The sequence below is a fragment of the Mesorhizobium sp. M0587 genome, from assembly GCF_040320945.1.
GTDB lineage: Bacteria > Pseudomonadota > Alphaproteobacteria > Rhizobiales > Rhizobiaceae > Mesorhizobium.
This window is the reverse complement of the sequence record NZ_JAMYQP010000006.1, coordinates 55810-112226: the sequence shown is the minus strand read 5'-3', so window position 1 is coordinate 112226 and position 56417 is coordinate 55810. Positions and strand designations below refer to the sequence as shown.

55 protein-coding genes (2 of these 55 only partly in view) are annotated in these 56417 nt (G+C 63.5%); 32 read left to right on the top strand and 23 right to left on the bottom strand.

Annotation, left to right across the window (positions count from 1 at the left end; genetic code table 11):
- From NKI49_RS07805 to NKI49_RS07795, 3 genes are all read left to right on the top strand, one after another.
- Positions 1–579 carry the 3' portion of an ABC transporter ATP-binding protein gene (locus NKI49_RS07805; RefSeq protein WP_352599367.1) on the top strand. Its footprint begins 228 nt before the window's first position, so the window shows 579 of its 807 coding nt (coding positions 229–807); its start codon lies beyond the left edge, outside the window; it ends in the stop codon at positions 577–579.
- A 14-nt stretch (positions 580–593) separates the two neighbouring features.
- On the top strand, positions 594–1967 hold the full coding sequence (locus tag NKI49_RS07800) for an MlaD family protein (protein ID WP_352599166.1): 1374 nt from the start codon (positions 594–596) through the stop codon (positions 1965–1967).
- 79 nt (positions 1968–2046) lie between these two features.
- Positions 2047–2655, top strand: a complete 609-nt coding sequence (locus NKI49_RS07795) for an ABC-type transport auxiliary lipoprotein family protein (protein WP_502899486.1) — start codon at positions 2047–2049, stop codon at positions 2653–2655.
- A 363-nt stretch (positions 2656–3018) separates the two neighbouring features.
- Here the strand turns inward: NKI49_RS07795 and NKI49_RS07790 are convergent, their stop codons facing one another.
- Positions 3019–9132 carry an apolipoprotein A-IV repeat region-like domain-containing protein gene (locus NKI49_RS07790; protein ID WP_352599170.1) on the bottom strand — a complete coding sequence of 2038 codons (6114 nt, stop codon included), beginning with the start codon at positions 9130–9132 and terminating at the stop codon, positions 3019–3021.
- 276 nt (positions 9133–9408) lie between these two features.
- On the opposite strand from NKI49_RS07790, the gene NKI49_RS07785 reads away from it, so the two are divergent.
- The 3 genes from NKI49_RS07785 (at position 9409) to NKI49_RS07775 (ending at position 11559) form a co-directional block, all read left to right on the top strand.
- Complete coding sequence (locus tag NKI49_RS07785) at positions 9409–9777, top strand: Hpt domain-containing protein (RefSeq protein ID WP_352599172.1); 369 nt, start codon at positions 9409–9411, stop codon at positions 9775–9777.
- Positions 9778–9876: 99 nt separating this feature from the next.
- Entirely contained in the window at positions 9877–10197 is a 321-nt protein-coding gene (locus NKI49_RS07780; protein ID WP_013895257.1) for a 2Fe-2S iron-sulfur cluster-binding protein, read from the top strand.
- 327 nt (positions 10198–10524) lie between these two features.
- On the top strand, positions 10525–11559 hold the full coding sequence (locus tag NKI49_RS07775) for an NAD(P)/FAD-dependent oxidoreductase (RefSeq protein ID WP_352599174.1): 1035 nt from the start codon (positions 10525–10527) through the stop codon (positions 11557–11559).
- Between the two features lie 22 nt (positions 11560–11581).
- Here the strand turns inward: NKI49_RS07775 and NKI49_RS07770 are convergent, their stop codons facing one another.
- Positions 11582–13057, bottom strand: coding sequence for an MDR family MFS transporter (locus tag NKI49_RS07770; protein ID WP_352599176.1), 1476 nt, complete (start codon positions 13055–13057; stop codon positions 11582–11584).
- Between the two features lie 206 nt (positions 13058–13263).
- On the bottom strand, positions 13264–13881 hold the full coding sequence (locus NKI49_RS07765) for a DUF922 domain-containing Zn-dependent protease (protein WP_352599369.1): 618 nt from the start codon (positions 13879–13881) through the stop codon (positions 13264–13266).
- 140 nt (positions 13882–14021) lie between these two features.
- Here NKI49_RS07765 and folP point away from each other — a divergent pair, with 140 nt between their 5' ends.
- Genes folP through folK form a run of 3 tightly spaced genes read left to right on the top strand, consistent with a single transcriptional unit; the run spans position 14022 to position 15729 of the window.
- Complete coding sequence (gene folP / locus NKI49_RS07760; protein WP_352599178.1) at positions 14022–14870, top strand: dihydropteroate synthase; 849 nt, start codon at positions 14022–14024, stop codon at positions 14868–14870.
- 3 nt (positions 14871–14873) lie between these two features.
- Positions 14874–15233 (top strand): dihydroneopterin aldolase, encoded by a 360-nt coding sequence (gene folB, locus NKI49_RS07755; protein WP_027025200.1) that lies wholly within the window; start codon positions 14874–14876, stop codon positions 15231–15233.
- Complete coding sequence (folK, locus tag NKI49_RS07750) at positions 15217–15729, top strand: 2-amino-4-hydroxy-6-hydroxymethyldihydropteridine diphosphokinase (RefSeq protein WP_352599181.1); 513 nt, start codon at positions 15217–15219, stop codon at positions 15727–15729. The genes folB and folK overlap by 17 nt, the downstream gene beginning before the upstream one ends.
- A 16-nt stretch (positions 15730–15745) precedes the next feature.
- Here the strand turns inward: folK and NKI49_RS07745 are convergent, their stop codons facing one another.
- Complete coding sequence (locus tag NKI49_RS07745) at positions 15746–16291, bottom strand: DUF924 family protein (RefSeq protein ID WP_352599183.1); 546 nt, start codon at positions 16289–16291, stop codon at positions 15746–15748.
- 10 nt (positions 16292–16301) lie between these two features.
- Positions 16302–18137: a monovalent cation:proton antiporter-2 (CPA2) family protein gene (locus NKI49_RS07740; RefSeq protein WP_352599185.1), complete on the bottom strand. Its 1836-nt coding sequence runs from the start codon at positions 18135–18137 to the stop codon at positions 16302–16304.
- A gap of 161 nt (positions 18138–18298) precedes the next feature.
- Here NKI49_RS07740 and NKI49_RS07735 point away from each other — a divergent pair, with 161 nt between their 5' ends.
- The 3 genes from NKI49_RS07735 to NKI49_RS07725 all read left to right on the top strand — a co-directional run bounded on the left by NKI49_RS07735 (position 18299) and on the right by NKI49_RS07725 (position 20994).
- Positions 18299–19279 (top strand): AraC family transcriptional regulator, encoded by a 981-nt coding sequence (locus NKI49_RS07735; RefSeq protein WP_352599187.1) that lies wholly within the window; start codon positions 18299–18301, stop codon positions 19277–19279.
- A 59-nt stretch (positions 19280–19338) separates the two neighbouring features.
- Entirely contained in the window at positions 19339–20547 is a 1209-nt protein-coding gene (locus NKI49_RS07730; protein WP_352599189.1) for an MFS transporter, read from the top strand.
- 180 nt (positions 20548–20727) lie between these two features.
- Positions 20728–20994, top strand: coding sequence for a hypothetical protein (locus tag NKI49_RS07725; RefSeq protein ID WP_352599191.1), 267 nt, complete (start codon positions 20728–20730; stop codon positions 20992–20994).
- An 80-nt stretch (positions 20995–21074) separates the two neighbouring features.
- Here NKI49_RS07725 and NKI49_RS07720 read toward each other — a convergent pair whose 3' ends face one another.
- From NKI49_RS07720 to NKI49_RS07705, 4 genes are all read right to left on the bottom strand, one after another.
- The gene (locus NKI49_RS07720) at positions 21075–21626 is read right to left on the bottom strand and encodes a hypothetical protein (RefSeq protein WP_352599193.1); all 552 of its coding nucleotides are present in this window, start codon (positions 21624–21626) and stop codon (positions 21075–21077) included.
- Positions 21627–21750: 124 nt separating this feature from the next.
- Positions 21751–22839 (bottom strand): YcjF family protein, encoded by a 1089-nt coding sequence (locus NKI49_RS07715; protein ID WP_352599195.1) that lies wholly within the window; start codon positions 22837–22839, stop codon positions 21751–21753.
- Positions 22836–24314 (bottom strand): YcjX family GTP-binding protein, encoded by a 1479-nt coding sequence (locus tag NKI49_RS07710; RefSeq protein ID WP_352599197.1) that lies wholly within the window; start codon positions 24312–24314, stop codon positions 22836–22838. Before NKI49_RS07710 ends, NKI49_RS07715 begins: the two co-directional genes overlap by 4 nt.
- A gap of 76 nt (positions 24315–24390) precedes the next feature.
- Positions 24391–24894: a SixA phosphatase family protein gene (locus NKI49_RS07705; RefSeq protein ID WP_352599199.1), complete on the bottom strand. Its 504-nt coding sequence runs from the start codon at positions 24892–24894 to the stop codon at positions 24391–24393.
- Between the two features lie 332 nt (positions 24895–25226).
- Here NKI49_RS07705 and dksA point away from each other — a divergent pair, with 332 nt between their 5' ends.
- The gene (gene dksA / locus NKI49_RS07700) at positions 25227–25643 is read left to right on the top strand and encodes an RNA polymerase-binding protein DksA (RefSeq protein WP_352599201.1); all 417 of its coding nucleotides are present in this window, start codon (positions 25227–25229) and stop codon (positions 25641–25643) included.
- A 194-nt stretch (positions 25644–25837) separates the two neighbouring features.
- Here the strand turns inward: dksA and NKI49_RS07695 are convergent, their stop codons facing one another.
- On the bottom strand, positions 25838–26590 hold the full coding sequence (locus tag NKI49_RS07695; RefSeq protein ID WP_502899488.1) for a hypothetical protein: 753 nt from the start codon (positions 26588–26590) through the stop codon (positions 25838–25840).
- 247 nt (positions 26591–26837) lie between these two features.
- On the opposite strand from NKI49_RS07695, the gene cckA reads away from it, so the two are divergent.
- The gene (cckA, locus tag NKI49_RS07690; protein WP_352599205.1) at positions 26838–29414 is read left to right on the top strand and encodes a cell cycle histidine kinase CckA; all 2577 of its coding nucleotides are present in this window, start codon (positions 26838–26840) and stop codon (positions 29412–29414) included.
- Positions 29415–29523: 109 nt separating this feature from the next.
- Here the strand turns inward: cckA and NKI49_RS07685 are convergent, their stop codons facing one another.
- Entirely contained in the window at positions 29524–29937 is a 414-nt protein-coding gene (locus NKI49_RS07685; protein ID WP_352599207.1) for a hypothetical protein, read from the bottom strand.
- Positions 29938–30249: 312 nt separating this feature from the next.
- Between NKI49_RS07685 and urtA the strand changes: the two genes are divergently transcribed.
- From urtA to NKI49_RS07655, 6 genes are all read left to right on the top strand, one after another.
- Positions 30250–31560 (top strand): urea ABC transporter substrate-binding protein, encoded by a 1311-nt coding sequence (urtA, locus tag NKI49_RS07680; protein WP_352599209.1) that lies wholly within the window; start codon positions 30250–30252, stop codon positions 31558–31560.
- Between the two features lie 125 nt (positions 31561–31685).
- Complete coding sequence (gene urtB / locus NKI49_RS07675) at positions 31686–33302, top strand: urea ABC transporter permease subunit UrtB (protein ID WP_352599211.1); 1617 nt, start codon at positions 31686–31688, stop codon at positions 33300–33302.
- Complete coding sequence (urtC, locus tag NKI49_RS07670) at positions 33299–34537, top strand: urea ABC transporter permease subunit UrtC (protein ID WP_352599214.1); 1239 nt, start codon at positions 33299–33301, stop codon at positions 34535–34537. The genes urtB and urtC overlap by 4 nt, the downstream gene beginning before the upstream one ends.
- A 6-nt stretch (positions 34538–34543) precedes the next feature.
- Positions 34544–35290 (top strand): urea ABC transporter ATP-binding protein UrtD, encoded by a 747-nt coding sequence (gene urtD, locus NKI49_RS07665; protein ID WP_352599216.1) that lies wholly within the window; start codon positions 34544–34546, stop codon positions 35288–35290.
- A gap of 69 nt (positions 35291–35359) precedes the next feature.
- A complete protein-coding gene (gene urtE / locus NKI49_RS07660; RefSeq protein WP_352599218.1) occupies positions 35360–36055 on the top strand; it encodes an urea ABC transporter ATP-binding subunit UrtE in 696 nt (231 codons plus the stop codon).
- Positions 36056–36316: 261 nt separating this feature from the next.
- Positions 36317–36493 (top strand): hypothetical protein, encoded by a 177-nt coding sequence (locus NKI49_RS07655; protein WP_352599220.1) that lies wholly within the window; start codon positions 36317–36319, stop codon positions 36491–36493.
- Positions 36494–36705: 212 nt separating this feature from the next.
- Here the strand turns inward: NKI49_RS07655 and NKI49_RS07650 are convergent, their stop codons facing one another.
- The 9 genes from NKI49_RS07650 to NKI49_RS07610 all read right to left on the bottom strand — a co-directional run bounded on the left by NKI49_RS07650 (position 36706) and on the right by NKI49_RS07610 (position 45165).
- A complete protein-coding gene (locus NKI49_RS07650; RefSeq protein WP_352599222.1) occupies positions 36706–37851 on the bottom strand; it encodes a GGDEF domain-containing protein in 1146 nt (381 codons plus the stop codon).
- 112 nt (positions 37852–37963) lie between these two features.
- Positions 37964–38221 (bottom strand): hypothetical protein, encoded by a 258-nt coding sequence (locus NKI49_RS07645; RefSeq protein WP_352599224.1) that lies wholly within the window; start codon positions 38219–38221, stop codon positions 37964–37966.
- Between the two features lie 152 nt (positions 38222–38373).
- Positions 38374–39180: a DUF72 domain-containing protein gene (locus tag NKI49_RS07640; protein ID WP_352599226.1), complete on the bottom strand. Its 807-nt coding sequence runs from the start codon at positions 39178–39180 to the stop codon at positions 38374–38376.
- Between the two features lie 42 nt (positions 39181–39222).
- Positions 39223–39693, bottom strand: a complete 471-nt coding sequence (locus tag NKI49_RS07635) for a GNAT family N-acetyltransferase (protein WP_352599228.1) — start codon at positions 39691–39693, stop codon at positions 39223–39225.
- 34 nt (positions 39694–39727) lie between these two features.
- The gene (uvrA, locus tag NKI49_RS07630; protein ID WP_352599230.1) at positions 39728–42649 is read right to left on the bottom strand and encodes an excinuclease ABC subunit UvrA; all 2922 of its coding nucleotides are present in this window, start codon (positions 42647–42649) and stop codon (positions 39728–39730) included.
- Between the two features lie 744 nt (positions 42650–43393).
- Positions 43394–43687: a hypothetical protein gene (locus NKI49_RS07625; RefSeq protein WP_352599232.1), complete on the bottom strand. Its 294-nt coding sequence runs from the start codon at positions 43685–43687 to the stop codon at positions 43394–43396.
- Positions 43688–43754: 67 nt separating this feature from the next.
- Positions 43755–44360 (bottom strand): ATP-dependent Clp protease proteolytic subunit, encoded by a 606-nt coding sequence (locus NKI49_RS07620; RefSeq protein WP_027025174.1) that lies wholly within the window; start codon positions 44358–44360, stop codon positions 43755–43757.
- A gap of 20 nt (positions 44361–44380) precedes the next feature.
- The gene (locus tag NKI49_RS07615) at positions 44381–44854 is read right to left on the bottom strand and encodes an SRPBCC family protein (RefSeq protein WP_352599234.1); all 474 of its coding nucleotides are present in this window, start codon (positions 44852–44854) and stop codon (positions 44381–44383) included.
- Complete coding sequence (locus NKI49_RS07610) at positions 44851–45165, bottom strand: ArsR/SmtB family transcription factor (protein ID WP_352599236.1); 315 nt, start codon at positions 45163–45165, stop codon at positions 44851–44853. Before NKI49_RS07610 ends, NKI49_RS07615 begins: the two co-directional genes overlap by 4 nt.
- Positions 45166–45390: 225 nt before the next feature.
- On the opposite strand from NKI49_RS07610, the gene NKI49_RS07605 reads away from it, so the two are divergent.
- From NKI49_RS07605 to NKI49_RS07595, 3 genes are read left to right on the top strand one after another with little or no spacing between them, the layout of a single operon-like run.
- On the top strand, positions 45391–45909 hold the full coding sequence (locus NKI49_RS07605; RefSeq protein WP_027025171.1) for a single-stranded DNA-binding protein: 519 nt from the start codon (positions 45391–45393) through the stop codon (positions 45907–45909).
- A gap of 41 nt (positions 45910–45950) precedes the next feature.
- Positions 45951–46364 carry a DUF2306 domain-containing protein gene (locus tag NKI49_RS07600; RefSeq protein ID WP_352599239.1) on the top strand — a complete coding sequence of 138 codons (414 nt, stop codon included), beginning with the start codon at positions 45951–45953 and terminating at the stop codon, positions 46362–46364.
- 52 nt (positions 46365–46416) lie between these two features.
- Positions 46417–46842, top strand: coding sequence for an OsmC family protein (locus NKI49_RS07595; RefSeq protein ID WP_352599241.1), 426 nt, complete (start codon positions 46417–46419; stop codon positions 46840–46842).
- Positions 46843–46873: 31 nt separating this feature from the next.
- Here the strand turns inward: NKI49_RS07595 and NKI49_RS07590 are convergent, their stop codons facing one another.
- Entirely contained in the window at positions 46874–47503 is a 630-nt protein-coding gene (locus NKI49_RS07590) for a MarC family protein (RefSeq protein ID WP_352599243.1), read from the bottom strand.
- 253 nt (positions 47504–47756) lie between these two features.
- Entirely contained in the window at positions 47757–48299 is a 543-nt protein-coding gene (locus NKI49_RS07585) for a hypothetical protein (protein ID WP_352599246.1), read from the bottom strand.
- Between the two features lie 84 nt (positions 48300–48383).
- Between NKI49_RS07585 and NKI49_RS07580 the strand changes: the two genes are divergently transcribed.
- On the top strand, positions 48384–49238 hold the full coding sequence (locus NKI49_RS07580) for a helix-turn-helix transcriptional regulator (protein WP_352599248.1): 855 nt from the start codon (positions 48384–48386) through the stop codon (positions 49236–49238).
- Positions 49239–49503: 265 nt separating this feature from the next.
- A complete protein-coding gene (gyrA, locus tag NKI49_RS07575; RefSeq protein ID WP_352599250.1) occupies positions 49504–52305 on the top strand; it encodes a DNA gyrase subunit A in 2802 nt (933 codons plus the stop codon).
- Positions 52306–52377: 72 nt separating this feature from the next.
- Here the strand turns inward: gyrA and NKI49_RS07570 are convergent, their stop codons facing one another.
- On the bottom strand, positions 52378–52530 hold the full coding sequence (locus NKI49_RS07570; protein ID WP_352599252.1) for a hypothetical protein: 153 nt from the start codon (positions 52528–52530) through the stop codon (positions 52378–52380).
- A gap of 193 nt (positions 52531–52723) precedes the next feature.
- On the opposite strand from NKI49_RS07570, the gene coaD reads away from it, so the two are divergent.
- From coaD to tgt, 7 genes are all read left to right on the top strand, one after another.
- The gene (coaD, locus tag NKI49_RS07565; RefSeq protein WP_352599254.1) at positions 52724–53224 is read left to right on the top strand and encodes a pantetheine-phosphate adenylyltransferase; all 501 of its coding nucleotides are present in this window, start codon (positions 52724–52726) and stop codon (positions 53222–53224) included.
- Positions 53225–53393: 169 nt separating this feature from the next.
- Positions 53394–53888, top strand: a complete 495-nt coding sequence (locus tag NKI49_RS07560; RefSeq protein WP_352599371.1) for a peptidylprolyl isomerase — start codon at positions 53394–53396, stop codon at positions 53886–53888.
- Between the two features lie 28 nt (positions 53889–53916).
- Positions 53917–54429 (top strand): peptidylprolyl isomerase, encoded by a 513-nt coding sequence (locus NKI49_RS07555; RefSeq protein WP_352599256.1) that lies wholly within the window; start codon positions 53917–53919, stop codon positions 54427–54429.
- A 12-nt stretch (positions 54430–54441) separates the two neighbouring features.
- A complete protein-coding gene (locus NKI49_RS07550; protein WP_027025163.1) occupies positions 54442–54891 on the top strand; it encodes a DMT family transporter in 450 nt (149 codons plus the stop codon).
- Positions 54891–55979, top strand: a complete 1089-nt coding sequence (queA, locus tag NKI49_RS07545) for a tRNA preQ1(34) S-adenosylmethionine ribosyltransferase-isomerase QueA (RefSeq protein WP_352599259.1) — start codon at positions 54891–54893, stop codon at positions 55977–55979. The genes NKI49_RS07550 and queA overlap by 1 nt, the downstream gene beginning before the upstream one ends.
- Positions 55969–56109 (top strand): hypothetical protein, encoded by a 141-nt coding sequence (locus NKI49_RS07540; RefSeq protein WP_352599261.1) that lies wholly within the window; start codon positions 55969–55971, stop codon positions 56107–56109. Before queA ends, NKI49_RS07540 begins: the two co-directional genes overlap by 11 nt.
- Positions 56102–56417, top strand: the beginning of a protein-coding gene (tgt, locus tag NKI49_RS07535; RefSeq protein WP_352599263.1) for a tRNA guanosine(34) transglycosylase Tgt. The gene runs 815 nt beyond the window's last position; the window shows 316 of its 1131 coding nt (coding positions 1–316); it begins with the start codon at positions 56102–56104; its stop codon lies off the right edge, out of view. Before NKI49_RS07540 ends, tgt begins: the two co-directional genes overlap by 8 nt.

The window sequence follows — 56417 nt, the reverse complement described above, 5'->3', positions numbered from 1 at the left end:
TTCGGCGTCGATGTCGAGAAGGCCAGCGAAGCCGAGCGCCTTCGCATCGACATGCGTCTTGGCGTCCTGTTCCAGCATGGCGCGTTGTTTTCGGCCCTGACGGTGCAGGAAAACGTGCAGGTGCCGATGCGCGAATACCTCGACCTGCCGAAGAAGCTGATGGACGAATTGGCCTTGCTCAAGATCGAACTGGTCGGCCTGCCGCCGGATGCGGCGCGGAAATTCCCATCCGAGCTCTCGGGCGGCATGATCAAGCGCGCCGCACTTGCCCGTGCGCTGGCGCTCGACCCCGACATCGTCTTTCTCGACGAGCCGACCTCGGGTCTCGATCCGATCAGCGCGGCGGAATTCGACGAATTGGTGGTCAAGCTGCGCGATACGATGGATTTGACGGTCTATATGGTCACGCACGATCTCGACACCCTGTTCACGGCCTGCGACCGGGTGGCTGTGCTCGGCAACAAGAAAGTGCTGGTCGAGGGTACTATCGACGACATGCTGAAGAGCGAGGAGCCGTGGGTAAAATCCTATTTCCGCGGAAAACGTGCCCGGCAACTTGATCTTGCCGCGCGCGCATAGCCATAAGTGAAGCAATGGAAACCAGAGCCAACTACGTCATTGTCGGGATTTTCACGCTGGTTGCGATCCTGGCGGCGTTCGGCTTCGTCTACTGGACGGCGGCGATCGGCGACAAGGGCGAGACGACGCTGTTGCGCGTGCGCATTCCAGGCTCGGCCTCCGGGCTTGGCCGCGGCAGCTTCGTGCTGTTCAACGGCGTCAAGGTCGGCGACGTCAGGCGCGTCTATATCGACGTCGACAATCCGACTGTCGCGATCGCCGACACCGAGATCGACCGGATGACGCCGATCACCAAGTCGACGCAAGCCGATATCGGCCTTGCCGGCCTGACCGGGCAGGCCAACATCGAACTCAAGGGCGCCGACCCCAAGGAAGTAAAACTGCTCGACCAGGCAGAAAAGGAAGGCAAGGTCGCCGAGATCGTGGCCAATCCTTCTGCCGTGACCAATCTTCTGCAGACGGCGCAGAACATCTTCACCCGTGCCGACAAGGTGCTGACCGAACTCGAAGGCTTCACCAAGGATGTTCGCGGGCCGCTGACGCAGACCGTGCGGAACGTGCAGACATTCTCCGACGCACTGGCCAAGAATTCCGACGGCGTCGACAAGTTCCTGTCCAGCGTCAGCGCGCTGGCCGAAGAGCTGCAGGGCGTTTCCGGCAAGCTCGACGGCACGCTGAAGGCGGCGGAAGGTCTGCTCAACGCGGTCGACAAGGACCAGATCAAGAGCATCGTCGCCAATGTGAATACGATGACGGGGAACCTCAAGGAGACCTCGAAGCAGCTAGACGGCGTGATCAAGAACGTCGATACGGCGGTAGGATCGGTCAACGATTTCGCCAAGCAGACGCAAGGCACGCTGGCCAAGGTCGACGGCGTGCTCGACGGCATCGATCCGGCGCAGGTGCGCTCGGCGCTCGCCAACATCCAGAAGGCCAGCGAAAACGCCGACAAGGCCGCCGCCGACATCGCGGTGGTGACCAAAAAGTTCGCCAACCGGGCCGACGACATCGACCAGACGATCAAGGATGCCAAGCAACTCGCGCAACGGCTCAACGACGCTTCCGTGCGCGTCGACGGCATCCTGGCCAGGGTCGACAAGTTGCTCGGGTCAGGCCAGGCCGACGGCGTGATGGCCGACGCCAGGGCGACGCTGAAGTCGTTCAAGCAGGTCGCCGACACGCTGAACGCGCGCCTCGGCACCATCACCGACAATTTCGCGCGCTTCTCCGGGCAAGGTCTTTCGAATGTCGAGGCACTGGTGCAGGACAGCCGCCGTTCGATCGGCCGCATCGAGGAGGCGGTGACCGATCTCAGCCGCAATCCGCAACGCATCCTTTCGGGTGGCGAAGGCGAGGTTCGGCAGTTCGACGGCAGGGCGCGGCGTTGACTTCGGCGTCGGCGCGCCCCAGAAACATGAGCCGCGAAAGCGGGTTGATCTTACGATCCGGGGACAACGGGGATCGCGCGTGAAGTCTGTGTGGGTTAGAACGGGCGGGTTGACATCGGCTGCGGCGCTGCTTGCCCTGACGCTGGCCGGCTGCGCGGTGTTGGGGGGCAAGCCTGCGCCGCTCGACACCTTCGAACTGTCGGCGCCTTCGGTCGAGGCGCATGGCCACAGCCGCCGTCAGATCCTGATCGCCCAGCCCTCCGCGCTCAAGGCGCTGGACAGCCAGAACATCGTCATCAAGCCGTCGGATCGCTCGATCCAGTATCTCAAGGGCGCTCAATGGGCCGACCGGCTGCCGCTGATCGTGCAGGCGCGGCTGGCCGAGACGTTCCAGCGCTCAGGCAGCTTCGCCGGCGTCGGCAAGCCGGGCGAGGGCCTGGCGATCGACTACCAGGTAATCGTCGAGATCCGTTCCTTCGAGGTGCGCGTCGAGGGCGGCGAACATGCCGAGGTCGACCTGTTCGTGCGGATCCTGAACGACCGCAACGGCGAAGTCCGGGCCTCCAAGAGCTTTACGGCGACCGCACCCGTCTCGGGCAGCGGCAATCAAGGCTACGTCGGCGCGCTCGACGCGGCCTTCGGCGATGCCGCCAAACAGATCGTGCGCTGGACCGATTCGGCGATCTGAGCCGGCCGAAGCACTTCACGCTGCGGCGTTAAGGTAAGCGGATGGGGTCGTCATCTTGGCTGGCGGCAGTAACTGTCGACGCCGGCGCTGCCCCTCATTGCCCTGCCGGGCATTTCTCCCCGTATAGTGACGGGGAGAAAGACGGCTGTCGCAGATGGTTTCGCCAACTGCCGGCGCTGCGGAACAGGCGCCGACGTCGCGGCCATCTGTCTTCTCCCCGTCCTGTACGGGGAGAAGGTGCCGGCAGGCGGATGAGGGGCAGCGCCGACTGATAATGTCCGATGCGTTTCTCATCACCGGCCGGCCGGCAAATGAAAAAGGCGGGAAAATTTCCCGCCTTTTTTGTCTTTGCCTATCGCCTCATCACTGCAAGCGGCCGCTGGCGTGGGCGAGCATGGTGTAGACCTTGCCCGTATCCGACGTCAGGTAGGTCTGCGCCATGATGTTGTCGCGGTCGTTGCGCGACACATCCTTGAGCAGTTTCTCGAAGTCGTCGCAGTAGCGGTCGACGGCGGCGCGGAATTCGGCCTCGGCCTGATATTTGCGGCGGATCTCGTCGAACGTCTGCTGGCCCTTCAGCGTGTAGAGCCGGCGCGTGAACACGTCACGCTCGCCGCGCCGGTAGCGGTTCCACAACTCGATCGAGGCGTCGTGGTCGATGGCGCGCGCTATATCGACCGAGAGCGAGTTCAGCGATTCCACGACATGCAGCGGCGAACGCTGGGCAGGTGCGGCGCGCGGGGCTTCCGCGGGCGTTGCCGGCCTGGCGTCCTCTTCACGCGATGCCCCGCTCAGGAGATCGCGTACCCAGCCGCCCTGCGGCGTGCGGGCGCTGGTGTCGGCACGCGGGCGCGGCGCCGATTCGGCCGGACGCTCGATGTCGAGCGCGCCGCGCAGCGCGGTGCCGCCCAACGGCGCCTGAGGTGCGCGCAACTCCGGCTGCGGTGCCGCCGGAGCGCGGCGTGGGGGCTCGGCGGCGCGCGGGGCCGGCGCTTGCGGCGCCGGGCGCAGATTGCGGGGCTCGGAGCCTTCGCCGGTGCGGCCAGACTTGGCCACGATGTCCGAGAGCTCTTTCAAGGCGTTGATCTGCTCGGAAACGGCGCGACGGATGGCCGAGGTCGATTCCTTTGCCTCTTCCGGCATCTCGATGACGCCCTTCTTGAGCTCGGCGCGGGTGAGGTCGAGTTCGCTCTTGATCGAACCCGCGGTGCGCCGCATCTCCTCGGTCGCGTCGGCAAAGCGCTTGGTTGCCGAATCGACGACGTCGGTGATGGCGTTGCGGATCTTGTCGGCCGATTCCATCGTCTTGCCTTCGGCGTTCTGCAGCGTCTGGCCGACGAGGTTCTCGAACGAGCGCATGACCCGTTCGAGATCTTCCGACTTCTTGACCAGGCCGACGGCGAGGTCCTCGAGCGACGATTGCCTTTCGAGCGTGTGTTCGAGGTTGCTTTGGGCCGAGCTCAAGAGATCCGAGGCGCTGGCCAGCAGACGGCTGTGCTCGTCGAACTTGGTGGCGATCGAAGCGACTTCGCGCAAGGTCGACGACGACAGGTCGGTCAGCCTTGTCGTGTTCGAATCGACCAGGCGCGCCGAGCTGGCAAAGGTCTGCGCCGCCTTTTCGGTGGTGGCCGCGAAGCTCTGCGTGCTGCCGGTCAGGCGTTCGTCGACCTCGCCGAGGTTGACCGCGGCCTGCTCGATCAACTGACCGAGTTGCGCGCTGGACTTGGTCATGCGGCCGATAAGATCGGCAACGCTGTCGGATAGAGACGAGCGGGCGCCTTCGACCGCCGACAGGGTCTCGGCGGTACGGCTGGCGAGCGCGTCGACAAGGGCCGCGTTCTCGCTGCGCAGCTTCTCGGTGGCGCGTTCGGTGACTTCTTCCATGCTCTTTTGCAGGTCCGAACCGCCCTGGGCAAAGCGCTCGACCAGGGGGCGCGCGGTTTCGTCCAGTATCTTCGACAGTTCGGCCGAACGCGTCGCGAGCATGGTGTTGAGCTCGCGCGTGTTGGCGCCGATGGTCTTGGCGGCGTCGTTGGTGCTCTGGCCGATATGCTGGCCAACCGCGGTGAAGGTTTCGGCGATCACATTGGCGCGCGAGACGAGCTGTGCCTCGGCATTCGACACCTGCTCGTTGAGCTTCTGGCCCATCGTCTCGGCCGTGTAGGCGAGCCGGTTCTCGACGCCGGCGATCTGCTCCTCGACACGGGAGGCCGCGGCCGCCGCGCTCGATGCAAGCCGCTCGTCGGCGCCGGCAAGCGCCTGCTCGATCTCGCGGGCATGCACGGCCAGTTCCTGACCGGTCTGCCGCGCGCGGTCGGCGACCCTCTGCTCGGTGCTGGCGAAGGCGCCGACAATGGTCTCCGTGTGCTCGCCGATGGCCGAGGAACTGCTGGCGATGCGCGAGACCAGACGCTGATCGGCGTCGTCGAAGATGCGGCCGATTTCGGAGGCGCGCGACGAGAGTGCTTCCGAGCCCTCGGCGATGCGCGAGACCAACTGCTGATCGGCAGCATCGAAGATGCGGCCAAGGTCCGAGGCGCGCGCGGCGAGCGCTTCGGCCGATTCGCCGATGCGCACGCCGAGCCGCTGGTCGGCGCTTTCGAAATTGCGCAGGATGTCGCCGGCGCGGGCGGCCAGCGACTGTGCCGTTTCCACGGCCCGGGCAACCAGCTTCTGGTCGGCCGCGTCGAAGGTTCCGGCAATTTCGCTTGCTCGGGCGGCCAGGCGATCGGCGGTATCCTGGGCGCGGGCGGTCAATTGATCGGCCGTCTCCTGGGCGCGGGCGGCCAGCTTCTGATCCGCCGCATCGAAGGCGCCGGCGATCTGGCCCGCACGAGCGGCCAGCTGGTCGGCGGTTTCATGGGCGCGGGCCAGAAGCGAGTTGGAGGTGTCGTCCGCGCGGGCAAGCAAGGCGCTCGACGTGTCTTCCGCACGGGCGTGGAGGCGACGATCGGCCTCCTCGAAGGTGCGGGCGATGTCTTCGGCCCTCGCCAGCAGGGCAGCCGACGTCTGTTCGGCGCGCTCGGCGATCTTGCGGTCGGCGTCGCTGAACGCCGCACCAGCCTGTTCGTGCAGCGCGCTGGTGACTTCCAGGACCTTTTCGCGCAAGGCGCCGGCAACGAAGACGGCGCTCTTTTCGAGCACGTTGCGGACGTTGTCGACGCCAGTCGAGAGCGCGCGCTCCATGGTGCCGGCGCGTTCCTCGATGATGCCGGTCTGACGGCTGAACGCCTGCTCGATCTTCTCGACATCGGCGGCGATCGCAGCGGAAATGTCGGTGCTCCTGGCCGCGATCTGGTCGATATGACCCGACAGCGAGCGGTCGACGTCCTTGCGGGTCTCGACAAGCTTGCCGAGGTCGTCTTCCAGCGCACGGCTCAGCATATCGCGGCCTTCGGCCAGCTTGCCGACATGCCCGGCGATGATTTCGTCCATATCGCCGCGGCTGGCGGAGAGCTTCTGCAGGTCGGCTTCCAGCGCGCGCCTGAGAATATCGCGGCCTTCCGCCAGCTTCTCGACCTGGCCGGCGACCAGCCCGTCGATGCTGGAACGGCTTTCGGCCAGCTTGGCAAGGTCGTCCTCGAGCGCTTGCGACAGAGTCGAGCGGTCCTGGACCAGGCGATCGGAATGGCTGTTGACGAGACCCCTGACGCTCTCGAGATCGGCTTCGAGAGACCGGGCGAACGCTGCCCGGTCGTCGACCAGCTTCTGCGACTGGTCGGCAACAGTGCTCTTGACCGCATTGAGATCGGCTTCCAGGGCACGCCGCAGGATGTCGCGGCCCTCGGCCAGCTTCTCGACCTGGCCGGCGACCAGTCCGTCGATGCTGGAACGGCTCTCGGCCAGTTTGGCGAGGTCGTCCTCCAGCGCCTTCGACAGCGTCGAACGATCCTCAACCAGCCTGTTCATGTGATCGGCGATCACGCTGTTCACGTTTTGCAGGTCGGCTTCCAGCACACGCGAAAGCTGCCCGCGATCCTCGGCCAGCTTTTCCGACTGACTCGATATGACCCCCTTGATCGTGTTGAGGTCGGATTCCAGCGCGCGCTTCAGGATATCGCGGCCCTCGGCCAGCTTCTCGACCTGGCCGGCGACCAGGCCATCGATGCTCGATCTGCTTTCGGCGAGCTTGGCAAGGTCCGCCTCGAGCGTCTGCGACAGCAGGCTACGGTCCTCGGCCAGCCGTCCTGCATGGCCCTCGATCAGGCCGCGTATGCCGGACAGGTCTTGGTCGAGCGAGTTGGACAGCTGCGTCCGGTCGTTCGCCAGCGTGGCGGAATGGCTCTCGATAAGGCTCTTGATGCCGACAATGTCGTTTTCCAACGCCTTGGCGAGCACGGCGCGGCCCTCGGCGATCTTCTCGACCTGGTCGGCGACGAGGCCGTCGATGCTGGCACGGCTGTCGGACAGCTTGCCGAGATCGGCTTCCAGCGCGCGCGACAGGATGTTGCGGCCCTCGGCAAGCTTGCCGACGTGCCCGGCGACCATTTCGTCAATGATCGTGCGGGCTTGCACCAGTTTCCCAGAGTCTTCGTTAAGGGCCTGCGAAAGCCTGTTGCGGCCTTCCTCCAGCCTTTCGAGATGGCTGCCCAGCGATGCGTCGATGGCCGCACGCGATTCATTGACCTTGCGCAGATCCTCTTCAAGCGCGCGCGAGATCAGGTTGCGGCCTTCGGCCAGCTTCTGCACCTGGTTCGTCACCGCTTCATCGATGCCGGCGCGGCCCTCGGCGAATTTCGCCAGATCCGCCTGCATGGCGGTCGCGATGCGCTCGCTGCTCTCGGACAGTTTGCGGCTGTGGTTTTCGACGGCTTCCTCGATGCCGGCGCGGGCATCAGCCAGCCGCTGGAGGTCGGCGTCGAAGGAGCGCGACACGACATGACGCGCCGCTTCCATACGCCCGGCGAAGTCGCCGGCGCGGGCTTCCAGCATGGATGAAGTCGAGGTGACGATGTCGGCCATGTCGGCGCCGATCTGGGTCTTGCCCTGATCGATCATCGCGGTCAGCGTATCCTTGCTTTCGGCGAAGGTGTGGGCGATCTCGCGGGCGCGCTCGACCAGCGTCTCGTTGATCTGGCGAGCACGGGCCTCGAGTGCGGCGTTAAGCTTCTGCGTGCCGGTGTCCAGCGCCTCGGCGCGGGTCTGGAATTCGCTGATCAGCGCCTGGCCGCGTTCGGCGAGCGTGCGCTCGATGCCATTGAGGCTGGCTTCGAATTCGGAATTCAGGGTACGCGCGGCGCCGCCAAGCAGCGACACCATGCCGGTGGTGCGATCGTCGAGGAGGTCGGTCAGCGACCGGGTCAGGCCGTCCGTCGTGTCCGTCAGCTTGGCAATGCGCGTGTCGAGAAGGCTCGCGAAGGCTTCGCCCGAGGTCGAAAGCCTGTCGGTGATGTTGTCGAGCCGGCCCTCCACCGAATCGAAGATCGACATCGAGCTTTCATTGATGCGGTCGATGAGCGTGTCGCCGGAATTGGTAATGGTCATCGACAGCTTGGTCGATGCGTTGAGAATGCTGTCGCGGATGATGTCGCTGGCAGCGCCGATTTCGTCCTTCAGCGTTTCATGCGCGCCGGAGATCGAGGCGCGGACCCGCTCGGCATGGCTGACGACAGCCTCACGCTCGCTGCCCAACCCGTCGACCAGCGAACGGATGCGGTTCTCGTTTTCCGAATAGGAGCGCTCGATCTGGTTGACCTCGCTGTGGACCAGCGTTTCCAGCTCCACGGCGCGGGCAAGCGTGCGTTCGATGCCTTCACCCATGGCCGCCACCTCGCGGCGAACAGCCTGGCCGATCATCATGACGCGGTCCTGGGCGAGGTTTTCCGGCTCGGTCAGGCGGAACGCCACCTCCGTCATCGACTGCGCGGCAATGCGCATGTCCTGGGCGCGGCGGATCATCGTGGCGAAGGCCCAGAACAGGATGACCGGCACGATCGCCGCGACCGCCAGGCCGATCAGCTCGGGACGGGCGAAGAACTGGTCGAGCGTGCGGATATTCCAGATGCTCGGTCCGAAAAGCAGGTTGGCCAATCCGCCGGCGCCCGCGATCCAGGCGAGCGAGACAAAGGCGATGACCCAGTAGATGGTGTTGGAGGCACGCCTGTTGAGGCTGTGCAGGAGCGTCTTGTAATCTTTCTGGCGATCGTCGTTCGCCGGCGCGAAGCCCGCGGGCTGGGAGCCATTGCGCGTTTCCACGGGGCGCAGCTCCGCCTGCTTGGCCTTCGGCGCGGGTTTCGCGGCCTGGGTTTGGTTGAAGGCCTGCGCTTGATTGGCTGTGGGAGCCGGCGTCTGGTTGCGTCCCTCGCGTGCCAGCTCGTCGGCGGCCTGGGATATCTGCGCCTCCAGATCTTCCATCGAAGCCGCGATATCGAGATCGCCGCTTCCGACGTCGCCGCCGAGGTCGATATCGAGCGCCTTTTCCAGTTCCCTGGCCACGTCGCTGTCGAGATTTCTGGTCGTCGTTGTTTTCTTCGCCATGCCTTCGCTACCCTGTACTAAGCTGCCGCGGTCTTATAATTCTGGTTCTCGATGCCCGCTCGCAGGAGGCTGAAAATGGACCCTCGTATCGTAATGACACAGGGGGGTAAAGAAAACATGCATTCCTCGGGATACGTAAAACTTTAAATATAAGGTTAACGGAAGCGTGATTCCGCCGCCGTTTTCGCAACATTTTTCCGGGCCATCCATTAACCCGTTGTCCATTGGATTCGCCTAGCTTTTCAGGGCGGCCGAAGAAAAACGGAGTTCGAGTTCATGCGTGGCGAAAGCGGCATTGCCTTCTCAATGCCCGGGGGCGACGTATCGGGAACCAGGCGGTCCCGGCCTGTCGATTTGGCACACCTTGCCCGGCAGACGATGGGCGACCGCAGCCTCGAGCAGGAGGTGCTGGCGCTGTTTGTACAGCAGGCGCTGTCGGTGCGCGACAGAATAGTCGATGCCGATACCAAGGACCGGCTGCTCCTGGCGCATAGTCTGAAGGGGTCGGCTCGCGGCGTCGGCGCCTTCGCCATCGCCGATTGCGCCAGCGAGATCGAACGGCAGCCGGAAGACGGCCAGACGCTCAAGCGGCTTGGTGTGCTGATCGACGAAGTGCGCGATTTCATCGCGGCCATCAGCCGCTGATCCCGGTTTGTGGAAAAACGTCACACAGCGGCGCTTTCGCGCGGCAGTTGACTTGTCTGCCGGAGTGATTATCTCGGCTGCAACTCCCTCAGGTGACAAATGACCAAGCTGACCTTCATTGCCCATGACGGCACACATTTCGACGTGGATGCCGAAAACGGCTCGACGGTCATGGAAAACGCCATCCGCAACGCCGTGCCGGGCATAGAGGCGGAGTGCGGCGGCGCCTGCGCCTGCGCGACCTGCCATGTCTATGTCGACGAGGCGTGGACGGCGGAGGTCGGCGAGCCGGAAGCGATGGAAGAGGATATGCTGGACTTCGCCTACGAGGTTCAGCCGAACTCGCGGCTGTCCTGCCAGATCAAGGTGCGCGACGCGCTTGATGGCCTCGTCGTGCGGGTGCCCGAGCGCCAAGGCTGAAAAGGCGCGCTTTTTACCAGGGACAACGAATCCGGGTATAACGGTTCCTCGGAGCTTTCGCCGGGGCGCTGTTGATCGAGCACTGAAACGGAAAACCCGCCTATGCGGCGGGCCCTTGGCGCAACTCAGCACCATAGATAAATATCTACCATAGCTGCACTCACCCTGTCAAGAAAAAATTCCTATCACGAATAGCTGCCGGCACAGCGGACTGGCCGTCGCCAGGCTTTGTACCCGAATCGGGAGCCCTGGATTTTTGCCGCTGCCGCTTGGCAGCGGGCCGGTGGTCATGCAGTCTCACGCCAACGCAGCAGCGAGGCACACAGCATGACCGGCATCATCAGCACAGACGTCCTCATTGTCGGGGCAGGGCCGGTCGGCCTGTTCGCCGTGTTCGAGCTCGGCCTGTTCGACATGAAGTGCCACCTGATCGACATCCTCGATCGGCCCGGCGGCCAATGCGCGGAACTTTATCCGGAGAAACCCATCTACGACATTCCCGGCTGGCCTTCGATCTCGGCGCAGGGGCTGGTCGACAAGCTGCTCGAGCAGATCGCGCCGTTCCAGCCTGAATTCACCTACAACCGCATGGTTTCCAGCCTCGAGAAACTGGAAGACGGCAGCTTCCGCGTCACCACCGACGAGAACGAGGTGTTCGAGGCCAAGGTGGTGGTGATCGCCGCCGGTGGCGGCTCCTTCCAGCCGAAACGCCCGCCGATCCCCGGCATCGAACCTTATGAAGGCAAGAGCGTGTTCTATTCGGTGCGCCGGATGGAGGATTTTCGCGGCCACGATCTGGTCATCGTCGGCGGCGGCGATTCAGCCCTCGACTGGACGCTGAACCTCCAGCCGGTGGCAAGGAGCGTGACGCTGGTCCACCGGCGGCCCGAATTCCGCGCGGCGCCCGACAGCGTCAACAAGATGTATGCCATGCACGAGATGAAGCAGTTGGGGTTCCAGGTCGGACAGGTGACCGGGCTGGCGGGCGCCGAAGGCCAGCTGTCGTCAGCCGTCATCAAGGGGCCAGACGGCGACGTCGAGGTGCCTTGCACCCGTATGCTGCCATTCTTCGGCCTGACCATGAAGCTCGGGCCGATCGCCGAATGGGGGCTTAATCTTCACGAGAACCTCATTCCGGTCGATACCGAGAAGTTCCAGACGTCGGTGCCCGGCATCTTCGCGGTCGGCGACATCAACTGGTATCCCGGCAAGCTGAAGCTGATCCTGTCGGGTTTCCACGAGGTGGCGCTGATGGCCCAGGCCGCCAAGCGCATCATCAGCCCCGGCGAGCGCATCATCTTCCAGTACACGACCTCGTCGACCAGCCTGCAGAAGAAGCTCGGCGTGGTGGAAGCCTCTTAACGCCGCACTTTCCTGGAATTGCCTAGTCCGCCAGCACCGGAGCCTCGGGGCGGCCGCGCAGCGGCTTTTCCGGCATCAGCCCGAGCGCGACGAGCGCCAGGAGCAGCATTGCGGCCGCGACCAGGAAGATCATGACGAACGCAGGGGCCTCGGCGGTGGCGCCGACCGCCTGAGCGCCTTCGCCGGCCAGCGGCAGGCCATAGCCAAGCGCGACCGCGCCGAGGATGGCGACCCCGAGCGCGCTGCCCAACGAGCGCAGGAAAGTCAGGACGCCGGTGGCGACGCCGAGATGAGCCTGATCGACGGCGTTCTGAACCGACACGGTGGCAACCGGAAACGTCGTGCCGCTGCCCAGGCCGATGCAGGTCGTCAGGATCTCGACGACCAGCAGCGAGGCATGTCCCGCAACCAGGCTGAGCACGCCTAGGCAGAGGATGGCGAAGATCATGCCTGCCATGGCGATCCGCTTGTAGTGAAAGAAACGCGGAAGCGTGCGGCCGCTGAACGTCGCGCCGGCAACCGTGCCAAGCATGAGCCCCAGCATGGCGGTTCCCGATTCGCTTGCCGAAAGTCCGAGAACCGACTGCAGATAAACCGGCAAGTAGACCGCGAGGCCGATACTGGCGGCCTGCAAAAGGAACATCGACAGCGTGCCGGCAAGAACGATCGGGTTGCCGAGCACCTCGAGCGAGATCAGCGGCTCGGCGGCACGCAGCAGCCGCAGCGCAAAAGCGCTCCATATGACCGCCGAACAGGCGAGCAGCCCGAGAATTTCGCGCGACAGCCACGGATATGTGCTGCCGCCCCAGTTCAGCGCCAGCAACAGGAAGGCTGTGGCCGCGACCAGCAGCAATGCGCCGAGCCCGTCGATGCGGTGGTGTCTCGCGACGACCGGCAGCTTTTTCAGCGGCTTGTTGATGATGGCCATGGCGAAGAGACCAAGCGGGATGTTGATCCAGAAGATAAGCGACCAGTGCAGATGCTCGGCGAAGGTGCCGCCCAGAAGCGGGCCGGCGATGCTGGCGACCGCCCAGGTGCCCGCGATCCAGGCCGCGTAGCGCGCGCGCTCGCGCGGCGGCACGAGGTCGCCGATCACCGTCTGCGCCAGTGCAAACAGGCCACCGCCACCGGCGCCCTGGATTGCGCGGCCGACGACCAGTACCAGCATGTTCGGCGCCATGGCACTGACCAGGGATCCGGCAAGAAAGATGAGGATCGCTGCGTAAATCGTTGGGCGGCGGCCATAAACGTCCGAGATCTTGCCGTAGAGCGGCGCCATGGCCGTGGCGGTCAGCAGGTAGCCGGTCACGATCCAGGGCAGATATTCCGCATGGCCGAGCAGGCGCGCCATCGTCGGCATTGCCGGCGCGACGATGGTCTGATCAAGCGCGGCCAGAAGCATCGACAAGAGGACGCCGCCGATGATGGCGTTCTTTTCGCTTTCGCTGAGCGGCGCGTCGGTTTTCACCGTCGTCTGCCTGTCGACAGTCTGGTCCATGTCCATTCTTCCGTATGTGAGCGGCCTGGCCGGCGCCATTCGGCCGTCGCGGTGCGTTGATCCCGCAGTGATGTTTCGAAGCTCGTCACGGCGAACTCGACATATGTCGTGCCGTATAGGCCGATTTCGACCGGCGCTCGAAAATTTTTCGAATCTGGCACTATGTTTCGGCGCAATTGGCCCGGACCGGCAAAAGTCGGCGACATTCAGGCCGGCGGCAATTGGCCATTGTCGATGCGCTGCATTCGGTAGCGCAGGAGCCGCAGGATGCGGCTTTCGAAATTGACGCTTTCGACGCGGTCGAACCGCAGCTGGGCGCGATCATGCCGGGCGAGGACGGCGGCCGTGATCTCGGCTGCGTTGGCTTTCGCCGCATCGCAATCCTTCTGCGGGTAGGTCGCCTTCAGTGCGTCCTCTAGGTCGCGGGCGTGATTCTTGGCGATCTCGACGTGGCGCTCCTCGTGGCGCTTGATGTCGGCAGATAACGTGTCCCAGAACAGCCTCACATCGGCATCGGCCTTGCGCGGGCGGCGCCATTGGGGGAGGATCACCTTGACCTTGAGGGTCACGACGGCATCCGCGATCCGGCAAGAGCCGGATTGCCCGGCGTAGCTGATGCGGGTGGTGAAGGCCATCTGGGTGGCGCCGGGATGGCGCGAGCCCGTGCTTTTGACCTGCGGCCCGTGTTTGGAGAGCTGCGCCTCGATGTCGTCGAGCGTGCGGCCGCCGACGGCGAAATAACTGTACGTCTTGACGAGATTGGCCGCGCCCGCCGGAAGCGAGGCCGCGGCAAGCAGCAGCGCACAGAGCAGGGGTGTTTTCATACCGAGCATGGATGGCTTCATGATGTTGCCTCTTAGACCACCTTGCTTTACGGCCGTTGCCGGCGCAACGGAATTGATCCGCAGCGGATCACACACGGTTGATAAGCCTCATGGTTGACGTGCCCCATGGTTGACGAACAATGACGGCGAGGCGGTGGCACCTGGCGCATGGGCGCCATCTCGACCTTGGCAAGGCCGTGGTCGTCGGCATCCTCAATGTCACGCCCGACAGCTTTTCCGACGGCGGCCTGTTCGATGCACCCGAAAGGGCGCTGGTCCAGGCGCGCCGCATGATCGACGAAGGGGCATTGATTGTCGACGTCGGCGGCGAATCGACCCGCCCGGGCGCCACCGTCCTGTCAGCCAGCGAGGAGCAGGCCCGTATCCTGCCCGTGATCGAGGCGCTGGCGAGCGCCGGCGACGTGCTGATTTCCGTCGATACCTACCGCGCGGACACCGCGCGGCTCGCCGTGGCCGCCGGCGCCCATATCGTCAACGATGTCTGGGGCCTGCAACGCGAGCCCGACATTGCGCAGGTCGCCGCAGATACAGGCGCCGGGCTTGTCATCATGCATACCGGGCGGGATCGCCAGAAGCTGCCCGACGTGATCGCCGACCAGTTGGCGTTCCTGGGCAAATCTCTGGAAATCGCCCATCGGAACGGCGTCGCGGACAGTCGTATCGTGCTCGATCCCGGCTTTGGCTTCGCCAAGGAAACGGCGGCGGAAAACCTCGACCTGATGGCACGGTTTTCCGAACTCGGCGCGCTCGGTTTTCCGCTGATGGCCGGCACTTCGCGGAAACGTTTCATCGGCACCGTCACCGGCCGCGATGCGCCCGACAGGGGCGTCGGGACGGCTGCGACGAGCGTCATCCTCAGGCTCAAGGGCGCGCATCTGTTTCGCGTCCACGATGTCGCAATCAACGTGGACGCGCTGGCCGTGGCGGATGCTATGCTGGCACGGGAAACCGCCAGACCGGGACGCTGAGCCATGTATGTCATCCGCTTGAAGAATTGCGCCTTCTTTGCCCGGCACGGCGTGCTGGACGAGGAGGAGACGCTCGGCCAGCGTTTCTATGTCGATGCGGTGCTCACCGTCGAACCCGGACGGGCGCTTGTCGATGACGCCATCCAGGAAACCGTCAATTACGGCGTCGCCTTCGCCGTGATCGAGAAAATCATCACCGGCGAACGGCGCTTCCTGATCGAGGCGCTGGCGCTGGAGGTGGCAAAGGCGCTGACGTCGCATTTTCCTCAGATACGCAAGGCCGAAATCACCGTGCGAAAGCCAAATGCACCTGTGCCCGGCGTGCTCGATTACGTCGAGGTGACCGTTGTCTGGCCGGAATAACACCGTTTACCTCAGCCTTGGCGGAAATCTCGGCGATCCGGCGGCCTCGATGGCCGCAGCACTGCGCCTGCTCGACGCCGATGCCGGCACGAGCGTTGCCGCCGTCTCTTCGCTCTACCGCACGCCGCCCTGGGGCAAGCTCGACCAGCCGGATTTTCTCAACGCCGCCGCCGAATTGTCGACGAGGCTCTCGCCACGGGCACTGCTCGATCTCTGCCTCGAGGCGGAGCGCAAGTTGAAGCGGGTGCGAGAAGAGCGCTGGGGGCCGCGCCTGATCGACATCGACATTCTGGTGTTCGGCAACCGCGTCATTCACGAGACCGGACTGGAGGTGCCGCATCCGCGCATGCTGGAGCGCGCCTTCGTGCTGGCTCCGCTGGCCGAGATCGCGCCTGATCTCGCGGTCGGGGGCCGAAGCGTGTCGGAGCGCCTGGGCGCCGTCGAAGCGGCCGGCATCGAGCGGCTGCCATCCGGCCGCGACTGGTGGCAGCGGTAGCCCGGCAGCCAGCACATCAGCCGGAAAAACCGCCTTCGTCCAGGAACGCCTTTTCCTCCGGCGTCGTTTCGCGGCCAAGCATCTTGTTGCGATGCGGAAAGCGGCCGAAACGCTGGATGATGTCGCGGTGCTCTTCGGCGTATTTGAGGTAGTCCGGTGCCCTGGCCGCGGTGAGTTCCACGGACGTTTCCTGATCGGCGAGCAGTTCGGAATGTTCGAACGGCAGATACAGGAACACGCGGATTTCCGGTGCGAGCAATAGATCCTGGCCGGCCAAGACCGCCTTGCGGGCGAAATGCCTGGCCAGTGGGTCGGTGGCGTACATATGGCCGGTGCCGCGAAAGCAGTTCCGCGGAAACTGGTCGAGCAGGATCATCAGCGCCAGCGAGCCTTCGGCATGGTCCGACCAGTCGTCGCATTGGCGCCGCGCGGCGTCGTAATGCAGCTCGAGGAAGCCGGTGCGGAAATCGGCATCGAAAGCGTCGTTCTTTTCGAACCATGCATCCTCGCCGGCATCACGCCAGAATTTGGTGACCGAGAGGGCTCTGCTGTCCAATTTCATGCGTTCCTCGTCAGTCCGTGGGCTTGGATTTGTGCAGCACGCCGGCCGTCTCTTCGTTGAGCGCCTGGCCAGGGCGACGCGGCGTGGACAGCGGCGTCGGAATAGGCGTGCCGATATTGCCCTTCAGGAAGCGCTGTCCGGCGCGGACGCCTTCGGCGAGTTGCGTCTCGAAACGGGCGGTGTCGCGGCGCCGCACGTCCTCGATCACTTCGGCGACCTCTTCCGGATCGACGCCAAACGATTCCAGGGCCGAGCCGCCGAAAACCAGCGCCGACTCGAAGGTTTCGCGCAGCTGGAAGTCGACGCCGACGCGAATGAGCTGCAGCGCGGTGCCGCGGTCGAAAGCCCGTGCGAGCACCGTAAGCAGAGGAAACTCGGCCTTGACCAACTGGGCGATGCGGACGGCCACATCGGGCTTGTCGACACAGATCAGCACTGCACGCGCCCGGCCGGCGCCGGCGGCATGCAGGATATCCAGGCGCGTGCCGTCGCCATAATAGACCTTGAAACCGAAATCGGCCGCCGCCTGGATCATTTCGACCTCGTTGTCGATGATCGACACATCGATGCCGCGCAGCAGCAACGGTTGGCTGGCAATCTGGCCGAAGCGGCCGAAACCGATGATCAGCACACTGCCGGTAAGGCCGTCGGCGACGTCGACGCCTTCAAGCGACTGCTCGTCGCGCGGCGTGAGATAGCGCAGCGCGACGATCGCCAGCGGCGTCAGCACCATGGAGATGATGACGATCGCGGTCAGCGTCGCGTTGCCCTGGCTGTCGATGATGCCGACGGAAGCGGCGGCGGAATAGAGGACGAAGGCGAATTCGCCGCCCTGCGCCATGAACACGGCGCGTTCCAGTGCTTCGCGGTGGCCGGTTTTCAGGATGCGGGCGACGATGTAGATGCCGAGCGCTTTCATCAGCATGTAGGCGACGACATAGACGGCGATCAGCTTCCAGTTCTCGGCGACTATGTGCAGATCGAGCGACATGCCGACGGCGAGGAAGAACAGGCCGAGCAGGATGCCGCGGAACGGTTCGATGTCGGCCTCGAGCTGATGGCGGAAGGTCGATTCGGACAGAAGCACACCGGCGAGGAAAGCGCCCATCGCCATCGACAGGCCGCTGAGCTGCATGGCGAGCGCCGATCCGAGCACGACCAGAAGTGCGGCGGCGGTCATTACTTCGCGGGCGCGGGCATCGGCAAGGATGCGGAAGAACGGATTGAGCAGATAACGTCCGGCCACCACCAGGCCGACGATGGCGGCCAGGCCGATGCCGACCTCGGTCAAGCGTTCCGACAGGCTCGTATCGGCGCCGCCGGGTGCGAGGAAGGCGATCAGGGCCAGCAGCGGCACGATCGCGAGGTCTTCCAGCAAGAGGATGGAGACGATGCGCTGGCCCTTGGGCGAGGCGATTTCGCCGCGCTCCTCGAGAAGCTGCATCACGATCGCCGTCGAGGTCAGCACGAAACCTGCACCGGCGACGAAGGATTGCGAGATGGGAAACCCTCCCGCCATGCCGACACCGGTCAGCAGGACAGCGCAGACGCCGACCTGCAAGGCACCGAGGCCAAAGATCTCCCGGCGCAGGCCCCACAGCCGCGACGGCTGCATTTCCAGCCCGATGATGAACAGGAACATCACGACGCCCAGTTCGGCGACATGAAGAATGGCTTCCGATTCGGAAAAGATGCGCAGGCCGAACGGACCGATCACCACGCCGGCGGCCAGGTAGCCGAGAATCGAGCCGAGACCCATGCGCTTGAAGATGGGAACGGCGACGACGCCCGCGGCGAGCAGCGCCACCACTTGAACCAGATCGCTGCCTGATGCCTCTACCGCCATGCCTCTTTTCCCTATGTCCGACAGCACTCCTTGCATGCAGTTGGAGCGGGAGGCAAGGGCGGGGGACCTGCCAGGACGGGTAGGGTGCCACCGAAGCGTTTCCCCTGGTGGAACAATGGTCTCCGCTTGCCTGCCGGACGATTGGTATATATATCGGCAGAATGACTAACTATTCGTCCTCGCTGCCACATATTCCGACGGATGCGCTCAGCGAAGTCCTACAGGACTTTCGCTTGAGCGGCGTCAATTATGGCCGCTGCGAGCTCCGGCATCCTTGGAGCATAGAATTTCCGCAGCAATCGCTGCTTCGTTTTCACTTTGTCGGTCAGGGGCCATGCTGGATCCATACCGAAGCGCAAGGCTGGCAGGAGTTGCGCGATGGCGATCTGGTGCTGCTGCCGCAAGGCATCCCCCATCGGCTGGCTAGCGCGCCGGACGTTGCAGGCGGCTCGCTCGATGATTGCCGGGTGACCAAGTTGGGGAGCAACGTCTGCGAAGTCGTACGGGAAGGCACGGGCGCGACAAGCACCCTTTTCTGCGGCTCGATGGCCTTGGGCGCCTGTGCGTTAAACCCATTGATCGCGCTGATGCCGCCTATCATCAAGGGTTGCGATGTGGCCGGCAATGACCCGGTCGTTGGTCCTTTGCTGGCGGCCATGTCCGCGGAGGCCGCGCAACCGCAGATGGGCAGCGCCACCATCTTGTCGCGTATGGCGGACTTGCTGACAGCCCGGCTCATTCGCTGCTGGGTCAATTGCACGGGAGCTTCGACCACCGGTTGGCTCGCTGCCATCCGCGACCCCCATATTGGCCGCGCCCTGGCAGCCATGCACAGAGATCCCGGCCATAACTGGACGCTCGAAAGCCTCGCCAGCCTGGCAGGCCAATCGCGCTCGATTTTCGCCGAGCGCTTCAGCGCCGTATTGGGAGAAGGCGCGGCACGCTATCTCGCCCGTTTGCGCATGCAGCTTGCCCGCGAGTTGTTGGGGCAAAACGGTTTGTCGGTGGCCGAGGTTGCTACCCGCTTGGGCTATGATTCCGAGGCATCCTTCGCTCGCGCCTTCAAGCGCATCACCAATGTCTCCCCTGGCGTTGTGCGTCGCACAATTCCCGGACGAATAGACATGAATTTCGGATTTTGAGATGCATTTCATCCGAAAGGACTCGTTTATGAAGATCTCCAAACTTTGGAGATACTTCCGTGACAGACACAACATTACAGCTTGAAAACCCGGCGATAGACGTTGATGCGGCTGCGCAGGCCAGGTGGGGCGCAACCACCTGGTTCGCGGTCATTTCATTGGCCGCCACCAGCTTTGCTCTGGTGTCAGCCGAATTTCTGCCGGCAGGTCTGCTGACGCCACTGGCGCGCGATCTCGGTATCAGTGAAGGAACGGCCGGACAGGTGGTCACCGCCACAGCGTCTGTCGGCGCCGTGACGGCCATGTTGAGCAATGTTCTCATCGGCCGATTGAACCGCAAGGCAGTGCTGGTTGGTCTCAGCGCCTTGGCGGTCGGCTCCAACATTCTTGCGGCGCTGGCGACCGATTTCTGGTTGTTGTTGCTGGGTCGGGCCGGACTGGGGATCGCACTCAGCGCTTTCTGGGCACTTTCGGTCGCCGTCGTGGCGAGGTTGGTTGGCGCCAATGCGACTGGACGGGGCATGGCTATCGTCACCCTCGGCGTCTCGCTCGCAACCATTGCCGCACCGTCGATGGGCGCGTTGATCAGCGACTGGCTGGGTTGGCGCAGCGCCATGGCCATGACAGCCGGGTTGGCCTTGCTTGCCATGCTACTGCAATTGCTTAGCCTGCCGTCTTTGCCGGCAGCGGCAAGCAATAGTCTTGCAGAGGTCCTTCGGCTGACACGGCGGCGTGGCATTCAACTTGGTATGCTTGCTATCCTCTTGCTGATGACGGGGCATTTTGCCGGCTCGGTCTATGTGCGTCCCTTTCTCGAACATGTGACGCTCCTTGCAACCGGGCCAATTGCCCTGGCGTTGCTCGGATTTGGCATTGCCGCGGTGATCGGCAATATTGCCGGTGGCCGCATCGCCGACGCCAATATCCACGTGGCTCTCGTGGTTACCGCGGCATTGATGGCGTTCGCGGCGCTGGCATTGGTGCTTTGGGGCGTACACATTGGCGTTGCCTTTGGCTTCGTTACGCTGTGGGGCTTCGCCTTCGGCATGGCGCCGGTGGTGCTGCCGACAAATTTGTCTCGCGCAGCGCCGGACGCGCTGGAAGCGGCGGGCAGCCTGATGGTCGCCTCTTTTCAGGTCGCCATCACCGTCGGCGCTGTTGTCGGCGGCTATGTCGTGGACACCTATGGCCCTACCGCGCCTTTGACTGTGACTGCTATCCTTGCAGCATCGACAGCCGTATTGGCGCTGCTGCAGCCGCGCAGCTGAGCTTTGCCGCCGCTGACGCGGTAGCCTGAAAATCCGGCCCGGGCGATGTTGCAGGCACGTTACACAAGTTGAGCCTCCGGTTGCGTTGCATCTTGCCGCAATCGTAGGTTAAGCACGCTCGGCTTCGGCCATTGGGGGCGCGACGATCAAGTCGCGCCCTTTTGAGGAGAGATGACTGACATGAAGAAGTTTTTGCTTGTCGCCGTCGGCCTGGCGGTGCTTGCCGGTTCGGCTTGTTCCAAGGCGCCCGAGTGCACGGCGGAGATCGCGACCAAGAAGGCGCAGGACATGGCTGCCGCCCTGCAGGAGGCGATCACCAAGGACCCGTCCAAGGCGGCCGATCTGACGGCCAAGGTCCAGACGGTGACAACCAAGTATCAGGGCGCCACGACCCTGGCCGACGCCTGCAAGGCCTATGACGAGGTCACTGCCGCGATCAAGAGCTAAGCACCTGATTCGACTGGTTCAAGCGAAGCGGCGGCCCCTTGGGTCGCCGCTTTTCCATGTTCAGGCAGGATAGGTTCGGTTCAGTTCGGCGCGATAGAGCCGACTTCGACGGCGTCGACGCGCTTCAGACTCATGCCGATCACCGGCACCAGCTGGTCCTGGACGCGAACGGCAACGGTCACCGTCATCGAATTGTCGTCGGGAATGCGGGCCTGCATGACGCCGCGCAGCTGATTGCGGTTGATGGTGAAGACCACCTTGCGCGCGTCGACGACATTGCCGCCGATGATGTCGAGCCCGGAACCGGCCGAGCCGCCCATGAAAGAACCCTTGTAGTCCCGACCCTTGCGCTCGATCCTGGCCGACATGGGCTGGGTGAACACGCCGACCCTGCAGCCGCCGTCAAGCGTCATGCCCATCTTGCCGTCGGGCGTGGAGCCGGTGAAGCTGCAGTTGAATTTCGTGCCCTTGTACTTGCCGGCGACGATTTCGCCCGGACCGACCCACTTGCCTTCGGCGGACTGGAAGAACTGCTTGTCCGGCTCCGCGGCGTTTGCCTCCGAGGCAAGTCCGGCGACTGCTGTGATCGCGACCGCCAGGGGCAGGATGCTGGACAGAACTACGCTTTTCATCGACGACACCCGGCAACAACGAGGCTGTTTGAAACCAGGCTGACCATGAACAAGATTGGTTAATGCTTCGTCACTGCCGGGTCTCGAAACCGCTATCCGCCAACCATCTCCGAACATCCTGGCGTTATTTACCGGCGCCGGGTGTTTCGGTGTCTTTCTTCGCTGCAAACGAGGTCAGCGCGGAGAGGAAATCGCCCAGTCCCGGGCGCTTTGCGGCGCTGAAGGGCAGGGGCCGCGCCGTCTCCATCGCGGCGATGCCGATGCGCGCCGTCATCATGCCGTTGACGATGCCTTCGCCAAGCCTGGCCGAAAGGCGTGCCGCCAGGCCATGGCCGACGATCTGCTGGACGAAACTGTCGCCGACGGCGATCGAACCGGTGACCGCCAGATGCGCCAGCACGCTGCGCGCCAGCCGGAAGAAACCGAGTGTTCCCGGCCGGCCGCCATAGAGTTCCGACAGGCGGCGGATGAGGCGTCCGGCCTCGAACACGACATAGGCGACATCGACCAGTGCGCGCGGACTGACCGCCGTCACCAGCGAGACGCGTTTGGCAGCCTCCAGAATCATCACCTTCGCCCTGATGTCGAGCGGACCGAGAATTTCCGCTTCGGCCAGGCGCACCAGGTTGGCGCCGTCGATGATCTCGCCGCGCAATTCGGCCAGCGCGCGCCGGCCGGCCGCGGTCTCGGGCTTGGCCGCGACAAAGGCGGAGAGCTCGTCGACAACCGATCGTGCCGCCTTGGGATCGTCGCGCGCAATCGCGTCGAGCGCCCGCTTCTGCAGCTTTTCGACCTCGGCGAGACGGGCGATCGCCAGGAATTCCCGGATCAGGATCACCGCAAGCGCCAGCACGGCGATTGCCGCGACGCCGGCGGCCAGCCAGCCAAGCCATTCGGCTCGTGCAAAAAGATCGCGTATCAGCTGGTCGGTCCACATGCCGATAGCCAGCGAGACCAGCACGCCAAGAGCGCCGAAGAAGACGCTGCCGAGCAGCGATTTTCTTCTCGGGGCGACCGCGGGCGGCTCGGCGGCAACGATGTCGGGTTCATCGAAGACGTCCACCTCGGCCGGTATGACCAGCGCCACGTCGGCCTTCATCGCGCGGGGTTTCCGCTGGGGTTCGGCGTGGGCACGGCGAGGCTCAGGCGTCTCTTGTCTTGACGCGGCTTCCGGCTCGATGCGGAACGCCGCCGGCTTGCGGGGCGAGGTCATGCCAGATGATCTCCGATCAGGAACTGCAAGGCACGGTCGAGCCTGATATGCGGCAGCGACAGCGTGACGCCTTCGGCGGTGCGTTCGAGCTTTGGTGGGCGGAAACGGACGAAGCGGATTGTCGGGTCCGCAGAGTTTTGCCTGTGGTCGGGCGCCGAAACATCGAAAACCGTATCGATTTTCTCCGGTAAGTCACCGGGAAATATAGCTGTTTCCGTCTTTCCGTCGAACGTCTCACCATTGATCCTCTCGCCGGCAATCGGCGTGCCGATGATGACCGGCAATGTCTCACGGCCTTGTTTGACGGTGCCTTCGCGCGTCGCGCGCATCGCCGCCATGGCGACCACGTCGACATCGGCACCAGTGAAATTCGCCCGCGCCACGGCACGGTCGGCCAGGCGCCGCACGATTGCCTGCAAGCGATCATGGCTTTCATGGTGCAGGTGATCGGCCTTGGTGGCGGCGACCAGTATGCGGTCGATGCGCCGGGCGAAAAGATCGGTGAGGAAGCTGCCCCGGCCGGGTCGGAAACAGCTTAGGATCTCGGTTACCGCGCGTTCCAGGTCGGCCATAGCACCGGGGCCGGCGTTCAGCGCCTGCATGGCGTCGATCAGAACGATCTGGCGATCGAGGCGGGCGATGTGCTCGCGGAAGAACGGTTTGACGACATGTGTCTTATAGGCCTCGTAGCGCCTTTCCATCATTGCATGCAGCGAGCCGTTGCGAGGACGCCTGTCGCCGAGGCCAACCAGCGGTGCGAAGGTCAGGGCAGGGGAACCTTCGAGATCGCCAGGCATCAGGAAGCGACCGGGCGGCAAGGTCGAAAGCGCCCGCTCGTCGAGCTTGCAGGCCTTGAGGTAGGCGGCGAAGCTTTCGGCCAGCCGGCGCGCCGTCATCTCGTCGGCGTCGGCGTTCGGGTCGATTTCGGTTGAGACGGCTCGCCAGGCCCGCGACAGGTCCTCGCGCACCGGCAACGCCGCCATTTCAATGGCTTCGCGGGAGAAATCGGCGAAGGACTTGCCGAGCAACGGCAGGTCGAGCAGCCATTCGCCGGGGTAGTCGACGATGTCGACCGACAGCTTGCCGGAAGAGAACATGCGGCTCCAGCCGGAAGCCGATTCATATTCGATGGTCAACCGCAATTCCGAGATGGCGCGGGTCGAATCCGGCCAGACGCGATCATTGACCAAGGCGGCGATGTGGTCCTCATACTGAAAGCGCGGCACGGCATCGTCCGGCTGCTGTTCCAGGAAAGCGCGCGCGATACGCCCTGATTTCTGCGCCTCGAACAACGGCAGGCGCCCGCCGTGGATCAAATTGTGGACAAAGGCCGAGATGAAGACGGTCTTGCCGGCGCGGGAAAGGCCCGTGACACCCAATCGCAGCGATGGCGAAAAAAGCCCCGTGGCGCGCCCGGAGAGCGTGTCGAGAGCAATTCTTGCTTCGTCGGTGAAGGTGGTCAGCGATGATGCCAAAACATGCTCTCTCGGGCTTCGGTCCGTCCGATATAGGCTCTGGAGCCCGGCTTTGAAATGGCGCCGGGAATTGACATCAGAGATCGGCCGGCGTCAGGAAGGCTTCGAGATAGCCGGTGCCCTGGGAGGCCTTCGCCAGATCGCCTTCGAATCGGATGACGGCCAGGCCAGCGGTCGGAAAGCCGTGATTGAGCATGGCCCGCGCCGTCTCGTCGCCGTCGCCCGAAACCGCCATGGCGAGATCCTCCGTCATCGGATTGTGGCCGATGACCAGCAATGAACCGGGTCCGCCGTGGTCGCGGATGAGGCGGAGATAGCCGCCGGCGTCTTCACTGTAGAGCGTGTCGAAGAACAGCACCTTGCCTGTGTCGGTCTCCCCGGCCAAGCCTTCGAGCGTCTCCTTGGCGCGTCTGGCATTGGAGCACAGCGTCAGGTCCGGCACATAGACGCGTGAGCGCATGGCCGCTCCCATCCTCTCGGCTTCGGCGCGGCCGGATGCATCGAGCGGGCGATCGAAATCACGCATGCCGGGCAGCGCCCAACCGGCCCTGGCGTGTCTCAGAAGATAAAGCCTGCTCACCCAACCTCCAACGACGACCAGGGCCGAAACCGCCCGGCGATTAGCCACGAGAACTGGTTCGCGCACAATGGTTCTTGCTCCCGAGAGCCTCGAATCATGGACGCCGGCGAGAAAAGAGGTAATCGCGCAGGGATGCGCAAATTCCGACCGTCTTTTGCAAAGCACGGCTCGCAGCATCACAAGATTTGGCGTGTAGGGACTTGGCCGCGTCCCTTTAAACAGCCCCGCGGCCGCAGATTAACAATTGCGTGACCCGGCGGCTAATTGCGCTTGTGCGGGCGTCGGACCGCGAATATATAGGCGCGGAATTTGGGGCTGTTTGGGTGAGTCGAATGAACGATGCCGTTACCGCCGATTACGTACCCTCCGAAGACGAGCCGTTCATGAACGAGCGGCAGAAATCTTACTTCCGCCTGAAGCTCGTCACCTGGAAGAGCGACATATTGCGCGAAGCGCGCGAAACCCTCGAAATCCTGCAGCAGGAAAACGCCAACCATCCCGATCTCGCCGATCGCGCCTCTTCGGAAACAGACCGCGCCATCGAGCTCAGGGCCCGCGACCGTCAGCGGAAACTTATCGCAAAGATCGATTCGGCGCTGCAGCGCATCGACGAAGGCACCTACGGCTATTGCGAGGAAACCGGCGAGCCGATCGCGCTGAAGCGGCTCGATGCCCGTCCGATCGCTACCTTGTCGATCGAAGCGCAGGAGCGGCATGAACGCCGCGAAAAAGTCTATCGCGACGACTGACGCGTCGTTTCTGGCTCGCGTTCAAGCCGGTTGCAGCGATATTGGTATCAAAATGGCCGGGAAACCCGGCCATTTTTGCGTGACGCATCGATCCACGCGCGGAATCACATTCGCCGAATTCGAACTGTTTGGCGCCGAATTTGAACTGTCCGGCACTGAATTCGAACTGTCTGGTGAGGCGGCTCCCGAACCGATCATCTCTTCTGGCTGGAGAGTTCGCCCAGAAGCCTGGTCATCTCATCGTCGAGCGATGGCGGCGTCTTGGCCGCCGGGCTGTTTGCCGGACCGCCGGAATGGTTTTGGTCCAGTGAAACCTCGAGTTCCTGCATCAGCGCGTCGTCGACGCTGTCCTGCTTGGGCGTCGGCGGCGGCGTGTGCCTCACGGAATTGGCGTTGGCGGAGCCATAGGCAGGCAACGGCGTGACATTCGTCGGCTGATAGCTGTGCGGCGCGGGCTTCGGCGCCGGCGCCGGCGGCGGTGCCGCAGGGCGCGGGCGTGCAGGCGGCGGCGCCGCGTTCACCGGTTGTGGAGCCGGCGCCTGTCTTGCCGGCGCCGGAGCAGGCTGAGGCGCACGCGGCCTTGCCGCCGGGGCGGCTGCGGCCGGAACGGGCTGCAAGCCGCTGTCTCCGGTCAGTGCCGGACGGCGCGGCGCGGCAAGACGGATATCGCGTTCGACGACGACGTCCGTCGGGCCGCCGATCAGAAGCAGGTGTTCGATATCGTCGCGGCGCACCAGCACCAGCCGGCGATGGCTATCGACGGCGGTGGCGTCCATGACCGCCAGGCGTGTCTTGCGGTTCCTGCCGCCGGCGACAAAGGTGCCGAAAGTCAGGTTGCGGACGAGCTTGACGATGACGAGAACGATGACCAGCAGGATCAGCGCGGCGAAGGTCCACAGGAGCGCCGCGGCATAACCGGGACCAGCTACGCTATCCAGCCATTGCAGCATTGGTTCCCCCTGATCGGTTTGGAAAGAGAGGCGACACTAGACCGTTGCGGCGTGCGACCGCAAGTTGCCTTTCACGCTTCGTGAACAGCTTGAAACACTCGAAGGCCGGCAGACATCATTTTTATCTGACATTTGCCACGCGGGCCTTTTCCGGACCGGGAGAATATGATTCAACCCGGTTGGGGTGGGTGCCGGCGCAATTGGGGCGAGTGCCAGAACACCGGACTTCACGAGCAGGGGGCACATGGCCAAGGAAGTGCGCGGCGATTTCTATCCGGTACCGATCGTCGATCAGAACACGCGACCGGGCGCGGTCACCCGGCTCATCATCTTCATCATCGTCCTGACAGGGGCCGCGGTCGTCTTCGGCATTTTCCGCGAGCGCCTCGGCGATCCTTTCCTGCTCGGCATGCTCGGCGTGCTGGCGATGATCGGCGTCGGCTTCCTGTTCGCGACCGCGATCGGCTTCGTGCAGATCACGCCTCGCTCGACCGGTGACGAATTGTCGAAGGCATTCGTCGATTCGATGTCGCAGGGCCTCCTCGTCACGGATACCAAGGGGCGCGTCGTCTACGCCAACCGCGCCTATGCCGACATGACCGGAGCCTCTTCGGCCGCCGACCTGAAGACCGTCGAAGGCTTGCTTTCGGACGTGCCTGAAGCCTCCGTGACCATCTACCGGCTGGCATCCGGCCTGCGCGACGGCCAGCCAGGCGACGGCGAGTTCCGGCTGGCGCAGTCCATCCGGCCCGGGGCCGAGCCCGGCGCCCGCTGGTATCGCGCCCGTGCCCGTGCCTTCAACATTCCGGGCCAACGCCTGCCGATGCTGGCTTGGCAACTCGCCGATATTTCGCAGGAGCGAGCCGAACAGGAGCGCTTCTTCCTCGATTTGCAGAAAGCCATCGATCACCTCGATCACGCTCCGGCTGGCTTCTTTTCCGCCGACCAGGACGGCCGCGTCACCTATATCAACGCCACGCTCGCCGAATGGCTGGGCATCGATCTCGCCAGCTTCACGCCAGGCGCCGTGACCTTGCCGGATATCGTCGCCGGCGACGGCATGGCGCTGGTGCGCTCGGTCAAGGCCGATCCCGGCACGACCCGCAACGCGGTCATCGATCTCGACCTGACGACGATGACGGGCGAGGCGCTGCCGGTGCGCTTCATGCACCGCGTTTCGGCCAGCCGCGAAGGCATTGGCGGCCCGACGCGCACGATCGTGCTCAATCGCACGCAAGGCGAGGATGCCTCGGCCGATCTGCGCGCCTCGGAGGTGCGCTTCACCCGCTTCTTCAATTCGACGCCGATGGCGATCGCCGGCGTCGATGCCAGCGGGCGCATCCTGCGCACCAACGCGCCGTTCCTGTCGCTGTTTTCCTCGGTCGTCGACCGGGATGCCGTGGATCGCCGCGTGCGGCTCGATACGGTGATCCATGAACGCGACCGGCCGGCCTTTGCCGCGGCATTCGAAAAGGCACGGCAGCGGCAGGCCGATATCGAGCCGATCGACACGCTGCTGCCCGGCAATGAAGAGCGGCACATCCGTTTCTATGTCAACGCCGTCGCCGACGGCACCGGCGGCGAGGGCGCCGAGGAGTCGGCCATCGTCTACGCCGTCGACACGACCGAACAGAAAGCGCTTGAAGGCCAGATGGCCCAGAGCCAGAAAATGCAGGCGGTCGGCCAGCTTGCCGGCGGCATCGCCCACGACTTCAACAATGTCCTGACCGCCATCATCATGGCGTCGGACCTGCTTTTGACCAACCACCGGCCGTCGGACCCGTCCTTCCCCGACATCATGAACATCAAGCAGAACGCCAACCGGGCGGCGTCGCTGGTGCGGCAGTTGCTGGCCTTCTCGCGCAAGCAGACGCTGCGGCCGGAAGTGCTCAACCTGACCGACGTGCTCGCCGATCTCAGGATGCTGCTTGCCCGCCTGGTCGGCAACGACATCAAGCTGAAGATCGACCATGGCCGCGACCTGTGGCCGGTCAAGGTCGATATCGGGCAGTTCGAGCAGGTGGTGGTCAATCTGGCGGTCAATGCGCGCGACGCGATGCCGGCCGGCGGCGATCTCACCGTGCGCACCCGCAACGTGACCGCCGAGGAGTGCAAGACCTTCCCCTACCGCGAACTCGCCGCGGCAGACTATGTCGTGGCCGAAGTCGAGGATACCGGAAGCGGTATCGCGCCGGACGTGCTGAAGAAGATATTCGAGCCGTTCTTCACCACTAAGGAAGTCGGCAAGGGCACGGGCCTTGGCCTGTCCATGGTCTACGGCATCATCAAGCAGACCGGCGGCTTCATTTTCTGCGATTCCGAGGTCGGCAAAGGGACCGTTTTCCGCATCTTCCTGCCGCGTCACATCGCTGAGGCGAAAAAGGCCAGCGAAGCCGGTGAAGCGCCGGCCGCGGCGCCGGTCAAGCCGGCCGATACCGCCAAGGACCTGTCCGGGTCGGCCACGGTGCTGTTGGTCGAGGACGAGGATGCCGTGCGCATGGGCGGCATGCGGGCACTGATCTCGCGCGGCTATACCGTGCACGAGGCATCTTCGGGCGTCGAGGCACTGGAAGTGTTCGAAGCGCTCGGCGGCAAAGTCGATATCGTCGTTTCGGACGTGGTGATGCCGGAAATGGACGGGCCGACGCTGCTCGGCGAACTGCGCAAGCGCCAGCCCGACATCAAATTCGTTTTCGTGTCCGGCTATGCCGAGGACGCATTCGCCAGGAACCTCCCTGCGGACGCGCATTTCGGCTTCCTGCCGAAGCCGTTTTCGCTCAAGCAGCTGGCGACCATCGTCAAGGATGTGCTTGAATCCTAGAAATCACTGATCAGGCCGTTTCCCGCTTCGGCGCCATCCGGCCTTCCATGCCCTGCCGATTGCCGGAGCGGAACCCGACGAGGTTCCGCGTCTTCTTTTTCTCGGCGTCTCAGTTCTTCGTACAAGTCGAGGCGGTGAAGGCGCCGTCGGGCTGCTTCATGATGATGTCGAAGGAGGGCGGGTTCTGGCCATCCAGCGTTGCCTGGGTCAGCGAGAGCGAGTTGCCGCCGGTGGTATAGCCGCCGAGCGGTCCCAGCCATGAGATCACGCCGTTTGCGTCCATCTGGTAGTTGTAACCCTGCCGTGCCGCCCCAAACGTGACTGGGCCGCTATAGACATTTCCCTTGATGGTGATGTCGCCGAGACTGAGGAACATGCCGAGCAAGTAGACTTCGCAGTGATAGGTGCCGTCGGGCATCTTTCCGTCACTGAAGTCGGCGCGTGCATCGCCGGTCGCTGTCGTCGGAAGCAGGATGCCAAGAGCAATGCGGGCAATAGAAAGGCGGGAAATCCAGGATGCCATGACGTCGTCCGGTTGAACGGCGAGCTTGCCCTATTTCTGTGCCTTGCCGCAACATTTGTCATTTGCGACCCGAGGAGTCGGGTCAAAATCTAGGCACCGGAAAAATTTGTACGAAAATTAGGCATAAGCGGTGTGTGCTGCGCAAATTTCCCGCAATCGATTCTTGACCGGACCTCTTTCTTTATGTGTTGCTAATATTCAAGCCTTTGATTGCGTTCGATTATCTGCCTCGAAGACGCGTTGGATCGGCAGTTGGCATGGGGGTTGCTTCGTATTGTTGCGATGCAATCAACCAGTTTGGGAGTGTTAGGCATGAGGGGTAATTTCTTGACAATAACAAAAATGTTTTCGGCTGGCGTGGTCGCCGCCAGCCTGATGGTGTCCGCTCCCGCCAAGGCGGCCGAGGACACGATCAAGGTCGGCATCCTCCATTCGCTGTCGGGGACCATGGCGATTTCGGAGACGACGCTGAAGGACGCCATGCTGATGCTCATCGACGAGCAGAACGCCAAGGGCGGCTTGCTCGGCAAGAAGCTCGAAGCCGTCGTCGTCGATCCGGCTTCCAACTGGCCGCTATTCGCCGAAAAGGCGCGCGAGCTGATCTCCAAGGACAAGGTGGCGGCCGTGTTCGGCTGCTGGACCTCGGTGTCGCGCAAATCGGTGCTGCCGGTGTTCTCCGAACTCGACAATATCCTGTTCTATCCCGTCCAGTATGAGGGCGAGGAAAGCGAGCGCAACGTGTTCTACACCGGTGCGGCGCCGAACCAGCAGGCCATTCCGGCCGTCGACTATCTGATGAGCGAGGACGGCGGTTCGGTGAAGCGTTGGGTGCTCGAGGGCACCGACTACGTCTATCCGCGCACCACCAACAAGATCCTCGAAGCTTACCTGAAGGCCAAGGGCGTCGCGGCCGAGGATATCCAGGTCAACTACACGCCGTTCGGCTTCTCCGACTGGCAGACCGAAGTCTCGGCAATCAAGAAGTTCGGCTCGGCCGGCAAGAAGACCGCCGTCGTCTCGACGGTCAATGGCGACGCCAATGTGCCGTTCTACAAGGAACTCGGCAACCAGGGCATCAAGGCCGAGGACATCCCGGTCATGGCGTTCTCGGTCGGCGAGGAAGAGCTTGCCGGTCTCGACACCGCGCCGCTGGTCGGCCATCTCGCCGCCTGGAACTATTTCGAGAGCATCGATACGCCCGAGAACAAGAAGTTCATCGCCGACTGGCACAAGTTCATCAAGAACGACAAGCGCACCACCAACGATCCGATGGAAGCCCACTATATCGGCTTCAACATGTGGGTGAAGGCGGTCGAGAAGGCCGGCACCACCGATCCGGACAAGGTCATCGATGCGATGGTCGGCGTTTCCGTGCCGAACCTGACCGGCGGCTATTCGACCATGATGCCGAACCACCACATCACCAAGCCGGTGCTGATCGGTGAAATCCAGGCCGACGGCCAGTTCGAGACGGTTTCGCGCACGCCGGGCCTGGTGATGGGCGATGAGTGGTCCGACTATCTGCCCGATTCCAAGGACCTGATCTCCGATTGGCGCGCGCCTTTGTCCTGCGGCAACTTCAATGTCGCCACCGGCAAGTGCGGCGGCAAAGGCACGAACTGATCCTCCCGGTCTGACCGGGCCGTGGCCGCGACGCCACGGCCCGGGACCGCAAGCGCTTCGGGCGGGCTTCCTCCTCCAAGCCCGCCCGGGCGCGAAATCAACAGCCCCGGAGCTACCCGAAGCCGATGACATCGATTCGCATGATTGGCCTGATGCTGGTGTTGCTGCTGGCGACACTTTTGCCGTCGAATGCCAATGAAGCCGATCTGCGCGCCATCGTCGCCAAGTTCGCCACGGCCACCGGGTTTTCCGCCACGGGAGCCGTGGTTCACGAACTGGCCGCCACCGGCGATCCCGCCGTCGAACGGCCGCTATCGGCGCTTGCCGACGGCAACCTCTATGTCCGCAAGGCCGATTCCCTGGTGTTCGTCGGCAAGGAAGCCGGCGAAAGCGTCGAGCTTTTCGACCCGCTGAGCGGCGAAGCGTCCGGCGAAGCGGCTAAGGACGGTATCACCAAGATCAAGGTCAACAACACTTTGCGGCGCGTCATCCGCGATGCACTGGGTACGCTGACGCTCGGCGCCAAGGATCCGGCCGCGCGCATCGCCGCCGCCGATACAATGTTCAAGACGCCGGATGCCTCAAACATCGAGCCGCTCGACACGGCGATCGCCAACGAGACGGTCGCGAGCGTCAAGGCCTTGCTCGAACAGGCCCGCGCCGCCTCCGTGCTGGTCTCCGACCGGCCGGACGCAGACAAGCTCGCCGCGGTGGCGCTGATCGGCGCAAGGGGCGACCGCGACGCGGTTTCGCTGCTCACCTCGGTCGAGGCGAACGCCTCGGGCGTCGTGAAGGAAGCCGTGACGGCGGCTATCGCCAACATCAATTCGACGCTGGCATTCTGGGATGCCGGCCAGAACATCTGGTACGGCATTTCGCTCGGCTCGGTGCTGCTGCTTGCCGCTATCGGCCTTGCCATCACCTTCGGCGTCATGGGCGTGATCAACATGGCGCATGGCGAGATGGTCATGCTCGGCGCCTATACGACCTTCGTCGTCCAGCAGGTGATCCGCACTTCCTTTCCAGGCTTGTTCGACTGGTCGCTGGTCATCGCGCTGCCGCTGGCCTTCCTGGTCTCAGCCCTCGTTGGTCTCATCATCGAGCGCGGCGTCATCCGTTTTCTCTACGGACGCCCATTGGAAACGCTGCTGGCGACATGGGGCGTCTCGCTGATCCTGCAGCAGGCCGTGCGCAGCATTTTTGGGCCGACCAACCAGGAGGTCGGCAATCCCTCCTGGATGTCGGGTTCGTTCGACGTCGGCCAGTTGGCCATCACCTGGAACCGTCTCTGGATCCTGGTCTTCGCGCTCAGTGTCTTCGCCGTGCTGCTCTATGTGATGAAGCGCACGCCCTGGGGCCTGCAAATGCGCGCCGTCACCGCCAACCGGCGCATGGCCGCTTCGATGGGCATCAGGACGCCCTGGGTCGACGCGCTGACCTTCGCGCTCGGATCCGGCATTGCCGGCATCGCCGGCGTCGCGCTCAGCCAGATCGACAACGTCTCGCCCAATCTCGGCCGCGGCTACATCATCGATAGCTTCATGGTCGTCGTCTTCGGCGGTGTCGGCAATCTGTGGGGCACGCTGGTCGGCGCCTTCTCGCTCGGTATCGTCAACAAATTCCTCGAGCCCTATGCCGGCGCCGTGCTCGGCAAGATCGTCGTGCTGGTTTTGATCATCCTGTTCATCCAGAAGCGCCCGCGCGGCCTGTTCGCGCTCAAGGGCAGGGCGGTGGAAGCATGATGTCAGGACGCTTCTTCGCCACCGGCGCGGACCGCCGCATCGCCATCACCATCCTCATCCTGCTGGCGGCGGCCATCATCGTGCCGCTGCTCAACCTGGCCGTTTCGCCGGCCAGCGCGTTCTACATCCCGTCCTACATCGTGGCGCTGACCGGCAAGTATCTCTGCTATGCGTTGCTGGCGCTCGCGCTCGACCTCGTCTGGGGCTATTGCGGCATCCTTTCGCTCGGCCACGGCGCCTTCTTCGCGCTCGGCGGCTATGCGATGGGCATGTATCTGATGCGCCAGATCGGCTCGCGGGGCGTCTACGGCAACCCGATCCTGCCAGACTTCATGGTGTTCCTGAACTACAAGCAGTTGCCGTGGTTCTGGACCGGTTTCGACCATTTCTGGTTCGCCGCCATCATGGTGCTTGCGGTGCCGGGCCTGCTCGCCTTCGTCTTTGGCTGGTTCGCTTTCCGCAGCCGCGTCACCGGCGTCTATCTCTCGATCATCACCCAGGCGATGACCTATGCGCTGCTGCTGGCCTTTTTCCGCAACGACATGGGGTTCGGCGGCAATAATGGCCTGACCGATTTCAAGGATATACTGGGCTTCAACGTACAGGCCGATGCGACGCGTTCGGCCCTGTTCGCCGCCAGCGCGGTGATCCTGGCACTCGCGGTCTTCATCACCTGGGCGATCGTCGGTTCGAAATACGGCAAGCTGCTTATGGCCGTGCGTGACGCCGAGAGCCGCACACGCTTCCTCGGCTGGCGGGCGGAAAATGTGAAACTGTTCGCCTTCACCGTCTCGGCCGTCATGGCCGGCATTGCCGGCGCGCTTTACGTGCCGCAGGTCGGCATCATCAATCCGGGCGAGTTCGAACCGTCCAATTCGATCGAGGTGGTGATCTGGGCTGCCGTCGGTGGACGCGGCACCATTGTCGGGCCGATTGTCGGCGCGCTGCTGGTCAATGCCGGCAAATCCTGGTTCACCGGCGTGCTGCCGGAATTCTGGCTGTTTGCACTGGGCGGCATGTTCGTCGCCGTCACGCTGTTCCTGCCGAAGGGCATCATCGGCATGTGGGATTCCTGGCGCGGCAACGCCAGGGCGTTGCGTGCGGCTTCGCTGGCCGAGGAGGCTGGCACCGATCCTGAGATGCCGCCGCCGCCGCCGCGGAAGATCGTTCGCAGCGCGGCGACAAAGCCGGGTGAATGGTCTTCGTCCAGCCCCGAACCGCAGCCGGCGGAGTGAGCGACCATGTCGAAGTCGAACACCATCCTTTATCTCGACGGCGTCTCGGTTTCTTTCGATGGCTTCCGCGCCATCAACAATTTGTCGCTGGTGCTCGACAAGGGTGAGATGCGCGCCATCATCGGTCCCAACGGCGCCGGCAAGACGACGATGATGGACATCGTTACCGGCAAGACGCGGCCCGACGAGGGCGAAGTGTTCTTCGACGGTCAGGTGGATCTCACCAAGCATGACGAGGCCGAGATCGCCATGATGGGCATCGGCCGCAAATTCCAGAAGCCGACCGTGTTCGAAAGCCACACGATCGAGGAAAACCTGATGCTGGCACTGAAGGGGCCGCGCTCGATTTTCCCGGCGCTGTTCCACCGCCGCTCGGCTGCGGAGGCGCGGCAGATCGACGACATTCTCGGCATCATCCGGCTCGGCGACAAGCGCGAAGAAATGGCCGCCAATCTCAGCCATGGCCAGAAGCAGTGGCTCGAGATCGGCATGCTGCTCGCGCAGGATCCGAAGCTGCTGCTGGTGGACGAGCCGGTCGCCGGCATGACCGATGCCGAAACCGAGGAAACGGCGCGGCTGCTCAAGGACATAGCGCGCGACCATTCGGTCATCGTCGTCGAGCACGACATGCATTTCGTGCGCGAGCTCGGCGTCAAGGTCACCTGCCTGCACGAGGGCTCGGTGCTGTCCGAAGGCACACTCGATTTCGTTTCGGCCGACGAGCGCGTCGTCGAAGTCTATCTGGGGAGATGAGCATGGTCTGGCGGGTTCAATTCCATCGCTTCGATCTGTCTTTTCTCAGGTTCTGGAGAAGGCGCTGACATGCTCGAAGTTTCCGATGCCACGCTCCACTACGGCGCCGCCCAGGCGCTGCGCGGCGTGTCGCTGAAGGCGGGTGCCGGCAAGATCACTTGCGTGCTCGGCCGCAACGGCGTCGGCAAGACCAGTTTGATGAGATCGATCGTCGGCCACCACCGGCTGACGAGCGGAAGCGTTGCCTTCGAGGGGAAGGCGCTCGACCGGAGCGCGGCGTATGATCGCGCCCGGTCGGGCATCGCATTCGTGCCGCAGGGCAGGGAGATTTTTCCCTTGCTTACCGTACGCGAGAACCTGGAATCGGGCTTCGCGCCTTTGAAGCGCGTCGACCGCAACGTGCCGGCGCATGTGTTCGAGCTGTTTCCCGTGCTGAAGCAGATGCTGGGCCGCCGCGGCGGCGATCTTTCCGGCGGCCAGCAACAGCAGCTCGCGATCGGCAGGGCGCTGGTGATGCGGCCGAAGCTGCTGGTGCTCGACGAGCCGACGGAAGGGATACAGCCGTCGATCATCAAGGACATAGGCCGCGCCATCCGCTATCTGCGCGACCAGGCCGGCATTGCCGTGCTTTTGGTCGAGCAATATCTGGATTTCTGCCGCGAGCTCGCCGACGAGGTCAACATCATGGACCGTGGCCTGATCGTCCATACCGGGCCGGCGGAAGATCTGGACCGTGCCGATGTCAGGAAATTCCTGACGGTGTAGAATCGGCGCTGGGCTTCAGGTGGATCCGAAGTCGCTGGCACAATATTTCCGACCCAACCATCCGCGTCTCTGGTGCACCCGGGGCTGCATGCTAATCTTTTCCTGGCTTTTGTGAGTCGGCCGCTTCCGTATCAGTCTGGTTTATCGCAGATCGAGGGACGCGGGCCCGGGCGGGCAAGTTCCGCGCAAGCATGCATTCCTAGCTTCCCTCTGCGATCTCTGTCGTTCAACGCGTTTGGGCACACAGGCTAAGGGACAGCCATGGAACGTTACGTCGAGGACTACCAGAAACGGCGGCTCACGGAGCGCGTCGACATCATCACCGCCATCAACATCCTGAGATCCCAAGGGTACGACCGCGACGAACTGATCGAGGAAATCACCAAGGTCTTTTACGTCGATCTCGATACCTTCAATGAAATCGTCTTGGCGGCATAAGCCGCCCTCGTTGCTCTCGACCACAGGCGGGGCATTGCGGGTCGCTATCGACTCCGTCGTGCCCGGGCCGCCCGCTCGCGCGCCGCTTCCCTGGGAAAAGCTCCCACGATTCCGACGGACCCGATGAGCTTCATAGTCGCGTACGAGGCGCCGTCAGCGCGTCGTCCATGCGAAGGTTCGTTCGATGACCTTTCGTGTTCTGGGCGACAGCATCAGCCTGCGCGCCGGAATGGAGAGACGCGGTTGCGGCCACCGCGCTTGGCGGCATAGAGCGCCTTGTCGGCGGCGCTGAGCACCTTGTCGAAGTTGAGGCCTTCCTTGCTGCCGAAGGCATACCCGGCGCTGACCGTGCATGTCAGGGATCCCGCTTCGGTTTCGATGCGGCGCGCCGCGAACGAGGTCCGTATGGCTTCGGCGGTATTCTCCACCGTTTCGGGCAAGGTCCGCTTCAACACAAGCGCGAATTCCTCCCCGCCCATGCGTGCGGCAATGTCGGCTGGGCGAAGATTGCAGGCGAGCTCCCTGGCGAACACCCTCAACACCTCGTCGCCAGTCGCGTGGCCGAATTCGTCGTTGATGGCCTTGAAACTGTCGAGGTCGAACACGACTACCGCGGTGAAGGCGCCGACCGGAGAATCGCCGAAAAGGTCGAACAGCGCACGGCGGTTGAGCAGGCCGGTCAACGGATCGGTCAGGGCGTTGCGGCGGTGATGTCTGGCCAGGCGGCCCTGGTTGAGGGCCAGCGACAGCGCGCCGATGCCCGTCATCGAGGCAATGACGACGACAAGGCTCAAATCCTCGGCCCAGTTGCTCGGCGCATGGCCGAGGATCAGCTTGCCATCCCAGGCCAGGACAGCGGCGCACAGCAGGAAAGATAGGGCGGTGGCGGAATAGAGGGCCGCGGCACCGATCGTCAGGGCAGGGGCCTCGGCGCGGCCTTTCCAGTATTCGGTGGCCGTGGCGAACAGAAGCAGCGCGGCGAACAGATTCTCGAACATGAAGCCGAGCCCGTCATAGCCAAGCGCCATCGGCGGCAGCGCCACCGCAAGCGAAATGCCGCTGCCGATCAGGATCCTGGGGATTGGCGAGCCGCCGCTTCTGAACTGGTAGGAGGCACCAAGCATCATCGAGAAGCTGACCAGCAGCAGAGCGAAGGTGGCCATGCCGAGGATACGCCCGGGCGTGTCGATGTAGGCGTCGTAGGTGAAGATATCGCAGACCACCAGCAATGCGCTGATCGCCCATGTCAGCAGGAATTTGTCGGTGCGCGCGGTCAGCCACGTTCCGAACAACGTCAGGCTCAGGCAGGCAGCGGAAAAACCAACTGCCAGCAGAAGTGAGTTGTAGTCGAGCGACATGCCCCTCGTCCTTGCCCGCGGCGGCCTCTGCAACCTAGCGTGGCTGGATTCATGACGTAAGGAAGTATCGATAAGGTTACGATGGAGGCGAAGACGCCGAGATTGCGCTGCCTTAGAGGACTATCGTCGACAACAGCAGGATGGCGCCGATCGCCATCATTAGCAGTCCCGGCCAATTCTGTGACAGGCCGAGGAAACCGAGGCCCCGCCGGCGTGGCTCGAGCGTCGGTCCCGGTGTTGCGAGGTTTGGCATAGGTCGATCCGAAGTTACAGGTGCGGGATCGCTGAGCCGTCCGCGCTTGAGGGCCGCGCCCGCCATGTACACAACGCCGGCGACGATGAGCAACGCTCCGATAAGGATGACAGCCATCCTTTCCTCGCTTTTCTCGGGTTCTCCCAATGCAGCAGCGTTAGCTCCCGCGGGAACCACCCCGGCAAAACGGTCATGACGCCCCTGAGGTTCCGACAGAGGCTGCTGACGCAGGTAACCTAGCAGATGAATATAGCCACAAGGCTTGCAGCTTAGGCCGTCACCCGCTTCATCAATGCCATTGCCCCGAACGGCGCGCGCACCTTGCCTTCGGTGATGAAGTAGATGAACACGTCGCGCGGCTGGACCGGCGCATCGGTGCTGGGATCGGCGCGCGGCAGGTCGGCCGGTACCTTGCCCTCCGCCCAGACCTTTGCACGCGCCGCCCATTCGTCGAGGCCCTTTGGCGTGTAGCAGTCGGGATTGTCGTCACTGCCGGTTTGCAACCGGGCGTAGATGAAATCGCCGGTGATATCGGCGATCGCAGGATATTTGGCGTGATCGGCATAGACGATCGCCGCCTTGTATTTGCGCGCGAGCGCGGCGAATTCCGGCACGACAAAGCTGTCGTTGCGCACTTCGAGCGCATGGCGCAGCGCGACGCCGTCTTGGCTTTCCGGCAACAGTTTCAAAAAAGCCTCGAAATCGTCCGCATCGAATTTCTTGGTCGGCGCGAACTGCCATAGGATCGGCCCGAGCTTTTCGCCGAGCGCGGCGACGCCGGAGCCGAGGAAGCGCATCATCGACTCGCCGGCCTCACCAAGCACACGCCGGTTGGTGACGAAGCGGTTGCCCTTCAGCGAATAAACGAAACCGTCAGGGGCCTCGTTGGCCCATTTGACGAAGGTCGGCTCCTTGAAACTGGAATAATAGGTGCCGTTGACCTCGATGCTCGGCACCTGCCGAGTGGCATATTGCAGTTGCTTCGCCTTGGAGAGTTTTTCGGGATAGAAGGACGTATCCCACGGCTCGAAGGTCCAGCCGCCCATGCCGGCGCGGATTGTTCCCGATTTGCTCATTGTCGTCCTCCCGATTCAAAAGCCTGGCCGAATTCAGAAAAATCAGGCCATCGTGATTTCGTCGACGGCTTTGGCCATATCGACGAGCACCCATCCCGGCCGGTAGGGATTGGGCCGGCGACCCGTTTCGTGGAAACCATAGGCCAGATAAAGCGCGATATTTCGCTCCATCCTTGCATTGGTGTAGAGCCGCATCTCGGGCAAGCCCCACAGGCGGGTCTGTTCGTCCGCGTGTTTGAGGAGCGTGATGCCGAACCCCTTGCCCTGGAACTCGGGGGCAACAGCGACGGAGAAGATCATCGCGTGATCGTCATGCCGCTCCAAAGTGAGCAGCCCGGCAAGTTCACCGCCGCTCTCCAAGAGCCAGACCTCGCCGCGCGCGATGCGCGGCGCATAGTCCTCGGTGACGGGGATCGGCGGTGCGCCGAACAGCGCGGTGTAGGGCGCGTAGGCGGCTTCCGTCAGTGAGACGATAGCCTGGAGATCACCGGCAAGCGCTCTTCTGATTGTCATTCAAAAGCTCTCCAGGCGCCAAGCGGGCCGCCCATCACTCCGCCGCTTCGCGCTTGCCTCCGGGGCGCCGCTCCAGCAATTCCTTGAGGAACTGGCCGGTGTAGCTGCGCTTTTCGCGCACGATCGCTTCCGGCGTGCCGGAGGCGACGAGTTCGCCGCCGCCGTCGCCGCCTTCGGGGCCGAGGTCGAGCACCCAGTCGGCGGTTTTTATCACTTCGAGATTGTGCTCGATGACGACCACCGTGTTGCCCTGGTCGACCAGCTCGTGCAGCACTTCCAAAAGCTTGGCGACGTCATGGAAATGCAGGCCGGTGGTCGGCTCGTCGAGGATGTAGAGCGTCTTGCCGGTCGCCTTGCGCGACAGTTCCTTGGCGAGCTTGATGCGCTGCGCCTCGCCGCCCGACAGCGTCGTCGCCTGCTGGCCGATATGGATATAGCCGAGGCCGACCTGCTTCAGCGTGTCGAGCTTGTCGCGCACGCCGGGCACCGCGGCGAAGAAATCGACGCCTTCCTCGACGGTCATGTCGAGCACATCGGCGATCGACTTGCCCTTGAACAGCACGTCGAGCGTCTCACGGTTGTAGCGCTTGCCGTGGCAGACGTCGCAGGTGACGTAGACGTCGGGCAGGAAGTGCATCTCGATCTTGATGACGCCGTCGCCCTGGCAGGCCTCGCAGCGGCCACCCTTGACGTTGAAGGAAAAGCGCCCCGGCTGATAGCCGCGCGCCTTGGCTTCCGGCAGGCCCGCGAACCAGTCGCGGATCGGCGTGAAGGCACCGGTATAGGTGGCCGGGTTCGAACGCGGCGTGCGGCCGATCGGCGACTGGTCGATGTCGATGACCTTGTCGAGGAATTCGAGGCCCTCGATGCGGTCATGCTCGGCCGGATGCTCGCGCGAGCCCATGATGCGGCGGGAGGCCGCCTTGAACAGCGTCTCGATCAGGAAGGTCGACTTGCCGCCGCCCGACACGCCGGTGACGGCGGTGAAGGTGCCGAGCGGGATTTCGGCGGTGACGTTCTTCAGATTGTTGCCGCGCGCGCCGACGATTTTCAGGCGCCGGTTCTTCTTCGCTTCGCGCCGCACGCTGGGCGTCGCCACCTCCAGTTCGCCCGACAGGTATTTGCCGGTGATCGAATTGGGATTGGCCATGACCTGCTGCGGCGTGCCCTGGGCGATGATCTCGCCGCCATGAATGCCGGCGGCCGGCCCCATGTCGACGACATAGTCGGCATGCAGGATGGCGTCCTCGTCATGCTCGACGACGATGACCGTGTTGCCGATGTCGCGCAGGTGCTTCAGCGTATCGAGAAGGCGCGAGTTGTCGCGCTGGTGCAGGCCGATCGACGGCTCGTCCAGCACATAGAGCACGCCGGTGAGGCCGGAGCCGATCTGCGAGGCGAGCCGGATACGCTGGCTCTCGCCGCCCGACAGCGTGCCGGAATTGCGCGACAGCGTCAGATAGTCGAGCCCGACATCGTTGAGGAAGCGCAGCCGTTCGCGGATTTCCTTCAGCACGCGGACCGCGATCTCGTTCTGCTTGTCGTTGAGCTGCGCCGGCAGGTCGGTGAACCACTGGTCGGCGTTGCGGATCGACTGTTCGGTGACCTCGCCGATGTGCTTGCCGGCGATTTTCACCGCCAGCGACTCGGGCTTCAACCGATACCCCTTGCAGGCCGGGCAAGGCGTGGCCGACATGAAGCGCTCGATCTCCTCGCGCATCCAGGCGGATTCGGTCTCTTTCCAGCGCCGCTCGAGATTGGGGATGACGCCCTCGAAAGTCTTGGTCGTCTTGTAGGAGCGCAGGCCGTCATCATACTGGAACGTGATCTCGCGCTCGCCTGTGCCGCGCAGGATCGCCTCCTGAGCCTCGACGCTCAAATCCCTGAACTTGTCGCCGAGCTTGAAGCCGTAAGCCTTGCCCAGCGCCTCAAGCGTCTGCACGTAATAGGGCGAGGTCGATTTCGCCCATGGGCTGACGGCACCGTCGCGCAGCGACAGGTTCTCATCCGGTACGACGAGATTGGGATCGATGGCGCGCTGGCTGCCGAGACCGTCGCAGGTCGGGCAGGCGCCGAACGGGTTGTTGAACGAGAACAGCCTGGGCTCGATCTCCGGAATGGTAAAGCCGGACACCGGGCAAGCGAATTTTTCGGAGAACAGGATGCGCTCATGCGTCTCGTTCTTCGACTTGTTGACCGAATCCTCGCCGGTCTGGCTGGCGTCGAGCGGCTTGTCGGCGAACTCGGCCACCGCCAGTCCTTCGGCGAGCTTGAGCGCGGTCTCGATGGAGTCGGCAAGCCGGGTGGCGAGATCGCCGCGCACGACGATGCGATCGACGACGACGTCGAGGTCGTGCTTGTACTTCTTGTCCAGCGCCGGCACGTCGGCAATCTCGTAGAAGACGCCGTCGACCTTGACGCGCTGAAATCCCTTCTTCTGCAGCTCCAGCAATTCCTTGCGGTACTCGCCTTTGCGGCCGCGCACGATCGGCGCCAGGATGAACAGGCGCGTGCCTTCCTCGACCGCCAGCACCCGGTCGACCATCTGCGAAACCGTCTGGCTTTCGATCGGCAGGCCGGTGGCCGGCGAATAGGGCACGCCGACACGCGCGAACAGAAGCCGCATATAGTCGTAGATCTCGGTGACGGTGCCGACCGTCGAACGCGGGTTCTTGGACGTGGTCTTCTGTTCGATGGAGATGGCTGGCGACAGGCCGTCGATCTGGTCGACGTCCGGCTTTTGCATCATTTCGAGGAATTGCCGGGCATAGGCCGACAGGCTCTCGACGTAGCGGCGCTGGCCTTCGGCATAGATGGTGTCGAAGGCGAGCGACGACTTGCCGGAGCCCGACAGGCCGGTCATGACGATCAGGCTGTCGCGCGGCAGGTCGAGATCGACGTTCTTGAGATTGTGTTCGCGCGCCCCGCGAATGGAAAGAAATTTATGGTCGGCCATAGCCGGTCGCCGCCTCAGATCTGGAATTCGTGGGATTGGCGGGCTTTTCCCGGCCATCCCTTATGTAGGTTTTTTTGCCGCCACGTCGAGAGACGCCACAACTCCCGACAGAAGCGTTTAACCGTCTTTCGCGCGAAGGGGCAAGCAGAAAGAACAAAGGCCGAACATGCTCCTGACAAAAGCTGTGCATGGAGCCCTGGTGCATGAGGTTCGATCACATTTTTTAATCAGCCTATTTGAACGGTTGACGTCCCCGACAGAGGGGGGCAGACTCCAGACGTCAACCGAAGCCGGCCGTCTTTCGATGGCCTCGCCGCCCAGGGGCGGCCTGCGAGACGCCGCAGGCATTTGCGATTTGAGCTTCGGGACGACGACAGGACGCAATGGACAAAGGAGCGGAGCATGACGCCACCTGACCATCACAAAGGGCTCCACATCGCGATGGAGCCGCGGCGGGCATAAGTGCCAAGAGTTGGCGGTTTCGCCGCCAGGCAAACCATGAACCTGCCGTACCGTTAAAATCAGAGACTGCTAGTCGGATCGTCGGCTGAACACCGCGAAGCATCCGAAATCAAACGCCGGCAGTATATTCCCGGCAAGAGATTGGATTTTAAATCCAGAGAAGCCCCGTCCGTTTGCGCAAAGCACGGCGGGGCTATTCTTTTAGGCGAGATGATCTCCAAAAGCGTGCCCGCCCAATAGCGCGGACCTTGAGAAGATGAATCGCAAACCCTCCGGCTGATGTCACCGGTTGGAGGGCTTGATCGAACCTGCGCCGACATCGACAGTGATGCTGCCGGAAATCCTGACGTCCGTGTCGCCGATCTTGAACTGGCCGTCGCCGTTGCTGGGGAACGCGTCGTCGGACTCGGGCTGCGGAGCCGGCCTGGCGATGCGATACTCGCTGCTCACGCCGGGCAGGGCGCCTTTCCGTGGCGAGTTGTCTTCGGCGCGTGCCGTGCCGGACACCAGGCCGGCAATGGCGAGCATCGCAATGGCGATGCGGTGTGAAGTTCTGGACGGAAGAAGGTAGGCCATTCCTCATTTATAGTCATGTGGCGCCGACGGAACCAGACAGCCATCGTCAAATCTTCGGCAACCGGATTCACGCCGCCTTTTTGCGTGTGTCGAAGACGTGGTCGACGATGCCCCACGCCTGGGCTTCGCGGGCGGTCATGAAGTGGTCGCGGTCCAGCGTTCGCTCGACCTCTTCGTAGCTGCGTCCGCAATGCTGCGCATAGAGTTCGGTCATGTGGCGTTTCGTCTGGCCGATGCGCTCGGCATGGCGCTGGATGTCGGAGGCCTGGCCCTGGAAACCGCCCAGCGGCTGATGCAGCAGGATGGTGGCGTTGGGCAGCGAAATGCGGCGTCCCGGCGAACCCGCCATCAGCAGGAACGATCCCATCGAAGCGGCAAAGCCCATGCAGACGGTCGACACCGGGCAGCTGATGTACTGCATCGTGTCGTAGATGGCGAAACCGCTGGTCACCACGCCACCCGGCGAGTTGATGTAGAGCGAGATCTCCTTGTCGGGATTGTCCGATTCCAGCGATAGAAGCTGTGCGCAGACCAGCGCCGAGGTGTCGTCGTTGATCTCGCCGTTGATGAAGATGATGCGCTCGCGCAGCAGCCGCGAGAAAATGTCGAAGGCGCGTTCGCCGCGGCTCGATTGCTCGATCACCATCGGCACCAGATTGGCAACACCGCTCATAATCTTCTCCATTGTCCTGGTCAGGCCGCGCGCAGCATCGGCAAAGATGTGTTCGCGGCGACGGGTTTCGCGGGCCCGCGCAGTCCCAGCGAAAGCCGGCATCCGGCACCCGCCGTGGCAACAGCGGGCATTGCCTTGCGGGCAAAGCCGTCATGGACGATGCGCAGATGCGTGCCGCCGGAAACGGTGCGGGCGAGCGTGAAGGTTACGATGCTGTCGAGCGCGTCCTGCCTGGCATCGCCCGGCTGCTCGCGCCAGGAATAGCGCAGCAGCCGTTCGGGTTCGGCGTCAAGGATTTCGCATTCGATCGCAGCCTCCGGCCCGGCGAAAGCGAAACGGCTGCCGGTCTGCGGCCTGATATCGTTCGGCATCATCCAGGCCGCGAGCAGTTCCGGCACCGTCAGCGCCCGCCATACTTTTTCCGGCGGCTCGGCGAGGTCGTACTCGAACTCGATCGCATCGAGAGCGGCTTCCGTTTGGCTTTCGTGCTTCATTGGTCCATGTCCTTCAAAACCGCCTTCAGCCTTTCGATGCGATCCGGCCAGAAGGCCCGGTAGCGTTCGATCCAGGAGAGCAGGGGTGTAAGCCCCCGCGGATCGGCGCGATAATAGGCGTTGCGGCCGGCGCGCCGCTCGGTCACGAGGCCGGCTCCGCGCAAAACCGCCAGATGTTGCGACACGGCCGGCTGCGACACCGTCATGCCGCTGCGCAGTTCCGACACGCTCATCTCGCTTGTTGCCAAACGCTCAAAGACGGCGCGGCGCGTAGGGTCGGCCAGGGCTCGGAAAATCTCGGCTTCGATCATGACAAAAGCATAAGTCGATACTTATTGGTTTGGCAAGGGCTGTTTTGAAACCCATATGTAGGCTTCCAGCATTGCTGCCATTCCTTGACAATCGGCAGTAATGCGTGTAGAACGAAAAGAGAACAAAAACCTTGTGGGAAAAGCCAGCCTTAGCAGGCGGCGACTGTCGGCAACCTGTAAGGTGCTGCGACAAAAATTTGTTTCGGACGAGCGCGGAGAAATATCATGGCGGGTAGCGTCAACAAAGTCATTCTGGTCGGCAATCTCGGCGCAGACCCGGAAATCCGTCGCCTGAATTCGGGCGAGCCGGTCGTCAACATCCGCATCGCCACGTCGGAAAGCTGGCGCGACAAGAATTCCGGCGAGCGCAAGGAAAAGACCGAGTGGCACAACGTCGTCATCTTCAATGAGGGGATCGCCAAGGTCGCCGAGCAGTATTTGAAGAAGGGCATGAAGGTCTATGTCGAGGGCCAGCTGCAGACCCGCAAGTGGCAGGACCAGACCGGTGCCGACAAATACACGACGGAAGTCGTGCTGCAGAAGTTCCGCGGCGAATTGCAGATGCTCGACGCGCGCGGACAGGGCGAGGGCGGCCAGGTCGGCGGCTATTCCGGCGGCAGCAGCCGTGGCTCCGATTTCGGCCAGTCCAGCCCGGGCGAAAGCTTCAATCGCGGCGGCGGCGCTTCCAAGGGCGGCGGTGGCGGCGGTTCTTCGCGCGAGCTGGACGACGAAATTCCGTTCTGAGCATCGACACGGGCGTGACGGGCATCTGAGGAGAGGGCGCGATGTCGCTCGGACCGCTCCTATCGGCACGTCCTCCGATCCCATGGCATGCGTTTGCGGCTTTTGCCGCGCTGGCGATAGGCGGCGCGCAGCTGGCGCTGCCGAAAGGCACGCTGCGCCACCGCGCGATGGGCTATCTCTGGGCGGCGCTGATGCTGGCCGTCGCCATCTCGAGTTTCTGGATCCAGCAGATACGGCTCCTTGGCCCTTTCAGCCCGATCAATCTCTTGTCGATCCTGGTGCTGGTCACGGTGCCGCTGGCGGTCTGGCATGCACGCAATCACCGCGTCGCCAAGCACCGCAAGGCGATGATTGCGCTGTATGTCTTTGCGTTGGTCGGCGCCGGCATCTTCACGCTGTTGCCGGGCAGGGTCATGCACGACGTGGTCTTCGGGGTCGCGCGTAGCGGCCCGTGAACTCTTCTCTAGTCCCAGGCATGGACAGTGTTGCGGCGAAAGGATGTTTCAGGTGAAAGCACGCATCAAATGGGTCGAGGAACGCACCTTCGTCGGCGAATCCGGCACGGGCCACAAGGTCGTGCTGGGGACTGCGTTCGGACCGGAAGGTAAAACGCCGGGGCCGAGCCCAATGGAGCTGGTGTTGATCGGCACCGGCGGCTGTTCGGCCTATGACGTGGTGCATATCCTCGAAAAGGGCCGCGAGGCGGTCGAGGACTGCGTGGTCGAGCTCGACGCCGACCGGGCCGAAACCGAGCCCAGGGTTTTCACCCGCATCCACATGCATTTCGTCGTCAAGGGCAAGGCGCTCTCCAGCGACAAGGTCAAGCGGGCGATCGATCTTTCGATCGAGAAATACTGCTCGGCCTCCGCGATGCTGGCCAAGACCGCTGCGATCACCCACGATTTCGAAGTGATCGATATGACGGCGAAGTAGGGTCGCCGTCGACAGGCGGCCCGTCGCGGCATCACCCCACCATCAATGCCTTGATGCCGTCCGCGACGAACTGCACGGCAAGTGCGGCCAGGATGACGCCGAGCAGGCGGGTCAGGATCGAACGGCCGGTCTGGCCGAGGATGCGGTCGATGCGCTCCGACAGCACGAACACCAGATAGGTGATGGCGAGGCAGACGAAGATGATGCCGACCAGCGCCGCCTGCGCGCCAAAACCCTGAAACGAGCCGGAGAGCAGCACCGTCGCTGAAATCGCGCCGGGGCCGGCGATCAGCGGGATCGCCAGCGGGAAAGCGGCGATGTTGTGGATCATGTCCTTGGTTATGGCGACGTCGCCGATCTTCTCCTTGCGGTCCTGCCGGCGCTCGAACACCATTTCGAAGGCGATGAAGAACAGGAGAAAACCGCCGGCGACGCGGAAGGCCGGCAGCGTGATGCCGAACACCGACAGGATCGAGGCGCCGGCGACCGCGAACAGCGCCATCACCAGGAAGCCGATGACCGAGGCGCGCACGGACACCTGCTGGCGCTCCTCGCGGTTCATGCCGCGCGTGACGGCAAGAAACAGCGGCGCCAGGCCGGGCGGATCGATGGTCACGAGAATGGTGACGAAGGCGTTGAACAGGCTGTCGAAATTCGGCATCTCTGGCCCTCCCACCGGGCAGAGCCCGCACCAGGATATTGGTAGAGCAAAGACCGGTCGGGGGGAACCGCCAGGGAAGCTGTTCATGTCCCGGGAATTCAACCTTTTGGAAGCCGGCGGGCCGGCGCCCCCCTCTGTCCTGCCCGTCCTCCGCACAGCTGCGGAGGGTGGACCGGACATCTTCCCCCACGAGGGGGGAGATCGGCAGCTTCGGCGTTAGCTCGGTCCGCGAAGGATCGCTACGGAACCGCCTTTAGCCATCAAGTTCCGCTTGCCGCCGCGCCAGGAATTCCACCTCCAGCCGCCATGTCGCGCCATTGTCATGCGAGCGCTCGCCGAGCCAGCGGAACGAGTTCCCGGTGATCCGCGAAAAGCTCCAGCGCACGGAGGAGCCGGTGTCGTCAGCGCCGACTTGCACGATCGTGTCGCCGTCGGCGCGGCCGAGCTGGCGGCTAAAATACTGGCTGCGCGGATCACTCCAGAAGATGTGCCAGGCATCCGCGCCGGGATCGTAGACCCGCAGCGTCGTGCCATAGAACGTCCATTTGCCGAGCGAGGGCGAGGGGCCGGCGTCGCGGGCAGGCAGGATCCAGACGTCCTGGACGGCGCGGCCCTCCAGAACCCAGCCAAAATGCACCTCGCCGCGCCCGGTCAGCACGGTACCGTCTTCAAGGTGGCGCGAGGCGTCGAAAGTCCAGGCACCGACGAAGCGACCATAAAGGTTCAGCTTTTCGGCAAGCCCGTCGATGGGGCCCGGGCTGTGCAAAGCCTCGGCAAAGGAAGATTGGTCGAACATGGTTTCGGTCTCTTCTTGTCAGGAGACCCGGAATCTAGGCGGTGGCGGGGTTCTGGGCTTGGGAAAAATTGCTATAATTCGGCCATGACGGCGACCACGCATACGCTCGCATCCGGGCCCGGCTGGCACGTGGCGGATGTGGTCTGCACGGCCAGCGCCGGCGACCGGCCGTTCGAGGAGGCGCATCAGGATTTCTGTATCGCGGCGGTCACCAGCGGCGCGTTCCGCTACCGCGCCCAACAAGGCACCGAGATGCTGGCGCCGGGCGCGCTGCTGCTCGGCAATTCCGGCACATGCTACGAATGCGGGCACGAACATGGCGGCGGCGACCGCTGCCTCTCATTTCACTTCGAGCCGGCCTATATGGAACGGATCGTGGCCGGCGTGCCGGGCGCCAGCAATCTGGCTTTCGAAGCGCCGCGCCTGCCACCTTTGCCGGCCCTGGCGCCACTGCTGGCTGAGGCGGAGGCCGCGCGAGAGATAGGCGACCGGGACGCCTTCGAGGAACTCGGATTGCGCATCGCGGGTGCCGCCGTGGCTACGGTCTCCAGCGCGGCGCGCGCTGGGCGCCAGCCGAGCCGCCGCGACCAGAAGCGGGTTGCCGAAGCGGTGCGGCGGATCGAGTTGGATGCCGAAGGGCCGGTTTCGCTTTCAGCGCTTGCGGATGCGACAGCGACCAGCCCCTATCATTTCCTGCGCGTCTTCCGGCAGGTCGCCGGCATGACGCCCCACCAGTTCCTGCTCAAGACCCGGCTGAACCGCGCGGCGGTGCGGTTGCGCACATCAGACGACGCGGTCTCGGCGATCGCCTTCGCGTCCGGCTTCAACGATCTGTCGAGCTTCAACCGCCGGTTTCGGCGCGTGATGGGAGAAACGCCGGGCAATTATCGCGCCCGCCGTGGCGCATTCGGCCGCACCCCGCTTGCCCTGGTCCCGTGAAATGGGTGCCCGAGCGCTCGGTGCATGCGGAGGCAGCCATGGGATCCAACCCATCATGCTCGCGGCTTTCGCTGGGGGGAAATGGTTCATTGCCGGCTGTTGCCCTGGCGGCGGCGAAAAGCGTGGTGGCCATATCGTCGCAATCAGCGGTATCCTTTTGAAATCCCCGTAAAAAATGACACTGGAAAAGTGCCGCGAAGGTTGGAGTTTCGGCGTTGGTTCCTATATAAGCACCAAGTGATTCCTGTTTAGATTGTGATCCGATTTGACCGACCAGAAGACACCGCGCGGCGCCGACGGCGGCCCCACCGGCATCGAGCCGATATCCATCATCGAGGAGATGCAGCGCTCCTATCTCGATTACGCCATGAGCGTGATCGTGAGCCGTGCGTTGCCGGACGTGCGCGACGGCCTCAAGCCGGTTCACCGGCGCATTCTCTTCGCCGCCCATGAAAGCGGCTACCACTGGAATCGCAAATATGTGAAATCGGCGCGTCCGGTCGCCGACGTGATGGGTAAATACCATCCGCATGGCGACGCCTCGATCTATGACGCCTTGGTGCGCATGGCGCAGGACTGGTCGCTGCGCGTGCCGCTGATCGACGGGCAAGGCAATTTCGGTTCGATCGACGGCGATCCGCCGGCGGCGATGCGCTACACCGAGTCGCGGCTGACCAAGGTCGCGCATGAAATGCTGGAGGACATCGACAAGGAAACCGTCGATTTCCAGGACACCTACGATGCTTCCGGCAGCGAGCCGAAAGTGTTGCCGGCGCGGTTCCCCAACCTCCTGGTCAACGGCTCCGGCGGCATCGCCGTCGGCATGGCCACGAACATCCCGCCGCACAATCTCAGTGAAGTCTGCAATGGCGCCATCGCCATCATCGACAATCCGGCGATCGACCTGCCGGCGCTGATGGAGATCATTCCGGGGCCGGATTTCCCGACCGGCGGCATCGTGCTTGGCCGCTCCGGCATCTACAACGCCTATTCGACCGGCCGCGGCTCCATCGTCATGCGCGGCAAGGTCAACATCGAACAGCGCGGCAACGACCGTGAATCGATCATCGTCACCGAGGTTCCCTACCAGGTGAACAAGGCGTCGATGATCGAGAAGATGGCCGAGCTGGTGCGGGACAAGCGCATCGAGGGCATTTCCGATATCCGCGACGAGAGCGATCGCCAGGGATACCGCGTCGTCATCGAGTTGAAGCGCGATGCCGTCGCCGACGTCGTTCTCAACCAGCTTTACCGCTTCACGCCGCTGCAGACCTCTTTTGGCGCCAATATGGTGGCGCTGAATGGCGGCAAGCCGGAACTGATGACCTTGACCGACATGCTGAGGGCATTCGTCGCCTTCCGCGAGGAAGTGGTCACCCGGCGGACGAAATTCCTGCTGCGCAAGGCCCGCGACCGCGCCCATGTGCTGGTCGGTCTGGCCATCGCCGTCGCCAACATAGACGAGATCATCAAGCTGATCCGCACCGCGCCCGATCCGCAAACGGCGCGCGAGCAGTTGATGGAGCGGCGCTGGCCGTCCGGCGACGTCGAATCACTGATCCTTCTGATCGACGATCCCCGTCATCGCATCAATGAGGACGGCACCTACAATCTCTCCGAGGAACAGGCGCGCGCCATCCTCGAACTGCGCCTGCAGCGCCTGACCGCGCTCGGCCGCGACGAGATCGCCGATGAATTGAACACGATCGGCGCCGAGATCGTCGATTATTTGGACATCCTGTCTTCCCGCGTGCGCGTGCAGCAGATCGTCAAGGACGAGCTTGCCGCCGTGCGCGACGAATTCGGCACCCCACGCCGCACCGAACTCGCCGAGGGTGGGGCGGACATGGAAGACGAGGACCTGATCCAGCGCGAGGACATGGTCGTGACGGTGAGCCATTCCGGCTATATCAAGCGCGTGCCGCTGTCGCTCTACCGGGCGCAGCGCCGCGGCGGCAAAGGCCGGTCGGGCATGTCGACCAAGGAAGAGGATTTCGTCACCCGGCTGTTCGTAGCCAACACCCACACGCCGGTGCTGTTCTTCTCCTCGCGCGGCATCGTCTACAAGGAAAAGGTGTGGCGTCTGCCGATCGGCAACCCGCAGTCGCGGGGCAAGGCGCTGATCAACATGCTGCCGCTGGAACAGGGCGAGCGCATCACCACCATCATGCCGCTGCCCGAGGACGAGACGAGCTGGGGCGAACTCGACGTGATGTTCGCCACCACGCGCGGCACCGTGCGCCGCAACAAGCTTTCCGACTTCGTCCAGGTCAACCGCAACGGCAAGATCGCCATGAAGCTGGAGGAGGCAGGCGACGAGATCCTTGGTGTCGAGACCTGTACCGACAATGACGACGTGCTTCTGACCGCCAGTTCCGGCCAGTGCATCCGCTTTTCCGTCGGCGATGTGCGCGTCTTCCAGAGCCGCAACTCCGTCGGCGTGCGCGGCATCGCCATGGCCGATTCGGACAGGGTGATTTCCATGGCTGTCATCGAGAATGTCGATGCGCCGCCGGCCGAACGCGCCGCCTATCTCAAGCGGGCGGCGGCCGACCGCCGGCTTGCCGCCGGCGTCGCGACCGGCGAAGAAGAAGAGATCGCGCTCACCAACGAAGAGGTCGGCGAGGAGACGGAGCTTTCCGACGAACGCTACGAGTTCCTCAAGGCACATGAGCAGTTCGTGCTTACGGTCACCGAATATGGCTACGGCAAGCGCTCGTCATCCTATGACTTCCGGCTGACTGGACGCGGCGGCAAGGGCATCCGCGCCACCGACGTTTCGAAGACCGCCGAGATTGGCAGGCTGGTAGCGACCTTCCCGGTCGGCAATGACGATCAGATCATGCTGGTGTCGGACGGCGGCACCGTCATTCGCGTACCGGTCGCCGGTATCCGTTTCGCCAGCCGCGCCACCAAGGGCGTGACCATCTTCAACACGGCGGACGGTGAAAAGGTCGTATCGGTCGAGCGGATATCGGAGCCGCAGTCGGACGAGGAAAGCGAAGAGATCGTCGAAGTCGGTGTCGCTGCGGATACGACCGATGCTGGCCCGGATGGTGCGGAATAGGGCTGGGGCAGCATAGCTCCCGACACAGCAACGCCGGCCCACTGGCCGGCGCGTCGGCAAATTCGGACTGACTTAATAGTGACGATACGGCTTGCGGGGGCCGAAGGCTTCGAAGCGCTTGGTGTTTGCCTTGACGCGGACACGTTGCGCCTCCCGATGCAGCCCCAATACGGTGGCGATCAGCATGACGACGGTCATTGCGGTGGCGAGCATGTAGATCAGCATTTGCGTGTTCTCCTGCGCCTTACAACGGATAGATAGGATTTTGGTTTCATCTTAATAAGGGTTCAACCTAGTGAACGCTGCGTGAAGGCTTCGTGATCGGCGTGTTCATCTGTCGTTCATCCGCCGGAAAAGGCTCACGGGCGTCGCATTAACGGATTTGCCTTCCGCCGACGCGCCCGCTAGAAGCACCGCCATGATCGAACGTATCGCCCTTTATGCCGGCTCCTTCGACCCGCTGACCAACGGCCATCTCGATGTGCTGAAAGCATCGCTGGCGGTGGCCGACATCGTCTATGCGGCGATCGGCATTCATCCGGGCAAGAAGCCGCTGTTTTCCTTCGAGGAGCGGGTGCAACTGATCGAAGCCGCAACCAAAGCCGAATTTGGCCGCGACGGCGCCCGCATAAGGGTCGTTGCCTTTGACGGGTTGGTCATCGACGCGGCTCGCAAAGAGGGCGCCTCGATCATGATCCGCGGCCTGCGCGACGGCACCGATCTCGACTATGAAATGCAGATGGCCGGCATGAACGAGACCATGGCGCCGGAGCTGCAGACGGTTTTTCTGCCTGCAAGCCCCTCGGTGCGCACCATTACCGCCACACTTGTCCGCCAGATTGCCTCGATGGGCGGTGACATCCGCCCCTTCGTGCCGGCGGCCGTTGCCGGCGCACTCACCGCCAAATTCGCGAAATGATGCATGTCGTCCCAGAAGTGGAACCCGGTTTTTGGGACAACGCATCCATGAACATAAATTTTCGGAGAGCCATCCCATGCAGCTGAAAAAGCTTGCCTCGTTCCTCGTCGTACTTGCCGGTCTCGTGACCGCATCGGTCTCGGCGTATGCCGCCGATCCGGAAAACACCATGGTCATCACGCTGAAAGACGGCGATGTGACCATCGCGCTCCGCCCCGATCTGGCGCCGAAGCATGTCGCACAGATCAAGAAACTTGTGCGCGAGCATGCCTATGACAATGTCGCCTTCCACCGCGTTATCGACGGCTTCATGGCGCAGACCGGCGACGTGAAGTTCGGCAATCTGAGCAAGGGCTTCAGCGCCGAGGCAGTCGGCACCGGCGGTTCCGATCTGCCCGACCTGCCGGCGGAGTTCTCGCAGACCGAGCATTTCAAGCGCGGCGTGGTCGGCATGGCCCGCTCGCAGGATCCGAACTCGGCCAATTCGCAGTTCTTCATCATGTTCGCGCCGGCGCCGCCGCTCGACGGGCAGTACACCATCGTCGGTAATGTCGTCAGCGGCATGGAATTGGTGGACCAGATCAAGAAGGGCGAAGAGGCCGACAACGGCACGGTCACCGAACCTGACCGGATGATCAAGGTGCGCATCGCCGCCGACAAATAATTCTGTTTTTTGAAGAAGGATATCTGACATGGCCGAAATCAAGGACCGCGAGAACGCGCTCATCATGGAAACGACCAAGGGCAAGGTCGTCATCGAAATGCTCCCCGACCTGGCTCCGGGCCATGTCGCCCGTATCAAGGAATTGGCGCGTGAAGGCGCTTATGACGGCGTGGTCTTCCACCGCGTCATCGAGGGCTTCATGGCGCAGACCGGCGACGTCAAGTTCGGCAATTCGAGCAAGCCTTCCTTCGCGCCGTCGCGCGCGGGCATGGGCGGTTCCGACAAGCCGGACCTGAAAGCCGAATTCTCCAACGCCAACCATGGCCGCGGCACCTGCTCGATGGCGCGTTCGCAGAACCCGAACTCGGCCAATTCGCAGTTCTTCATCTGCTTCGACGATGCCGCCTTCCTCAACCGCCAGTACACGGTATGGGGCCAGGTCATCGAAGGCATGGACAATGTCGACAAGATCAAGCGCGGCGAGCCGGTGCAGGATCCCGACAAGATCGTGTCGCTGAAGGTCGCGGCCGACGTCAAGTAAGGCAAAACGACAATGATGGGCGCCATCTGGTCGCTTCTCGGAATCCTGTCCGGCGCCTTCATTGCCATTCAGGCGCCGATCAATTCGCAGCTGGCGCGCGGCCTGGGTCTTCCGGTCGCGGCGGCGGCGTTTTCGTTCCTGTCGGGCGCGATCGTGCTCGGCATCATTGCCGTCGTGGTGGTGAAGCTGCAAGGCATCTCGCTCGACTGGAAGGCGCCGGCGCCCTGGCTGTTCCTGGCCGGCGGCATGCTGGGCGGCTTCTATGTCACGCTCTCCACCATCCTGACGCCGCGCATCGGCGCTGCCGCGCTGATGGCATTTCTGGTGGCCGGCCAGTTGCTGGCCGGCATGCTCATCGACCGCATCGGCTTCCTCGGCGTCGCGGTGCGTGAAATCTCGCTCGGCCGCATCGCCGGCGCGGTGCTGCTGCTGGCCGGAGCGCTGCTCGTCCGGCTCTACTGATGCGCGTCGACCTTTTCGACTTCGACCTGCCGGAGGAGCGCATCGCGCTTCGCCCGGCGGAGCCGCGCGATAGCGCCAAAATGCTGGTGGTCAAGCCCGGCGAGGAACTTGAAGACCGGACTGTTGGCGAACTGCCGTCCCTGCTCAGGGCCGGCGACGTGCTGGTCTTCAATGACACCAAGGTCATTCCAGCCCAGCTCAAAGGCATTAGGCGGCGCGGCGAGGCACAGGCGCAAGTCGAAGCCACACTGCACATGCGCGTGGCGCCGGATCGCTGGCTGGCCTTCATGCGGCCGGGCAAGCGCATCGCCCTCGGCGACCGCATCCATTTTGGCCATGACGCCAATTCCTGTTTCCTCGGCCAGCTCGACGCCACTGTGATCGAGAAAGGCGAGGGCGGCGAGGCGCTGCTCGGCTTCGACCTGTCGGGACCTTTCCTCGACGAGGCGCTGCACGCCGTCGGCCATATTCCGCTGCCGCCCTATATCGCCTCGAAGCGCGACGACGACGAACGCGACCGCGCCGACTACCAGACCATCTATGCCAGGGAGGAGGGCGCGGTAGCGGCACCGACGGCAGGCCTGCACTTCACGCCGGAGCTGTTTGCCGCTCTCGATGCCCGGGGTGTCGAGCGCCGCTTCGTCACCTTGCATGTCGGCGCCGGCACGTTCCTGCCGGTGAAGGTGGACGATACCGCCGAGCACAAGATGCATGCCGAGATTGGCTCGGTCAGTGATGCAACCGCCAACGCGCTGAACGCAGCAAAGGCGAGGGGCGGGCGCATCATCGCCGTCGGCACGACCTCACTGCGCCTGCTGGAGAGTGCCGCGCGCGAGGATGGCACTCTGCTGGCCTGGTCCGGTCCCACCGATATCTTCATCACGCCCGGCTACCGCTTTCGCACCGCCGACATGCTGATGACCAATTTCCATCTGCCGCGCTCGACCCTGTTCATGCTGGTTTCGGCTTTCAGCGGCCTCGACACGATGCGCGGGGCCTATGCATATGCCATCGAGAACCGATACAGATTTTATTCCTATGGGGATGCAAGCCTGCTCTACCGAGCGGAGGCAAGCGATGGACGATGATCTGCAAGCCCTCGATCGCGAACGCCTGATTGCGGAAGTGAAGAAATTGCGAGCCGGCATTCGCTATCGCCAGTCGCTCGACGAGCAGGCACCGGCGGCCCCGGTCCATGACAAGGAATTCAATGGCTAAGCCATTTACCTTCAACGTATTGACGACCGATGGTAAAGCGCGCCGCGGCGTGATCGACATGCCGCGCGGCGAAATCCGTACGCCGGCCTTCATGCCGGTCGGCACCGGCGGCACCGTCAAGACGATGTACATGGACCAGGTGCGCGGCGTCGGCGCCGACATCATCCTTGGCAACACCTATCATCTGATGCTGCGGCCGGGCGCCGAGCGCGTGGCGCGGCTCGGCGGCTTGCATGAATTCGCCCGCTGGCCGCAGCCGATCCTGACCGACAGCGGTGGTTTTCAGGTGATGTCGCTGTCGAAGCTGA

Coding starts and splice junctions, on each gene's coding strand:
- urtB (WP_352599211.1), top strand. CDS start 31,686: ATGACATCGATTCGCATGATTGGCCTGATGCTGGTGTTGCTGCTGGCG.
- NKI49_RS07610 (WP_352599236.1), bottom strand. CDS start 45,165: ATGATCGAAGCCGAGATTTTCCGAGCCCTGGCCGACCCTACGCGCCGC.
- NKI49_RS07580 (WP_352599248.1), top strand. CDS start 48,384: ATGACGGCGACCACGCATACGCTCGCATCCGGGCCCGGCTGGCACGTG.
- NKI49_RS07550 (WP_027025163.1), top strand. CDS start 54,442: ATGATGGGCGCCATCTGGTCGCTTCTCGGAATCCTGTCCGGCGCCTTC.
- queA (WP_352599259.1), top strand. CDS start 54,891: ATGCGCGTCGACCTTTTCGACTTCGACCTGCCGGAGGAGCGCATCGCG.
- folB (WP_027025200.1), top strand. CDS start 14,874: ATGTATGTCATCCGCTTGAAGAATTGCGCCTTCTTTGCCCGGCACGGC.
- NKI49_RS07735 (WP_352599187.1), top strand. CDS start 18,299: ATGACTAACTATTCGTCCTCGCTGCCACATATTCCGACGGATGCGCTC.
- NKI49_RS07790 (WP_352599170.1), bottom strand. CDS start 9,132: ATGGCGAAGAAAACAACGACGACCAGAAATCTCGACAGCGACGTGGCC.
- NKI49_RS07715 (WP_352599195.1), bottom strand. CDS start 22,839: ATGACCTCGCCCCGCAAGCCGGCGGCGTTCCGCATCGAGCCGGAAGCC.
- dksA (WP_352599201.1), top strand. CDS start 25,227: ATGAACGATGCCGTTACCGCCGATTACGTACCCTCCGAAGACGAGCCG.
- NKI49_RS07540 (WP_352599261.1), top strand. CDS start 55,969: ATGGACGATGATCTGCAAGCCCTCGATCGCGAACGCCTGATTGCGGAA.
- coaD (WP_352599254.1), top strand. CDS start 52,724: ATGATCGAACGTATCGCCCTTTATGCCGGCTCCTTCGACCCGCTGACC.
- NKI49_RS07765 (WP_352599369.1), bottom strand. CDS start 13,881: ATGAAAACACCCCTGCTCTGTGCGCTGCTGCTTGCCGCGGCCTCGCTT.
- NKI49_RS07780 (WP_013895257.1), top strand. CDS start 9,877: ATGACCAAGCTGACCTTCATTGCCCATGACGGCACACATTTCGACGTG.
- NKI49_RS07800 (WP_352599166.1), top strand. CDS start 594: ATGGAAACCAGAGCCAACTACGTCATTGTCGGGATTTTCACGCTGGTT.
- urtE (WP_352599218.1), top strand. CDS start 35,360: ATGCTCGAAGTTTCCGATGCCACGCTCCACTACGGCGCCGCCCAGGCG.
- NKI49_RS07615 (WP_352599234.1), bottom strand. CDS start 44,854: ATGAAGCACGAAAGCCAAACGGAAGCCGCTCTCGATGCGATCGAGTTC.
- cckA (WP_352599205.1), top strand. CDS start 26,838: ATGGCCAAGGAAGTGCGCGGCGATTTCTATCCGGTACCGATCGTCGAT.
- NKI49_RS07745 (WP_352599183.1), bottom strand. CDS start 16,291: ATGAAATTGGACAGCAGAGCCCTCTCGGTCACCAAATTCTGGCGTGAT.
- urtD (WP_352599216.1), top strand. CDS start 34,544: ATGTCGAAGTCGAACACCATCCTTTATCTCGACGGCGTCTCGGTTTCT.
- NKI49_RS07605 (WP_027025171.1), top strand. CDS start 45,391: ATGGCGGGTAGCGTCAACAAAGTCATTCTGGTCGGCAATCTCGGCGCA.
- NKI49_RS07625 (WP_352599232.1), bottom strand. CDS start 43,687: ATGGCCTACCTTCTTCCGTCCAGAACTTCACACCGCATCGCCATTGCG.
- NKI49_RS07775 (WP_352599174.1), top strand. CDS start 10,525: ATGACCGGCATCATCAGCACAGACGTCCTCATTGTCGGGGCAGGGCCG.
- NKI49_RS07555 (WP_352599256.1), top strand. CDS start 53,917: ATGGCCGAAATCAAGGACCGCGAGAACGCGCTCATCATGGAAACGACC.
- NKI49_RS07725 (WP_352599191.1), top strand. CDS start 20,728: ATGAAGAAGTTTTTGCTTGTCGCCGTCGGCCTGGCGGTGCTTGCCGGT.
- uvrA (WP_352599230.1), bottom strand. CDS start 42,649: ATGGCCGACCATAAATTTCTTTCCATTCGCGGGGCGCGCGAACACAAT.
- NKI49_RS07785 (WP_352599172.1), top strand. CDS start 9,409: ATGCGTGGCGAAAGCGGCATTGCCTTCTCAATGCCCGGGGGCGACGTA.
- NKI49_RS07635 (WP_352599228.1), bottom strand. CDS start 39,693: ATGACAATCAGAAGAGCGCTTGCCGGTGATCTCCAGGCTATCGTCTCA.
- NKI49_RS07740 (WP_352599185.1), bottom strand. CDS start 18,137: ATGGCGGTAGAGGCATCAGGCAGCGATCTGGTTCAAGTGGTGGCGCTG.
- NKI49_RS07590 (WP_352599243.1), bottom strand. CDS start 47,503: ATGCCGAATTTCGACAGCCTGTTCAACGCCTTCGTCACCATTCTCGTG.
- NKI49_RS07655 (WP_352599220.1), top strand. CDS start 36,317: ATGGAACGTTACGTCGAGGACTACCAGAAACGGCGGCTCACGGAGCGC.
- NKI49_RS07645 (WP_352599224.1), bottom strand. CDS start 38,221: ATGGCTGTCATCCTTATCGGAGCGTTGCTCATCGTCGCCGGCGTTGTG.
- NKI49_RS07600 (WP_352599239.1), top strand. CDS start 45,951: ATGTCGCTCGGACCGCTCCTATCGGCACGTCCTCCGATCCCATGGCAT.
- NKI49_RS07620 (WP_027025174.1), bottom strand. CDS start 44,360: ATGAGCGGTGTTGCCAATCTGGTGCCGATGGTGATCGAGCAATCGAGC.
- NKI49_RS07560 (WP_352599371.1), top strand. CDS start 53,394: ATGGTCATCACGCTGAAAGACGGCGATGTGACCATCGCGCTCCGCCCC.
- NKI49_RS07650 (WP_352599222.1), bottom strand. CDS start 37,851: ATGTCGCTCGACTACAACTCACTTCTGCTGGCAGTTGGTTTTTCCGCT.
- urtC (WP_352599214.1), top strand. CDS start 33,299: ATGATGTCAGGACGCTTCTTCGCCACCGGCGCGGACCGCCGCATCGCC.
- NKI49_RS07685 (WP_352599207.1), bottom strand. CDS start 29,937: ATGGCATCCTGGATTTCCCGCCTTTCTATTGCCCGCATTGCTCTTGGC.
- NKI49_RS07770 (WP_352599176.1), bottom strand. CDS start 13,057: ATGGACCAGACTGTCGACAGGCAGACGACGGTGAAAACCGACGCGCCG.
- NKI49_RS07570 (WP_352599252.1), bottom strand. CDS start 52,530: ATGCTGATCTACATGCTCGCCACCGCAATGACCGTCGTCATGCTGATC.
- urtA (WP_352599209.1), top strand. CDS start 30,250: ATGAGGGGTAATTTCTTGACAATAACAAAAATGTTTTCGGCTGGCGTG.
- NKI49_RS07640 (WP_352599226.1), bottom strand. CDS start 39,180: ATGAGCAAATCGGGAACAATCCGCGCCGGCATGGGCGGCTGGACCTTC.
- folP (WP_352599178.1), top strand. CDS start 14,022: ATGACGGCGAGGCGGTGGCACCTGGCGCATGGGCGCCATCTCGACCTT.
- NKI49_RS07720 (WP_352599193.1), bottom strand. CDS start 21,626: ATGAAAAGCGTAGTTCTGTCCAGCATCCTGCCCCTGGCGGTCGCGATC.
- NKI49_RS07585 (WP_352599246.1), bottom strand. CDS start 48,299: ATGTTCGACCAATCTTCCTTTGCCGAGGCTTTGCACAGCCCGGGCCCC.